Raw genomic sequence first — 56,541 nt, 5'->3', positions numbered from 1 at the left:
CTGCGGGCGCCGGGGCCGCGGTGCCGACGGGGGCGTACGCCCCGGCGGCTCCCCCGGGCTGCTTGTCCTGGGCGGCGACGGCGCCGTCCTCGCCGAGGGCGCCGGCCTGGCGGCGCAGGGCGGCGCCCTGGGCGGCGGCCGTCCGGCCGGGAGCCAGGACGTGGATGGCGGAGGCGCCGCCGGTGGAGGCGGCCTGCGCGGGGGCGTGGGCGCCGGGCTTGTTGTCCTCGCCGACGATGTAGAGGCCCTCGTCACGGGAGGCGGTGCTGTCCTCGGAGGCCTGGTCGGCCTTCTCGCCCTCGGCCTTCTCCCCCTCGGCTTCCCTCTTCTCGGCCTTCTCGGCCTTCTCCTCGGTGTCCTGCCCGGCCTTCTCGCCCTGCGCGCCCTCGGCGGCCTTCTTCTCGGCGTCTCCCTTCGCGCCCTCGGCGTCGCTCTCTTCGCCCTTGTCGCCCTTCTTCTCCGCTTCGCTGCCCGCCTTGGTGTCCTTGGGCGGCTGCGCCGCGCCGCCCCGCGTCCAGCCGGCGTCCGCCAGCAGGGCCTGGGCCTCCTTGGTGTTCTGGTCGCCGAGCGCCCCGCTGCCGTCCTTGTAGCCGGGCTGTCCCGCGAGGGCGAGGTGGCTGCCGAGCGGCTTCGCCGGAAGGCCCAGCGGCCCCAGCACCGTCCGCGCCAGCTCCTCGCGGTCCAGGGCGCGGGCCACCGCCCGGCGGACCCGGTCGTCGGCGAGGGGGCCGGACTCACCGTTCAGCGCGAGCTGGGTGTAGGCGGGTTCCAGGGACTTGCGGACCGCGAAGTCGCGCAGGGCCTTCTGTTCCGCGGTGTAGGCGACGACGGCCTTGCGGTTCTTCTCCCGGGCGGCCTGCGCGATCTCCGCGGCCTCTTCGTCGGAACCGTGCGCCAGGGCCCAGGAGCGCAGGGCCGCGGCGGGCGTGGTCGCGGCACCGGGGCCGTGGGCGGGCGGCTGGCCGTTGCTGCCCCGGTCGCGGCGGGCGAGCGCGATGCGGTCGGCGGTGGCGGCGTCGATGTCGGCGACGTCCACCGTGCCGTCGGCGAGGGCCTCGGTGCGGTCCCCGGCGGCGACGGCCCGGAAGACTAGGGTGTCCAGCTTGGCCTTGTCGCCCCACCAGCGCGGGTTGCGGGCCAGTGTGACGGTGCCCTCGGACTTGCTGACGCCGCGCAGGACGAAGGGCCCGGCGGTGTTCTTCAGGGTGGCGCGCGCGCCGTCGTTGAAGGCGTCCGGCGAGCCGGTGATCTCCTTCGGGTAGAGCGGGGAGAAGAGCGAGCGCCAGTCCGCGTACGGCTTGGAGAACGTGACCCGCACCTGGAGGTCGTCCGCGCCCCGCTCGATCTTCTCGATCCGCTCGTAACCGGAGTTGCGGGCGGTCCAGAACGCGGAGTCCTTGCCCCGGAGCGCCCGCCACTGGGCGACGAAGTCGGGGGCCCCGATCTCCCGCCCGTCGCTCCACACCGCCTGCTGGTCGAGCTTGTAGAGCACGACCTGCTTCGGCTCGCGCTCGATGATCTTCGCGGACTCCAGGTAGTCCGGGTTGAGCTTCGGCTGCCCGGACTTGTCCATCGGGAAGAGCGTGGGGAGCAGGGCTCCGGTGATCCGGGTGGTGGCGCTGTCCGCGTCGGCCTGGAAGGCGTTGAAGGTCGCGGGCAGTGCGTCGACCGCCCAGTTCACGGTCGAACCGTCGGCGACCGCCTGGCGCGCGGTGGGTGCGATGTCCTGGGGCACGCCCCGGGAGGTCTCCTCGCCGCCGGAGGTGCAGCCGGCCAGCACGGGGATCGTGAGCACCCCCGTCGTGAGGAGCGCGAGTGATCGACGCTTTCGAACCGTCCCGCGCGGGACGCCGACGTGGGACATGGCTGATACCTCCGGGGCCGGCCCGGACCACCCCGTACCGGAATGGACCGGATAGTGCGTATGTGGTGGCATTTGCAGTTGATCACACTGATTCCTTCCGCCCACTGAAACGCCCCCTCGCGCGAGGGGGCGCAGACACGGCGGGCGGCGGACGCAAGCTCACTCGGCCGGAGGAACGTTTCACTCCCGCGGGCCGCGCGGCACCCGGCGCACGCTCGGCGCGACTCCGAGCGGCCTTGCTCCCCCCGCGGCCCACGATCTAGGGTGAATGCGCTTTCACGAGCCTTTCGTGATCGCATCGGCAGGCGAGCGAGCCGCCGGCCCGGGATCAGCGCCGCGCCAGGCGCGGCGCTACGGAAGAAGAAGCGGACGGTCGGTCGAGTGAGCGCCCCCACGGTGTACGACGTCGCCGAGCGGTCGGGCGTCTCCATTGCCACGGTCTCCCGGGTCTACCGGAACCCCGATTCCGTACGCGCCCAGACCCGCGAGAAGGTCATGGAGGCGGCCCGCGAGCTGGGGTACGTGCCATCCGGCAGCGCCCGGGGCCTGGCCAGCCGGACGACGGGCGTGCTCGGGCTCTGCTTTCCCGACTTCGCGGACCAGGACGCCGAGATCTCCGCCGCCGCGAGCGACGCGGACGACGACCAGGCCGTCATGCTCTACTCCGACCAGATCATCCGGGGCATGGAGCGGGCGGCCCGGCGGCATGGCTACGCCCTGCTGATCGCCGCCGCGCTGGACGGCGGGCCGGAGAGCCTGGTGGCGAAGATCGCGGGCCGGGTCGACGGGTTCGCCGTACTGGCGCGGACGGTGCCGACCGAGGACCTGGAGGTGATATCGCGCCGGCTGCCCGTCGTGATGCTCTCCGGACCGCGCGAGATCGACCACCTGGACCACATCGTGGTGGCCAACGCCGAGGGCGAGCGCGAACTGACCCGCCACCTCATCGAGGACCACGGGCTGCGCAGGCTGGCGTTCATCGGCGGCGAGGAGAACTCACCGGACGCCGAGGCGCGGTTCCGGGGCTTCCAGGAGGGGTGCCGGGACGCGGGCCTTCCGGTGCCCTCCCGGCCGGAGCTCCGCGCCGGGATGATGACGCAGGCCGAGGGCGCGCGGGCGGCGGGCACCCTGCTGGACCGGTCGGAGGGTACGGGGGTGGAGCGGCCGGAGGCGATGCTGTTCGCCAACGACCAGATGGCGGTCGGCGCACTCCAGGCGCTGGAGCGGCGCGGGGTGCGGGTGCCCGAGGACATCGCCGTGACCGGGTTCGACGGGATTCCGCTGAGCCGGATCGTCCGCCCGCCCCTGACGACCGTCCGGCAGCCGATCCGGCAGCTGGGCGAGCAGGCGGTGGAGCTGCTGGTGCAGCGCCTGGCGGACCCGGGCCGCGCCCCGGTCTCACTGGAGCTGCCGGTCACCGTGACCCGCCGCGCGAGCTGCGGCTGCGGCTGAGCCGGCCGGCGGCGCGCGGGAGGGGCGGGCAGGACGCGCGGACGGGACGGGCGGGCGGGATCGAGCAGGTACTCACCGGCTCCCCACGGCATGCCTATGCGTCAGGGCCAGAACAGCTTGACCTCGTCCGACGCCTGGCGCGCCCCAGGCACCACCGGCTCGACCACTGCGTACCCAAGGCTGCGCAGAACCTGGGCGGCCGAGTCGGGGGCGTCCCTGACTGCCGTCTTCAGCTGCATCAGCCGCCAACTGCGCAGATGTTCGTCGATCACGGCCTTCCAGCCGTCGACCGTGTCGATCGCGAACTCCCGCTTCAGGAAAAGCAGCACGTCCTCCAGCGCCGGGCGCATCCTGTGCCCGCCGACCGGCAGGTGCAACTCCGCCAAGCGCGGAAGCCTGTTGAACCTCTGCTTCGGACGCCCCTTCTCCGCCAGCCGCAGAAGGTAGGCGACCTCATCGCGATGCGCGTGCACCTGCACGTGAGCACCCGGCGGCTCCTTGCTGCGCCGCACGTATTCAAAGCGAAACAACGGGTCGGGGCTCCCGGCGTAGAAGACGTGCACGTCGGCCTGATCGGTGGCCATGAACGTACTGGACCCGTCCCAACAGCAGTAGAACCGGACCATGAGGCTGAGACGCTGCTCCCCACCGATGCTGACCGGGATGCGCTGAAGGACTTCGTCCTCCCGTATCGGCGAGACCCTGATCTTGGAACCCATGTTGATCGCATGAAAACGCGGGGTGTCCTCTCCGAGGACACCCCGCGTCAGGGCAGTCAGTTGGTCAGCGAAATCCGCCGCCGACACGTCGAGGGCCTTGGCCTCTTCAGCAGTCACCTTCGAGAAGGTAGTCGAGACCTTCGATCGTGTGCCACACGTCCAACTCGTTCATGCTGAGGCTGTAGGTGGCAGCGCGTTCCGCGAGCTCGTCGTAGGTCATGTTCACGCTGGCCAACAGGTGCTCACGCTGGGTCTCAAGCTCGCTGCGCGTCCTATGGATCACAGTCGGCATAACTCGCTCCCTGGGTTCGATGGCCTCAGTCAAGCAGGGACCACTGACAGCTGCGCTGTCTCTCTGGGGCAAAGTCACCCACAAGAGCCGAACTTTCCGCAACCCGTGACTCCGGTCGTCCGCGATGTGACGCCGGGGCGCTGCTCGGAGCTGCGGGGCGCTCCGGCAGGCGACTGCGCCGCCATGCCTGGCACGGAGACACGGCCCGGCCCTCGTGGTCGCCGCCCGCGCTGACGGCCGTCACCGGACGACGCACCGGCCCATGAGTCAGCCGGGCCCGCCCGGCGCCCGGGCCCTCAGGCCACCGGATCAGGCCCCGCCGTCAGCCACTCCCCGAAGAACCGCGTCCGGTTCGCGTCCAGCTGTGCCGCCTCGGCCGCCATGCCCCGGTACGCGAAGTGCCCCGCCCTCAGCACCTGGAGTTCACGCTCGCCGGCCAGCGCGTTGTGCACGGCGAACTGGCCCGGCGGCGGCACGGACGGGTCGAACAGCGCGGCCGCGACCAGCGTGGGCAGCGTGAGCCGGGTCGCCGCCGTCGCCGCGTCGAAGTAGGCGAGGACATCCGTGGCCCCGGGGTGCTCGCGGTGGTGCGCCCGGACCGCCTCGCCGCTGCCCGCGCAGGGCAGGGTCAGGCGCAGCGGGTGGTTGCCGAAGGTGGGGACCGTGAGCTGGGCCGCGCCGAAGCGGTCGTCCCAGGGCAGCGCGAGGGCCCCGAGTCCGCCGCCGAAGCTCTCGCCCAGGTAGCCGAGGCGGGGTCCGCCCGGGAGGCCGGCCCCCGCCAACTCCGGGACGAGCGCCGTGAGGGCGGAGGCGGCGCACCACAGGTCGGCCGCGCAGTCACCGATGACGTACGACTCGCGGGAGCCGATGCCGTGCAGGACGTGCGCGTCGGCCAGGTCCGGGATGCCTTCCACCCGGCCCCGCGCCCCCATGCCACGTACGCACGGCAGGATCACGGCGGCCCCGGGCAGCGGCGCCGGAAGGTCGCGGCCGGGCTCCTGGCGGCCGCCGTAGCCGTGCCCGACGACGAATCCGTACCGGACGGGCCCCTCGGCGGGCAGGGCGAGCCAGCCGCCGAGCCGGACGCCGCCCACGGAGGTGTAGGTCACGCCGTGGATCCGGAGGCCGTCGCGCTCCTCCTCGACCGGGCCGAGGACCGGCCGCGCGTCGACGGCGCGGGCTCGCGCGTACCGGCCCCGCCAGAAGGCGTCGAAGTCGTCGGGGGCGGGCGGGGCGGGGACGCCCAGCAGGGCGTCCGGCGCGTCGTACCCGTAGGCCGGGTCGAACGGGAAGCCGTGGGAGAAGGCGACGGATGAGGCCATGCCGCGAGGGTAGACGCCGACCACGCCGACACGGCGCGTGCCCCCGGGCCTCACCCCCTGACGACGAATCGGTCACATCGCCTGTTCTTCCACAAACGGCGCGTTTACGGTTCAACCACAAGGCGCCAGGGTGTCGAGCACGTTGCACGAGTGTGACCCAGCACCCTCTTGCGGATTCCCGAAGGACTGGCGCAGAGTGATGTATGCGCTTACAGGCAGCGCATACATCGTGCAGCATCCGGATTGCTCAAGGAGGAGCCCTCCCATGTCCCGCATCGCCAGAACCGCCCCCGCCGGCATAGCGCTCGCGCTCGCCGTGACCCTTTCCGCCTGCGGCTCCTCCGGCGGCGACGTCGCGGCGGACGAGAAGCAGACGCTCACCGTGTGGGCCATGGGGGCCGAGGGCGAGAAGCTCGCCGACGTGGCCGAGGTCTACGAGAAGGCCAACCCGAACATCACGGTGAAGGTGACCCCGATCGGCTGGGACGTCGCCCACCAGAAGCTCGTCTCGGCAGCGGCGGCCGGCACCCTGCCCGACGTGGCGCAGATGGGCGGCAGTTACCTGGGCGAGTTCGCCGAGCTCGGCGTGCTGGAGCCGGTGGACACCAAGGCCTTCGACAAGAAGGACTTCTTCCCGGCGGGCTGGGAGCAGGGCGAGGTGGACGGCACCGCCTACGGCGTGCCGTGGTACGTCGACACCCGGGTCCTCTACTACCGCACGGACCTGGCCGAGAAGGCGGGCGTGACGAAGGCTCCGACCGACTGGAAGGGCCTGAAGGACCTGGCGACCGCGTACCAGGAGAAGGCCGGCACGAAGTGGGGGCTGTCCATCCAGCCCAGCGGCCTGGACACCGTGCAGAACTTCTACTCCTTCCTGTACTCGGCGGGCGGCGAGATCGTCGACGACAAGGGCGAGGCCGTCGTCGACAGCCCGGAGGCGGTCAAGGCGCTGAAGGAGTACGGCTCGTACTTCGACAAGGGCCTCTCCAACAAGTCCGTGCAGCCCGGCTACGACGTGGTGAAGGACTTCGGCAACGGCCGGGTCCCGATGTTCTTCGGCGGCCCCTGGCACGTGACGCTCCTCAACGAGGGCCAGCCGCAGCTCAAGGGCAAGTGGGCCATCGCCAACGTCCCGGCGGACGCCTCCTCCACCTCCATGGCCGGCGGTTCCTCCCTCGTCGTCTCCAAGGACAGCGAGCGCAAGGCCGCGGCCACCGAGTTCATCAAGTACCTGACCGACACCAAGGGCCAGGCCGACTGGTACGAGCGGACGAAGGACCTGCCCGCCAACACCTCCGCGTGGGAGTCCGGGACGCTCGCCGACGACGCCGACCTCCAGATCTTCAAGAAGCAGATGGACACCGCCAAGTCCTCGCCGTCCCTGGCCAACTGGACCGAGATCACCGACAAGGTGGACCAGGCCATCGCCAAGGTGACACAGGGCAAGGCTTCCGCCGAGGACGCGCTGAAGACCGCGCAGTCCGAGATCGAAGGCCTCGTGAAGCAGTAGCCATGAGCACCACGACCGAGAAGGCCCGAGGGCCCCGGAGGGCCGGGGCCGCACCGTCCCCGGCCACCGGGGGCAGCCGGGGCCGCAAACCGTCGATGGGCGTGCAGAACGCGGCGGGCTGGCTGTTCTCCACCCCGTTCCTCGTCCTGTTCACCGTCTTCATGGCGTTCCCGATCCTCGCCACGCTGGTGATGAGCTTCACGGACTTCGGGCTGCGCAACGTGACGCGCCCGTGGGAAGCGAACTTCATCGGGTTCGAGAACTACGTCAACCTCTTCGGCGACGAGAAGTTCCTCAAGTCCCTCTTCAACACGGGGTACTTCGTCGTCGTCGGCGTGCCGCTGACCATCGGCATCGGGTTGGTCGTCGCCGTCCTGCTGAACAACGGCATCGACCGGGCGCGGACCTTCTTCCGGGTCGGCTTCTACGCCCCGGTGGTCACCACCATCGTCGCGGTGGCCGTCGTCTGGCGGTTCGTCCTCGATCCGAGCGACGGGCTGGTCGCGGGCCTCTTCTCCGAAGTGGGCTGGACGGCACCGGACTTCCTCGGCTCCGAGACGCTGGCGATGCCGTCGCTGATCGTCATGGCGGTCTGGCGGAACGTCGGCACGGTGATGGTGCTGTTCATCGCGGGCCTCCAGGCGATCCCCACCGAGGTGCGGGAGGCCGCGAAGCTCGACGGCGCGAGCGTCTGGCAGGAGTTCCGGGGCATCACGGTCCCGCTCCTGCGTCCGACCCTCCTCTACGCCACCGTGATCACGACGATCGGCTACCTCAACGTGTTCGAGGAACCGTTCGTGATGACCCAGGGCGGCCCGTCCGACTCGACCCTCACGGTCTCGCTGAACATGTACCGCGAAGGGTTCAACTTCTTCCACATGGGCTACGCGAGCGCCATGGCGTACGTCCTCTTCGTGGTGATCATGGGCATCACGGTGCTCCAGCTCCGACTGCTGAAGGACAACACGAAATGAGCGCCACCAGCGGCAACGCGGCGGTCGAGCACCTGAAGAGCGACGCACCGCCGACTCCCCCGAAGAACGACGGCAGGAAGAACAACGGCGGGAAGAAGAACGACGGCGCGAAGCGGAGCGTCTCCCGCCCCCTGGTCTACGTCCTGCTCTCGCTCGGCCTGCTGGTCATGTCGGCGCCCTTCCTCTGGATGGGGCTCTCGGCCTTCAAGACGCAGAGCGAGCTGTCGGCCAGCCCGCCGGTGTGGATCCCCACCGAGTGGACCCTGGAGAACTTCCGGCAGCTTCTCGACAAGCTGGACCTGCCGCTGTACTTCATGAACTCGGTGATCGTGGCGGTCCTGGTGACCGTCTCGAACCTGGTCTTCTGCTCGATGCTCGGCTACGCCCTGGCCAAGCTGAACTTCGTCGGCCGCAACAAGGTCTTCGGCCTGGTGCTCGGCGCGCTCATGGTGCCCGGCAACCTGATGCTGCTGCCGCTGTTCGTGCTGATGAGCAAGCTCCAGCTGATCGACAGCTACGCGGGTCTGGTGCTGCCGTTCGCCGCCGGGGCGTTCGGGGTCTTCCTGATGCGCCAGTTCATGCAGTCGATCCCGGACGAGCTGCTGGAAGCGGCCCGGATGGACGGCGCGAGCGAGTGGTACATCTTCTGGCGGATCGTGATGCCGCTGGTGAAGCCCGCCCTCGCGACCCTGTCGATCTTCACGTTCCTGGGTTCCTGGAACAACTTCGTCTGGCCGCTGATCGCGACCAACGACCCCGACAAGTACACCCTCCCGGTGGCCCTGGCGACCTTCGCCACCGACCCCAACAAGGCCGGCGGCTCCAACGGGATGCTGATGGCCGGGGCCTTCCTGATCGTGCTGCCGGTGCTGGTCGTCTTCATCGCGCTGCAACGGCACTTCACGCAGGGCATCGCCACGGCGGGCATGAAGTAACGCGTCCGCCCGGGCACTTCACGTAACCGGCCGCACCCCACTCCGTGACGGAGCGCGGCCACACCCCTCACCACCACCAGAAAGACATGTCGCGATGACCCACACCCCTGTTTCGGACCAGAAGACCCCCGTCCCGTTCCCCGAGGGCTTCCTCTGGGGCGCGTCCACGGCCGCCCACCAGATCGAGGGCAACAACACGGACTGCGACTGGTGGGTCAAGGAGCACGCCGCCGGCACCCACATCGCGGAGCCGAGCCTGGACGCCTGCGACAGCTACCACCGCTGGCCCGAGGACATGGACCTGCTGGCCTCCCTCGGCTTCACCGACTACCGGTTCTCCATCGAGTGGGCCCGCATCGAGCCGGTCGAAGGCCACTTCTCCCGTGCCCAGCTCGCCCACTACCGGCGGATGGTGGAGGGAGCGATCAAGCGCGGCCTGCGCCCGATGGTGACCCTGCACCACTTCACCGTCCCGCAGTGGTTCGAGGCGCGCGGCGGCTGGACGGCCGAGGGCGCGGTGGAGCTGTTCGCGCGGTACGTGGCGGCCTGCGCCCCCGTCATCGCCGAGGGCGTCAGCCACGTCTGCACGATCAACGAGCCGAACATGATCGCCGTCATGGCGGGCCAGGCCAAGCGCGGCGACAACAGCTTCCCGCCCGCCGGCCTGCCCACCCCCGACGACGAGACGACCGCGGCCGTCATCGCCGCCCACCACGCGGCCGTCAAGGAGGTCCGGGCCCTGGACGCGGGCATCCAGGTCGGCTGGACCATCGCCAACCAGGTCTACCAGGCCCTCCCCGGTGCGGAGGACGTCACCGCCGCCTACCGCCACCCGCGCGAGGACGTCTTCATCGAGGCGGCGCGCGGCGACGACTGGATCGGCGTGCAGTCCTACACCCGTACGCGGATCGGCCCCGACGGACCGATCCCGGCGGCCGACGACGTCGAGCGGACGCTGACGACGTGGGAGTACTACCCGACGGCGGTCGGCGAGGCGCTGCGCCACACGGCCGAGGTGGTGGGCGACGTCCCGCTGATCGTCACGGAGAACGGCATAGCCACGGCCGATGACAGCCGCCGGGTCGACTACTACGCGGGCGCGCTGGACGAGGTCGCCGCCGCGCTGGCCGACGGCATCGACATCCGGGGCTACCTGGCGTGGAGCGCCCTGGACAACTACGAGTGGGGCACGTACAAGGCCACGTTCGGCCTGATCGCCATCGACTGGGAGACCTTCGAGCGCACCCCGCGCGACTCGGCGAAGTGGCTGGGCTCGCTCGGCCGCACCCGCGAACTCCCGCGCACGGCAGCCTGATCCACCCCCGGGGCTGCCCCTCCGTACGGGGAGCCACCTGACGGCTCCCTCGGGTGGGCCGGGGCCGGCGGATCCTGACGACCGCCGGCCCCGGCCCGCCCGGCACCACACCCGCGCACACCCGGCGCGACCTCGCATCCCGCGCACAACCCAGCCCGCCCAGCGCGACCTCACACGCGCCCGCACACCCCCGAAGCCCGGCGCGAGCTCACATCCCCCGAACGCCCGGCGCGAGCTCACACGCGCCCGCACGATCTCGGACGCCCGCACAACCTCGCGTCCCTGGCACTACCCGGCACTACCCCGCACTACCCGCACGGCCGAACACCACGACTTGCCCTTCCCCTCCCCCTTCTGCCACCAGGAGCCGGAACGATGGACCGTCGCACGTTTCTCACCGCCGCAGGGACCGGGGCCGCGGCCCTGTCGCTCGGAGCCGTAACCGCCCCGGCGGCTGTCGCCGCCCCCGCCGACCCACGCCTCCTGAAGACCTGGTTCCGCGACACGTACCGCTCGATCGAGGCGATGACGACCGACTTCGGCCTCGTCACCGACAAGATCGACCTCAGCGGCCCCGGCGCCCCCGCCCAGTCCGCCCAGACCTCGCCGACCAACATCGGCTGCGGCCTGTGGTCGACGGTCGCCGCCGCGGGCCTCGGCGTGATCCGCGAGAGCACGATGATCCGCGCGCTGACCCGTACCGTCGCCGCCGTCGAGAAGCTGGAACGCCACCACGGCTTCTGGCTCAACTGGTACGACGCGCACGACGGTTCGGTGCTCACCCAGTGGCCGGGCACCGGCGACCCGGTGCGCCCGTTCCTGTCCTCCGTCGACAACGCCTGGCTGGTGACGGGCCTGCGGACAGCCGCCGACGCCGCGCCCTCTCTGCGCCCCCGTATCCACCGCATCCTGGCCACGGCGGACTGGTCGTACTTCTACACCCCGTACGACCCGGCCGACCCGGTCGCGGGCCCCGGCCAGCTGCGCGGCGGCGTCTGGACCGACACGGACGAGCCGACCCCGCACCACTACGGTGCGCTCAACACCGAGCCTCGGATGGCCAGTTACCTCGGCATCGCGGACGGCTCCCTCCCCGGCGACCACTACTGGCACCTGCTGCGGACGATGCTGCCGGAGCACGAGCAGGAGCAGAAGCCGGGCGGCGGGTACGTCACGGTCGACGGCGTACGCGTCTGGAACGGGCACTACACCCACCGCGGCCGGAAGGTGATCCCCACCTGGGGCGGTTCGATGTTCGAGGCGCTGATGGTGCCGCTGTTCGTACCGGAGCAGCAGTGGTCGCCGCGCGCGTGGGGCGTGACCCACCACCGTTACGTACGCGGCCAGATCGACCACGGGCTGCGGGAGGCGGAGTACGGCTACTGGGGCTTCTCCCCCTCCAACATCCCGGAGGACGGCTACCAGGAGTACGGGGTCGACGCGCTCGGCATGGCGGTCGACGGCTACGCCTCCAACACCGACCGCACACACACCACGGACGGCCAACCCCTGCCGCCGCCCTCGGCGTTCACCAACGGCGTCGTCACCCCGCACGCCTCCTTCCTGGCCCTGCCGTTCGCGGGCCGGGAGGCGGTGGCCAACCTGCGGGCGTTGGAGCGGGACTTCGGCGCGTACGAGGACGGGCTCGGCTTCCGGGACTCGGTGAACGTGTCCACGGGCCGGGTCAGCGACTTCATGCTCGCCCTGGACCAGGGAATGATCGTCGCGGCCCTCGCCCAGGAACTGCGGCCCGGCCTGCTCCAGCAGCCGTTCCGCACGGGCGGCTTCCGGTCCCGGGTGCGGCCGCTGCTGGAGCGGGAGCGGTTCTCGATCTGAGATTGCGGCGCCGGCCTGTCCTTCGTGAGGAGGGCAGGCCGGACGACGGCAGCCGGCCGAACGAGAGGCGCGCTACCGCGTCACGGGGGCCGGCTGCCGGTGTGCGGGGTCACGAACGATGCGCTGTTCCAGCCGCACCCGGCAGTCCGGCCACTCCGCCGCGGTGATCGAGAAGATCGCGGAGTCCCGCAGCCGGCCGTCCTCGCCCGGAGCCCAGGAGCGGGACCAGTTCCGCAGCACTCCCTCGAACCGGGCGCCCGTCGCTTCGATGGCCGCCCGGGAGCGGCTGTTGCGGGCGTCCGTCTTCAGGTCGACCCGCGCCACGCCCCACTTCTCGAACGCGTGCCGGAACATCAGGTACTTGGCCTCGATGTTCGCCCCGGTGCCCCGAGCCGCAGCGGCGAGCGTACGGGGCCATCCTTCCGGCTGCCGCACGGCCGAGCTGGATGTCGATGTACTCCTCGACCTCCGCGGCGCAGGTGGACCCGGCCTCGGGAAGGGTCCTCGGCGCTACCGCGTACTGGGATCCGCGGCTTCAGCGTGAAACCCATCGTTCGCCCATCCCTGTGCCACCTCAAAGCGCGCCTGCCCGGGCCGGAAGGCCCCGAGCGGCAAAGTCGCAGAGTCGTCGCTTCGTGTCGCGCGACATTCGTGCTGACGGGCCGTCTGCCGGCGGAGTGGGCACGGGATTCACCAGCGAAACCGGGGGCACACGGGGGGAATGAAGATGTCGGAGCCGCACGTCGGATGGACAACGGAGCAGCGCGCCGTCGTCAAGCGGTATGTGCAGTTCGCCGCAGCATTCGCAGTCGCAGGTATCGCCCTTTCTGTTTTCCTGATCGCTTCCGGCAACAGCGGAGGGTGGGGCCTGCTGGCGATCATCGGATGTATTTCCGTCATCGGCTGCTTCTTCATTCAAAGAGGGAAGAATGGGCGCGCTTGACTGTCGACCAAGGTGGCGCGAGAGCGTGAGATGACCAGGAAGGGATGGCCCCGTGACCAACGAGCAGAAGACGATAAGTAAGGTCTTCGGACTCCTGATACTCGCCCTGACCGCGGTCATGGTGATATTAGTCGTGGTCATGCTGGCCCTTGGCGCAAGGTTCGTTCCGGTGATGGCCGCTCCCGCTGTTTTCCTGGTCATCGGAGCGCTGATGTACAGGTCCGGAAGGAAGTCCGCATAAAAGGTCATCTCATTTGGCTGATTGGGTAATCTGGGCGCGTGTTGCACGTGGTCGCAGGTCCCGCCGGTGTTCGGGCCGTCCGGGGCGACGGCGCACCGTCGGTTTGTGGAGTGGAGCCGGTTTCGGGTCTGGGCGAAGCTCTACCGGTTGGTGCTGGACGAGCTCGGTGCGCGTGGCGAGTTGGACTGGTCGCGGTGTGCGGTTGACTCGGTGAACATGCGGGCCCTGAAAAGGGGGATCTGACGCGTCCGAAGCCTGTGGATCGGGGAAAGTACGGGCCGAAGATCCATTTGATCACCGAACGGTCCGGGCTTCCGCTTACGATCGGCATCTCCGGCGCGAATCGCCACGAAAGTCGGGCTCTTGAGCCGCCCGTGCGGGGCATACCTCCCATCCGCTCGCGCCGCGGGCCCCGTCGGCGTCGGCCAGCCAAGCTTCACGCCGACAAGGCTTACGACAGCCGCCACCGGCGCATCACACCCCGCATCGCCCGCATAGGCGTGGAAGACGGGAAACGCCTGGGGCGCCACCGCTGGACCCTTGAGCGAACCATGGCCTGGCTCGCCGGCTGCCGCCTACCCCGCCGCCGCTACGAACGCCAAGCCATCCACTTCCTCGCCTTCGCCAGCATCGCCTGCACCCTCATCTGCTACCGCAGACTCACCAAATGAGATGACCTCCTAGCCCGCCTCGCACCTCACCGAAGCCTCTCCCACCAGCAACGACGGGCAGCACACCTCGACCCGTTCGCATCCGCATGCGCCCCCCGAGAACCATCCGCCTCACCCCCGCCCTCAGGGTGCTGTTCCTAGCGGGCCTTCGTCTGGCCCGCCCCCTGGTTCGCCTGCACAGGACCGTTCAACACGTTCACGCCCTTTTGGTCACCGAGACCTTCCCTTCCTGGGGTGGGACTGGCTCTCCTGAAAGGAAAGGAACCGGCGGGCCGCTGCCCCGCCACTGTCAGGACAGAGACCAGGGAGTGATCATGGATCTCGCAGTCCCTCAGCTCCGCCTCGATCTGCCGTCCAGGCTCCACCCCCACGAAGACCGCGCCCAGCAGCACACCCAGGCGTGGGTACAGGAAGCCGCCTCCCACGTCGGGGCCTGGGTCAACGACCCGTACTCCGCGCCCAAGGAGATCCGCGTCAACGACCTCTGCGACTATGTCGTGGTCCTGACCAGCAAACTCGACGTCTCCTTGCAGGAAGCCGCCGATCTCGTCGCCCAGCGGGTCGACGTCCACGTCTCTCGTCGCCCAGCGGGTCGACGTCCAGGTCGGACGGTTCCTCGCCGCCGAGAGCCGCGCCGAGGCCGCCCTCTACCCCCACCTGCAGCCCGGCGACCGCCAAGCCCTCACCGAAATAGTCGAGGGACTCAAGACCTGGATGACCGGCAACGCCCTCCGGGCAGAGGAAACCGCCCGCTACACCGACCGCGCGCCCCGGCGACCGGCCCCATGCAGCACCTCGCCACACTCATCTGACGACCTCGGCAGCAACCGCGGCACAGGCCCCGTACAGAATCGCCGCCGGCCATGCCCGGCGCCGCCGAGGATGCCCCATGACGGACAGCGGGTCACCGGGCAGTGCCGTTCCACGCCCGCACACGCCAGCCCCAAGCACCCAGGGCGCACCGGGTTGAACCGGCGGGATCGCGGGATCCGCCTCCCCGGATCCGGCACGGCTCCACCCGCAGCAACCGGCCCCGCGCACCCCGCGTCCCCGCTTCATCCACCGCACCGCCGACCGGAGAGTGGACAGCTATGACAACGGACGTTCCGATCAGCCAGGCACCGGGAGCGCTGCCTCTCCTCGGCCACCTCCTGCCACTGGTACGCGACCCCCTGAAATTCCTCACCTCACTGCCCGCCCACGGAGACCTGGTCCACATCCGAATCGGCCCCATGAAGGCCCTTCTGGTCTGCGACCCGGGCTTGACCCGCCACGTCCTGGTCAACGACCGCACCTTCGACAAAGGCGGCCCGGCATTCGACCAGGGCAGGGAAGTCCTGGGCAACGGCCTGCCCCTCTGCCCCCATACCGACCACCGCCGCCAGCGACGGCTGGTCCAGCCCGCCTTCCACCCTGCCCGCCTGCCCGCGTACGCCCGCCTGATGACCGAACAGACCGACACCATCACCCGCTCGTGGACCGACGGCCAGACCATCGACGCCTATACCGAGATGCAGAACATCGTCGCCCGGGGCCTGGTGGCGACCATGTTCGCCGACACCCTCAACCCCACCGCTATCACCGAGGTACTGGAGGACCTCGGCGCCATCACGGACGGCATCTTCAGGCGCATGGTCACACCACCGCGCCTGAACACGCTCCCCGCCCCCGGCAACCGCCGCTACTACCAGGCCCGATCCCGCCTGCGCCAGACCATGGCCCGCGCCACCGCAGACCGCCGCTCCGCCGCCACCGGCCACGACGACCTGCTGTCCGTACTCCTCGGCAGCCCCGATTCCCCCGAAGACGGCCAGGACCAGAACCTCTCCGACGCCGAGATCATCGACCAGCTGATGGCCTTCTTCTTCGCCGGCATCGAGACCGCGGCCGCCACCCTGGCATGGTCACTACACGCACTGGCCCAGCATCCCCACATCGAAGAACAGCTCCACGCCGAGGCCGACAGCGTTCTCGCCGGCGCCGCAGCCACACTCGACGACGTGCCCAGGCTGGAATACACACGCCGCGTCCTCATGGAATCCCTGCGACGCTATCCGCCGGCCTGGCTCGTCAGCCGCACCACCACCACCGACACCCACCTCGGCTCGCACCCCGTCCGCGCCGGCACGGCCGTCTTCTTCAGCCCCTATCTCATCCACCACCGAACCGACCAGTACGACAACCCCGAGCAATTCGACCCCGACCGGTGGAGCAGCTCCCGCCACCTCAACCCACCGGACGGCTCCTTCATCCCGTTCGGCGGAGGCGCCCGCAAGTGCATCGGCGACCAGTTCGGCATCACCGAAGCCGTCATCATCCTGGCCACGATCGCCGCACGATGGCGCCTGGAACCCCTGCCCGGCCGCCCCGTCCGCCCCGCCCTGGCCCTCACACTCAGCCCGCAACGGCTGCACATGCGCCTCAGGCCCCGCACATAGCACCGCCCGGTTCCCGAACCCTGCACACCCCGCGTCGGTTTCACTCAGCCCACAGAGGACGAAGGCCCACCCGCCTGGGCGGACGGCACGTCGTCCACCTCGACCCGGCTGCGCTGCACGGCACGCAGCACTGCTTCGGTGTGCTCACGTTTCTGGATCAGGCCCGGCACGAGCCAGGAGGAGTACGAACGGAAGCGGCGAGGGCGCTCGTACAGCGGCAGCCGCGCTTCCTGCGTCTGTTTGAGCCCGGCTTTCTCCATCTGCCTCCAGCCGATCCACGTTCCGTCGGCTTTCACCGGTTTGTTGATCACGGAGAAGGGGGGGGGCGGCCTTCACTCTGCGGGCTCCCCCGGGCGCTCCCCCGCGAGGACCGCGTCCACCGCCGCGAGCGTCGGATCGACGATGTTCCAGTCATGGGCGGAGCGGTGGCCGGCGAACAGCCCGCACGCGTCCTCGCCCCGTGGGTCGATCGCGCCGCACCAGGCCAGCTCCGACAGAGTCGCCCGCTCGCCACGCCAACGGGCCCAGACGGCCGTGCGGTTCGCGTCGTCGTCCCACAGCGCCATCGCGTGGTCGCCGTCGTGGTCGTCGGCCGGCTCGCAGAGGAGGTACCCGGCCTCCGGGCGGCTGCCGCCGGGAGCGGCGAGCCGGATCAGGAACTCCGGGGGCGGCAGCAGGGCCACGGCAGTGCACTGGTTCACGGGGTGGAACCTCCGGTCGCCGTCACGGCGCGTCGGTGTCGGGAACATCGGGGGCATCGGGCGCGCCGGGAGCGTCGTCCCCGGAGACGAGTCGCCGGACCTCGCTGTGGACGTGTTCGGCGATGAGGTCGCCGAGCGGGTCGGTCACGGAGAAGGAGTGCGGCCCGGGGTGGTGGTCGAAGTACGCGCACGTGGTGACCGTGCGGGTCGCCAGCTCGCGGAGCACGGCGGGGCAGAGCCGCAGCGTGTCGAGTCGGTGGACGCGGTGCGCGCCGGTCCCCGACCAGAGGAGCCACAGGTCCCGGTCGTCCGGCACGTCGGCCGTCCACAGGTGCGCGGCGTGCTCGGCCGTCTCGTCGTGGGCGGCCAGCTCACAGAGCAGGAAGTCGTCCTGGTCGAGGACATCGGGCGGGTACACGGGCCCGCCCTCCATCGTGGCGAGCGCCAGCAGAGCTTCGGCGTAGGGGACTTGGGTCACGGCGGTGCATTGCAGCACGGGGTCAGACCCCTTCCGTACGGGGCGGGCACGGGCCGTTCACCGAGGCTGCCGCCGACGCCCAGCCGCACAGATCCACCGGCCACCGGCCGAGGGTGACGCGCAGCCCCACGAAGGGGTCGACCACGGTGAGCAGGGCGGGAAGTCCGGATTCCAGCGCGCTCATGGCGTGGTCCTGGCTGCCGTGGTCGTCCGCCCACGCCCGGAGCGCCTCGGGGGCGTCGGAACCGTGGAAGGTGACCGGCCGGACGTCTCTGGCGCCGAGCCACCGGGCGGCCGGGGCCGGATCGCGCCCGCGCCCGTCCGCCAGCCGCAGGGCCTGCCGCCGGAGCCAGCGCAGAACGAGCCGGCGGTTCGGCAGGGCGACTCCGCCGAGCGGGAGAGCCCGGCCGCCGACCGTCACCGCGACGGCCGCGACGTAGTCCAGATTCCTCTCGCGGCCCGGGGCCGAAAGCGCCGCCCTCACAGCACTTCGCCCCGGCTGCGGGCGTTGAGCCGCGCGGTGCGGGCCCGTAGCTGCTCCATGAGCAACGCGGGTCGTACGTAACGCGGTTCGACCTCCCACTCGCGTCCACCGGCGACGGGCCGGAGGGACCAGTACGGACCGGCGACGCCCCGGAACTCCGCAACACCGTCGCCACGGCTTATGTCCACCATGAACGCACCCACGGCAGGCAGTAACGGATCCCTATCCACCTGACCCTCTTTCCATATCGTGATCGCACGGCCACTCCAGGTAACCGTGCGAGCGCGCTTGGCGGTAGTGTTGAGAAGCGAGCAAGGATTAAGAGCGTTAAGCGCTTGGCGTCGTCGCGCAGGGGGAGTTGACGGGGACTTGGGTACTGGCGAGCCGAACACAAGCCTTGACCGACTGTTCCGCGAGACAGGGTGGACGCTCAGACAATGCGCGCAAGCGGTCAACCTAATCGGAACCGAGCACGGAACTCCTCAGCGGTACCGCGCTCCTTCCGTACACCAGTGGTTGAACGGGGGTGTTCCGCGCGAGAATGCCCGGGCACTCATCCTGGAAGCCTTCGCTCGTAAGCTCGGGCGGCCCGTCACCTCGTCTGAGGCCGGCTTCCCCGTCCCGGATCCCGAGCGGCGAACGGAGGTAGCTCCGGTCAGTACGGTGGACGGGGTCCTTGACCTCGGAAGACTGGACATGGATCCTTCCCGGCGCAGCGTGCTGGGAGTTGCCCTGTTCTCGGTAGCTCTCACCGTGCCGGACTGGCCAGACGTGGTGGGCCGAATGGAGGCCGCCCAGCTAGGCGTTCGATCGCGCCTCGGTATGTCAGACGTACACACGGTGACCGCAATGACCGAGCAACTCTCGTCTATGGACGACCAGTTCGGCGGGCGCACCGCGAGGCCGCTCGCAGCCACGTTCCTCGTGAACACGGTTGCGCCCTTTCTCCGGACAAGCGGGCCCGAGGATGTGCGCAGGGCGATGATGTCGGCAGCGTCGGACCTCTGTTACCTCACGGGATACATGGCGGTCGACGAGGGACTTCACGGCCTCGCGCAGCACTACTACCTCAAGGCCCTGGAGCTCGCCGGAGCATCCGAGGATCATCTGACGTTCTGCACCACTCTCCGTGGAATGAGCGTGCAAGCGGTGGATCTGCGACAAGGGCCAGTGGCCATGCGTCTCGCCGATGCCGCTGCGGCATCGTCTCCTCAGGCCGGCCCCCGTATGCGCGCCTTTCTCGCGGGTCAGCAGGCGCATGCTGCGGCACAGATCGGTGATCGTCGCTCTGCTCTCATGTATTTGCAGGAAGCCGAGGGCGCGATGGACAAGGCAGAGGCACGCGGGAAGGTTTTTGGCTCCTACGCTCCGGCCTCCTTGAGCTATCACACCAGCCAGGTGCGGTTCGAAATGGGCGACGTTCGCGGTGCTGTCACGGCCATGGAGGAATCGGACCGTCTGCGGTACGGCATCTACCGTCGTACGCGCGTCAAGGAGCGGGCCATCCTCGCCGAGCGCCAACTGGCGACGGGGCATCTGGAAGCGGCCTGCAAGACGTGGGGGCTGGCGCTGGAGGACTATCCGCTGGTGAATTCGGGCCGCATCGACCAGCGCATGGTGAACATGTTCCGTCTCATCGCTCCCCACCTCAAGAACCACGAAGCCCAGGCTCTTTACCAGCGTGCCCGGGGCACCGTCCGCCCCGAACTAGTCCCGGCGTGAGGGCGTCGGCGAGGAGGCGACTACGGCCTGAACTCACTGTGGCGCCAAGTCCAGTGACGCATATGGTCGGTTCAGGCGTCTCTCTGTCGCAGACAGATACGGTGGACATGATCCACCAGCATCGAAAGGGCACCCCGTGACGACCGAATCCACGACCCCGCAGTGGTTCAAGTCCTCCTAAAGTGACAACGGCGGCACCTGCGTTGAGTGGGCCCCGCGCACCGCGTCCGCCACCGGCACCGTTCCCGTACGCGACTCGAAGAACTCGGGCGGTCCCGCCCTCGGCGTCCACGCCGCCGCGTTCGCCGCCTCCGTGGCGGGCGTCAAGGCCGGGGACTTCGACACCACCGCCTGACCGCCGCCGCTGCCATCACTCCGGCTACGCCCCACCGTGCCCGCACGGTGGGGCGTCCCGCTGCACGGGCAGGCAACCTGTCCCGCCCCGCACCGAACTCCTGCCGGAAAAGCGGTTGCGCTCGTTGGCTTCCGGTAGGAAGGGTGCGGTGATGATCGGAACGGAGATCGAACTCCCCGTCGTGGACGGCGTCCTCTCGGGTGTGGACTTCGGCGGCGACGGTGAGGGGGTGCTGCTCGTCCACGGCAGCGGACAGAACGCCGCCGCCTGGGCCGATGTGGCGACCCGTCTGGTGAGCGCGTGTCACCCGGTCGCCGTCGACCTGCGCGGCCACGGGCAGACCCGGCTCGACTCGACCGGACCCGAGCAGTACTGGCGAGACCTCGGTGGCGTCGTCACCGCGCTGGGCTGGGACCACCCCGTGCTGGTGGGCCATTCCACCGGCGGGTACGCCGTAACGGCCGCCGCTGCCAGTGGCCTCGTGCAACCGGCCGCCCTCTGCATCGTGGACGGCGTGGTGCTCGATGACCGTAACGCGTCGCTCGCCGAGCATGCCGCCGCGCGGACCACCGAGGCGGCGGACCGTCTGCGGGCGATGTTCCGCTACGGCTGGGAAGCGGACGACGACCAGATGCACGCCTATGTCGAGCAGTGCGCGCGGGAGGCCGGAGGGGACTGGCTCAACGCCGGAGCACGGCACGAACTCGTCGAGAAGGTCACGCGGCGCTCCTTCCTGCGCCGCGGCCACCGGTGGGTACGGCGACCGGCCTTCGAGGAGATCGCGGCCGTCACCGCCGTGGAGCGCGACGCGGAAGTCTTCCCGAGCATCGAGGTGTACGACCGCCTCACCTGTCCGACGACGATCGCGCTGGCCGAGGATGGCTTCTACGCCTCGCGGCGCGACGAAGTGCGTGCCGTCGTCGACGCCGTCCCCGGCCGCCGGCTGACCGACATCAGCTCGAACCACAACATCCCCATGACCCGGCCCGCCGACCTCGCCGCGATCATTCTCGACCTGCTGCCGGACCACGCTGCGGCATCGGTCGGGAACGCCGATTGATCCCCGCCCCATCCCCACCCCACCCCACCCCCCTCCAAGGAGTTGTCGTGGTCGTAAGCGAGATGTCCGTGGCAGACAAGGGCGCTGGTCCGTACGGCATCACGACCGGACCTGACGGCGCACTGTGGCTGACCTTCGCGCACAGCGGCCGCGTCGCACGCCTCACCCTCGACGGCGAGCTCGACGAATACCCGCTGGAACCGCCCGCGTGTCGCCCTACGATCATCGCCCCCGGACCCGACGGAGCACTGTGGTTCACTCGCTCCCTGGACCACCGGATCGGCCGGATCACCGTCGACGGTGACACGGACTCCTTCCCCGTGCCCACGCCCGACAGCGGCCCCTTCGGGATCACCGCCGGTCCGGACGGTGCGATGTGGTTCACGGAGATGAACACCGATCGGATCGGCCGCATCACCAGCACGGGAGAGATCACCGAGTTCACCCTTTCCGGTACGGGCGCCTATCCCTCGGCGATCACCGCAGGCCCTGATGGGGCCCTGTGGTTCACCCTCAACCAGGCGAACGCGATCGGCCGCATCACTGTCCACGGAGACATCGTCATCCACCCGCTCCCCACCCCGGGCGCCGCGCCCGTGGGTATCACCAGCGACGGCACCGCCTTGTGGTTCGTCGAGATCGCGGCGGGCCAGATCGGCAGGATCTCGGTGGACGGCGCGGTCGAGGAGTTCCCGCTCCCCGACCGCACAGCCAAACCCCACGCCATCGTCGCGGCCTCCACCGGAGACTGCTGGTTCACCGAATGGGGGGCCAACGGCATCGGCCACATCACCGGTAGCGGCAAGATCACCGAGTACACCCTGCCGTCACCGTCGTCCGAGCCGCACGGCATCGCCCTGGGTCCCGACGGCGCTCTGTGGGCGGCCCTCGAAACGGGAGGGGTCGCGCGGCTTGAACCGTAGCCGTAGCCCTAGGTGTATGCAGACGCCGATGCCGAGGGTCGGATCGACTGGAGCATGGTCAGCGTCGATTCCACGACCTGCCGCGCTCATCAGCACGCGGCTGGCGCCTCCACGCGCGCCCCGAAAATCGCTGGTCGGCGGATGAACCCGGCGCGTCACCGTCTCGATGAGGCCCTGGGACGCTCGCGAGGCGGGCTCTAAAACTCCCGAGCCGTCGCCACGCGCTTCGACAAACGGGCATACGTCTTCCACGGGACGGTCAGCGTGGCCGCGATCCGTCTATGGCTCCGACCGCAGTGAAACGCCTCGTGAGAGTCTGTCGGCACCTGGGGAGCGGTGCGCGAAATGGTGACTTCCACCAGTCGGCCCTCGTGGAACATCCATAGCCCGAAGCAGTCGTCGTCCTGGTCGCGAAGCAGAACTCGCACCGAATGCGGGTGCGGCCACGGCAGCGACTCCAGATGCTTGAGCAGGCCCTTGCGGGCATGCGCTTTCTCCAACTCCAGGGCCCACCCGAACTCGTAGCCCCAGTGCCCCGCTATCGGGACGAAGCGGCCTTGCCATGTGCGTTCCGGGTCGTCCTGGGTCAGCGGTTTCATCACTTCGTACGCCTGCGCGCCGTTCTCGGGTGCCTGATGGTCACGCATCCGGTGCGGAGGTGGTCTCGTATGCGAATGCGCGGCTGGTGAATCCGTGTCGACGTGTGCCGATGACGATAGCGAGCGTGGGGAGCAGGAGCGCGAGTGTGATCCAGCCCAGGGAGGGGGGTCCCAGCACGTTGAGGGTGATACCGCCGATGATCCCGCCTGCGGCGATCCCGATGTTCCAGCATGTGGTGAGGAGTGCTTGTGCGACGTCGCCTGCCGCACCCGCGGCGTCAGCGACCGCGGTTTGCAGCAGAGTTGAGGCACCGCCGTACGCGAGTCCCCACAGGGCTGCACTGGCGTACACGAGAGCGGGGGTACCGGAGAAAACACTCAGGATGAGAGCGGCTGTTGCCAGAAGCGTGCAGGCGAGAATCATGAGCGTGCGCAGGTGCCGGTCGATGAGTACGCCGGTGAGCCAGATGCTCACGAGGGAAACCAGACCGAAGGTGAGTAGCACCGAATCGACCTGACCTGCCATGCCGAGCGGGGCCAGGAATGGGGCGATGTAGGTGAAGAGGATGTTGTGCGCGAACACGAACGTCAACGTCACGACGAGGATCGGGGCGACCCCGGGTAGGCGGAACGTGTGGAGCAGCGGCAGTCGTGCGCCCTTGGATTGGCCGGGGAAGTTCGGAACGCTGGCGATCACCCATACAAACAGGGCGAGAGTCACCAGCGTGATGATCCCGAACGCGAATCGCCATTCGACGGCCTTGGCGAGGAACGCTGCTGCGGGGACCCCGACGGACAGGGCAACGGTCCCGCCCCCCATGGCGATGGCCATGGCCTTGCCGCGCTGGTGCGCGGGAACCATCCGCCGGGCGTATCCGGCAAGGAGCGCCCAGAGCATGCCGCCGACGATGCCGCCGAGGAACCGCGCGGCCAGGGTGAGCACGAAACTGTCCGAGAAGGCGGTGACAGTGTTGGCGATCGCGAACCCCGAGATGGCGAACAGCAGCAGGTGCTTGCGTCGCCAGCCGATCGTAGCTCTCGTCAGAGGGACCGCCGCGAGAATCGCCCCGATCGCGAAGACCGTGACGCTCTGCCCCGCAGCCGCCTCACTCACTCCCAGGTCGCGGCTCATCTGCGACAGCATCCCGGCGGGCATCGTCTCGGTCAGGAGCGTGATGAACCCCGTGGCAGCCAGCGCCAGCAGACCCGCGATGGGGAACCGCGTCCCAGCGGCCGGAGGAGGTGGTGACGTATCCGTTCGTGTCATATCGTCATCATCAATGTGTGACATTAATGTGAGGGTCAAGTGCGGTTGCATCGCAGCCCGGACGCGAGGGGTGAGGGATGCGGATCGGGGAGCTTTCTGAGCGCACGGACACGCCGGTTCGGATGCTCCGTTACTACGAGGAACAAGAGTTGATCGAGTCCGAACGGCTCCCCAACGGGTACCGGCACTACGAGGAGTACGTTGTCGATCGGGTGCGCCAGGTCCGGGGCTTGCTCGATGTCGGCCTGCCGACACGGATCATCAAGCAGATCCTTCCTTGCTTGGACAGTCCGCAGGCGATACATCTGCCGTACGTCACCCCAGACATGATTGCGACACTCGAACGCGAACGTGACCGGATGGCAGAGAAGATCGAATGCCTCACGAAGAACCACCGAGCCATCGACGACTATCTCCACGCCGTGAGCCACGAGATCCGAGCTTCCTGATGAGGCGCCCCGGTACGTCTGCTGACCGGCGGCGCCTGGCAGCGTCGGAGCGGGACGGTGCGAAGTGACGGCCTGGGATCGGGCCTGATCTGCCGTTACGCGAACTGGAGTGCTTTGCGGTGCTCACAGTCGAGTTGCATTGCCCGCTCCGGCCGGGCCGGTGAGGACGAGCCGGGCGGGGCGGGGCCGGGGACGCGGTAGTAGGCCAGCATGTCCGGCAGCGACCCATCGGACAGGCCCAAGGCCCTGTCGTCGAACTCCCGTCTGCCCCGGGACGAAGGACCTCCCGACGTCTCCCGACCCCCCGGGTCGGCCGGTTCCCCGGCCGGCCGGCTGACGGCGCTCCCCCACCACCGGCGACGGCTCGGCTCTGATGGACTCACCTCATGACGGCCGTACTCCCCGCCTCCTGCGCGCACTCGACCGGTTCCACGCCGCCCACCCGTGGGATCACAACGCCCACTACCACCCATGGATCATGCGCCGGCTTCCCGGACGTTTCGCCGGCGCCCTGGACGTCGGATCGGGCAGTGGCGACCTCGCCAGACTGCTGGCCTCCCGGGCCGAGGCGGTGCTCGGCATCGACGCCGACCCCGCCATCGTCGATCGCGCGCGGGCGCGGACCCCTCCCGGGGTTCCGGTGACCTTCTCCGCCGGGGACGCGCTGGAGGACATACCGGCCGGGCTCTTCGACGTCATCACCTGCGTCGCCACCATCCACCACATGCAACTGACCGACGCGCTCACGCACTTCCGCCGGCTCCTGGCCCCCGGCGGAACCCTGATCGTCGTCGGCCTCTACCGCCCGCGGTCCCGGAGCGACTACCTGATCGACGCGGTCGCCGTACCGTCGAACATCGCCATGGCCTGGTTCAAGAACAAGGGCCGCGGAGCGCCGCGCCCCGTCGCCATGACCGCGCCGACCCGACCGGCGGCCACGCCTTTTCCGGACATCGTTCGCGAGGCCCGCCGAGTGCTGCCCGGCGCGCGGCTGCGCCGACGGCTGTTCTGGCGCTACACCCTGATCTGGCATCAGGGCGCGCCTCCTACGGATTGAACCTCCCGGGGCTACACACCTCACCGCCTCCCCGCACGCGGGACGACGGGGACCCTCTCCGTAAGTCCCCTGTCGGCCACGGGGACGGCCGGGCAGCCGGGCGGCCGGGCCGCGCTGGGGGCCCCACGGGCCGGCCCGACCGGCTTTCGACATGGTCGACTCCCACCACCCCAACCACCCCGTCCAGACCTGGACTCAGCCCTCAGCCCTCAGCTCTGATCGAGCAGGTTCGACAGGGCCCGTTCCGGCCACCCTCCCGCCACCAACTCCGCCGCCGCGCACCCTGGCTTGCGCTCAGCCTGCCCCTGGAACAGGTGCACGAAGGACGTGGCGAAGCCCCGTCGGGGGTACGCCGCGACGAGCGCGTCCCTGAACGACGCGTCGAAGGCTTCCAGCCCCGACCCGGAGACGTCCGCGCTGGTCCCCACCTGCAACAGCCGGCTCTCCACGTCTGCTTCCGGCGCGACGTCGTCCCGCATGTGGAGCACGATCAGCTCGGCCGCCCGGTCGCGCCTCTCGGTCGGCCAGCCAAGACCGGCCGTGAAGACCCGTGCCAGGTGGCCGCCAGCCTCTTCGAACGACAGCGTGTGGCTGTCGAAAGGCGGAGTGAGCGCCAAGTCGTGCAGCAATGCCGAGACGAAGAACAGCTCCCGGTCGAAGTCGAGGCCGCGTGTCTCCGCCCAGGCCGCGCCGAAGAAGTACGACCGCACAGAGTGGTGGTAAAGGGCTTCGTCGGCGTATTCCTCACACACCAGTCGCGCCGCCTCTGCCGCCCGCCCCGCAGGTACACGCACTCCTGCAACCTCGATCAACATCTGTCTTCCCCCTGGCAACCGAACGTGATGTCGCGATGTGCAGCTTAGCCAGACCTGAGCTTCCACCGCGGTGGAGGTTCCCGGTCACAGCAACCAGGCAGCTGGTCAGTCGTGGTTGGAGAGTTCCACGGCCAGTTCCATACAGCGCAGGCGCGCTGGGGAGAAGTCGTAGGGCATCTTGCCGATGGCGTCCAACACGCTCATGGAGTCGGCCTCCCGCCTGCCGGAGCCGAGGCCTGCCTCGTCCTCGCCCTCTCCCTCGCCGTCATCGGCGGTAGCCGGGTGCGCCGTTTCCCAGGCGTCGAAGAGGGCATCGTCGTCCTTGTCCAGACCGGACTCCTCGATGACGGCGTGCAGGGCGCTTTCGAAGGCGTGTCGCTCGGCGGCCACTTGAGCCACCCGTGGGTCATCGACGGCGACGCTGTCGTCCAGTGCCTCCTCGGCTTCATCGACGCGGTCGGATTCCTCCCGCAGGGTGGGATGCGTGGCCAGGACCATGAAGCGGGTGGCCTGGACCGCCGCGCCGAGCGGGCCGAAGATCCGCTCGGTGACCAGCAGGGTGTCCAGGTCCGCCGGGCGCAGGGAGCCCTCGGGCAGGCTCTTGAGGCGGCCGGTGACGAGGTCGGAGAGCAGGCCCATCCGGCTGCCTTCGGTGCGCATCCGCTGCACGGCGGCCCGCTGCCGCCGCAGCTCCGCCTCCTGCTCGGCGAGGGTTTCCTCCAACCGCTCCAGGATGCCCGCGATGTCTTCTCCGCTGTCCGCGCCGGCAGAAGCCGTGCCGGTGGTGAAGGCGTCACGGATGTCGTCCAGGGCGATCCCCGCGTCGGCCGTCCTGCGGATCCACAGCAGGCGGATCATGTCCTCGTAGCCGTAGCGGCGGCGGCCGTCGCAGCCCCGCTCGGGCTCCGGGAGCAGGCCGATCTCGTGGTAGTGGCGAATCGCCCGCGGAGTGCTGCCGGCGAAGGCCGCCGCGTCGCCGATCTTGATCCGGCGGGGTGGCGCAAAGGACGAATGCATGAGCAGGGGCCTTCTTCTCGATGGACCGGGACAGGGACGTGGACCCACCGGATCACATGCCGCTACGGAAGGTGCAACCGCACGTCCGCGGCCTCCGGTCTGCCCCTGCCTCCCGGTTCCGCTCCCTGTCCCCCGCTCCTCTGTTCCCGGCCGGAACCGAGGCGGTATTCGGCCGGAGTTCACCGCGGTCCGGGACGCAGCCACCACCGGTGACCTAGCGTGTTGATCATCGCCGGAGTGGCTACGTGGGGTCACGAGGTGCGGGCGTGGGGCACAAAGGAGCTTGATGGTGACGGAGACCGATTGGCGACGGCGGTCCGTGGTCGTGACGGGGGCGACGCGGGGCATCGGGCGGGGCATCGCGGAGCTGTTCGCCCGTCGGGGTGCCGCTGTCGTCGTCACGGGGCGGGACGAGGAGGCCGCCCGTAAGGTGGCGGACGAGCTCGCGCGGACCACCGGCTCCCGGGTCGCCGGTCTGGGCGTGGACCTCCGGGACCCGAGCGCGATCGAGGCGATGGCCGACGAGGCCGAGGCGCGCCACGGGCATGTGGACGTGGTGTGCGCGAACGCCGGGGTCTTCCCCGAGAAGTCCCTGAGGGAGATGACGGCCGCGGATGTGGACGATGTCCTCGCCGTCAACCTGCGGGGCACGATCCTGACGACGAAGGCGTTCCTGCCGGCCATGGAACGCGCGGGACACGGACGCGTGGTGCTCACCTCCTCGATCACCGGGCCCACCACGGGTTACAGCGGGTGGTCCCACTACGGCGCGAGCAAGGCGGGCCAGTTGGGGTTCCTCCGGAGCGCCGCGCTGGAACTGGCCCCTGCGGGTGTCACCGTCAACGCCGTCCTGCCCGGAAACGTCCGCACCGAGGGGCTGAGCGATCTGGGCGAGGACTACCTGCGGCGCATGGCCGCCGCGATCCCGGCCGGCCGGCTCGGCGAGACCTCCGACATCGCACACGCCGTGCTCTTCCTCGCGTCCGACGAAGCCTCGTTCGTCACCGGTCAGACGCTCACCGTCGACGGCGGCCAGACCCTGCCCGAGTCGCTCGACTCATTCGTCCCTCTCGCCTGACACCGGCGGCCCGGCCGTGCGAAGCTCATCGGCGCTCCGCCTCCGGTGTGATCCCGCCGGCCCCCCGTGCGGGGTCCGGGCGGCAGTAGCGCTGAATCAGCGCCGCGTGCCGGGGGGAAGCGGGCGGTCAGGTCGTCGACCGGGAACACGGACTGCCCTGAGCGGCCCTCGTCCCGGGTGCTGATGACGACGAGGTCGACCCGTCGTCAGCCCCGTACGGCCGGATAGGCCCTTCCGCGGACCGCTGGTACGGGGTGACGAACGGGCCGGCCTCGGCCGGGGTGGTCCTGGCCGCGCGAAAGGCGACCCGTCCGCCCGTCGAGCGTGAAACGGTGAGCCGCGTAGTCGGCGCCCTCCGGTTCGGGCACCGGCCGCGAGCAGGCGAAGCCGGCCGGGTCGCACACCGAGGACTTCGCTGCCCGCAGGTCACCGTGAAGCCCCGTCCAGGGTCGATTTATCGCCATACTCCCATCCTGTGACCCCGCCACGAGGCCGGACCCTTGGCAGCATGTTGACATGACCTTGACACGCTCGGCCTCGCGCCCGAGGCTCGGAATCTCCCCATGGACAGCCTGACGACAATGAGGTGCAGCCCCCATGCGATCACGCCCCATCGGATTCCTCCTCTCGGCCCTCGCGGGCGCGGCCCTCGCGTTCGGCGGCACCGCGACCGCCTCCGCGACCCCGTCCACGACCCCGGCCCCCGGTTCCGCGTCGGCCGGTGACGTCGGTACGGCCGACGCCTGTTACACCTGGAGCGGCACGCTCCAGGAAGGCTCCAGCGGCGAAGCCGTACGTCAGCTCCAGATCCGGGTCGCCGGTTATCCGGGCACCGGGAACCAGATCGCCGTCGACGGAGCATTCGGCCCGGCCACGAAGGCGGCCGTGCAGCGCTTCCAGGCCGCGTACGGGCTGGCCGCCGACGGCGTCGCCGACGCCCAGACGTTCAGCAAGATCTACGCGTTGCAGGACGACGACTGCACTCCGGTCAACTTCACCTACGCCGAGCTGAATCGCTGCAACTCCGACTGGTCCGGCGGCAAGGTCAGCGCCGGCACGGCACGCGCCAACGCCCTGGTGACCATGTGGAAGCTCCAGGCCATGCGGCACGCGATGGGAGACCGGCCGATCACCGTCAACGGCGGCTTCCGCAGCGTGTCCTGCAACAGCGCGGTCGGCGGGGCCGCCAACAGCCGCCACATGTACGGGCACGCGGCGGACCTCGGCGCGGGTGCCCAGGGCTTCTGCGCCCTCGCGCAGGCGGCGCGCAACCACGGCTTCACCGAGATCCTCGGCCCGGGCTACCCCGGCCACAACGACCACACCCACGTCGCCGGGGGCAGCGGCCGCTTCTGGTCCGCGCCCAGCTGCGGGATCTGACGCCCGGCCGTCCCATGAAGCCCGGGGGCTGCCGGTCAGCGGACCGGAAGCCCCCGAGCTCGTGCCCGTACCACCTGCCGCCGGGAACGCCGTCACGGGCTCTCCACCGCGACCACGCTGCACGGTCACCGCCATCCTCTCCAGCGTCCTGCCGACCGACGAGGAGAGCCGTCGGATCACCCGGATCCACACCGCCTACTACGTCCTCGTCCTCGGTGGCAGCTCGCTGGAAGAGCACGCCATCCCCCAGCCCGCCCTGCTGGAAGGCTTCCTCGCCAAGCAACTCCGCCCGGCGCAGGAAGCTGGCGCTGTCGGCCCCGAGAAGGATCCCGCCATGGTGGCGGCCGGACCGATGGCCATGGTCACAACGGCCTCGGCCACAGCGTGCTGGGCGGCCGGCGCACCGGCAAGGCGGCTCTGGACGTCCTGCGCCATCACTTGGACGAGCTGTTCGGCCCCGCCACACCTTGATCCAAGGGCTGTCTCGCTGTTTTCGGCGGGACAGCCCTGGGATGCGACAGCCCTTGGATGCGTCGATCCGAACGGAAAAGGGGCAGGCCGGGGCCACCCGGCCGCGGTCGGCTCCGGCGGCCTCCCGGCCTGGACGGCGATCGTGCCCTGGGCCACCGCGCAGAGGGTTTCCACCCCTTCGGCGTCCACCATGAGCAGATCGCAGCGGCAGACGACCCGGGTACGGCCGGGGCGGACCACCTGAGCCCGCGCGCGCAGCACCTCGCCCCGGGCCGGGCGCGAATAGTCGATGGTGAAACCGGCGGTCAGGACGGACGGGCCGACGGCCGCGCCCGCCGCGAAGGTGAGGGCGTTGTCGGCCGCGTAGCTCAGGACGCCGCCGTGAACGAAGCCGTGTCGCTGGCGCAGCTCGTCCCGTACGTCCAGCTCCAGGACCGCCGCCCCCTCACCGAAGGCCGTCAGCCGCGCGCCCAGCAGGACGCTGAAGGGCTGGGCGTCCAGAACCTGCTGCCCGAACGCGAGTTGTGAGGCGCGTGCCTCCATGCTCCACCTCTCATCCCTGGTCACGGTGAGCGTCGTCCCCCGGGAGCCGATCCGTCTACATCGGCCCCTCGCAAGCCCATTACCACCGGACCACTACTGTCTGCCGGATGGAGAACAAGATCCCCCGGGGCAGCTGGCTCGACGACGACATCTTCCGCGAGCTGGTGCGCGAGGTCACTCCGCTCCGCTTCGGCTCATGGAGCCTGGCGGACTTCGAGCACGCCACATCGGAGCTGGGATGGGAACTCCGGGAGCCCAAGGAGGTCGTGGGCCAGGTCCGGCGCAGATTCGCTCCCCGGAAGGGGCCCCGGTGCGGCTATGGCACGGTGATCGCCGACGCCTCGGCACCCGAGCAGGTGCGCAGACTGAACGTCCGCGTGGTCGACATGCCCGCCGAGGACAGGGCCTCCGCCGCCGGTCTCGTCCGCGCCGCCTGGTGGGTCATGGAGGAGGAGCTGGGCCCGCCCGCGATGTGGGGAGGAGACTCCGGCCCGTGGATGCTGTGGCGGCTTCCCGGCGCCTGCCTCCTCGTGCACACGCACGACGAGGGAGAGGTGAGCCTGGAACTCCTGCCTCCGGACGCGGACGTCGACGCCGCCGGAGGCGGCTACTCCCGCGGCCGCTGGCGCGCCGCCGAGCAGGCAGACCTGCCGACCGTGCCGCCCGCTTCCGGCACCACCTGGGCAGACGTGGAGAAGCGCCTGGCGGAAACCCTGCGCTCCCTCGACCACGACACCCCGTTCTTCCCCGGCAGATTCATCCTGCACCTGGGATCCGCCGTCGATCCGCAGCGCTTCGTCCAGTGCTGGAGCCAGGATCTGGGTCTCGTCATCGAAGCCACCGGCTACCTCCACCAACCGGACGCGGCCGACCCCGCCCGACTGGCGCGGAGCGGCTGGGACTCCTCCCCCTCGGTCTGGCAACGCCGCTTCCCCGACGCCATGGACGAACCCGCGCACGCCGCGACGGGCGCCCGCATGCTCGTCGAGGAACTCCGGCAGCTGGGCGTCGGCCTGGCCGACCTCTCCTACGACGGCACCATGACCGGTCGCGGGCGCGGCTTCCACCTCGACCTGCCGGACCTGGGACTCCCCCACGTCCACCAGCCCGCCGACTGAAGACGGCCGGGGCTCCCCGAACACCTATGCGCCGGGGAGCCGCTGCCGGACTCATTGACACCGGCGTGCCCCGCTGGCACCGTCTCGTCTGACGACGGCTAGCGGACCGAGCCCCACCGGTCCGCCGTACGCACTCCCCACCGCCCCACGCACCCTCCCCCCATTCACGCGTCTCCCGACCCCCATCACCTCTGCGGCCGTCGTCGAATGGGAGCGCTCCCACAGAAGGGCCGCACGCATGAGAAGACTCCTGCGCACGCTCGCCGCGTCGGCGTTCGCCTGTCTGCTGCTTCCCCTCGGCACCGGGCAACAGGCCACCGCCGCCACCGCGAATGCCACCCCGATCGGCATGACCAGCGGGTTCTACACCGACCCCGGCTCGACGCCCGCCGTCTGGGTCGCGGCGAACCCCGGAGACGGGCGGGCCGCCGCCATCCGCGACAACATCTCCTCGCGCCCCATGGCCCGGTGGTTCGGCTCCTGGAGCGGGGACATCGGGGCGGCGGTCGGCTCCTACGTGGGAGCCGCCGACGCAGCCGACAAGCTGCCCGTCCTGATCGCGTACAACATCCCCGGCCGCGACGCCTGCGGCGGGCACTCCGGCGGTGGGGCGGGCACCCCGGGCGCGTACCGCACCTGGATCTCCGCGTTCGCCTCGGCCATCGGGGCGCGGCCCGCCCTGGTGGTCATCGAGCCCGACTCCCTGGGCGACTTCAGCTGCCTGAACCAGGAACAGATCGCCGAGCGCAACGGAATGCTCAAGGACGCGCTCGCCCGGTTCGCCGCCCACGCCCCCAACACCTGGACCTACCTGGACGCCGGAAACCCGGCCTGGATCGGCGCGGCCACCATGGCGCGGCACCTCGAAGGCGCGGGAGCCCGGCAGGCGCACGGCTTCTCGCTGAACATCTCGAACTACTACGGCACCGGCGAGAACTCCGCGTACGGCAACGCCGTCAACGGATCCCTGTCGGCGTCCTACGGCTATACGAAGCCGTACGTCATCGACACCAGCCGCAACGGCAACGGCTCCAACGGCACGTGGTGCAACCCGGGCGGACGCAGGACGGGGGCGGTCGGCCAGACGGGCGGCGGGGCCGAGATGCTGCTGTGGCTGAAGACCCCCGGAGAGTCCGACGGCGACTGCGGAGTCGGCGCGGGCTCCGTCGCCGGGCAGTTCCTGCCGGAGGTCGCGTACAAGATGATCTACGGGTACTGAGGACCGGCCCGCCCGCCCCGCCCCCGGCGATCGTTCTCTCAGGCGGAGGGAACGGCGTCGGCCGGGGCGGTGTGCCAGTTGGTGACGACCGGCTTGTCGACCGTGATGGTGCCGACCTTCAGGGAGACGGGGTCGGGGTCCTCGTTGCCGACGCCGACGATGATGGAGTCCAGCTCCTTGCCACCGTCCGTGTTGGTGGTCTTCGGGTTCACCCCGGCGTAGGCGGTGGTGGCGCCGCTCAGCGTGACCGCGTCGCCGACCGCCTGCTCGGCGGGGCCCGCCTCGGTGCCGTCGGAGCCGAACGCCACCGTGGGGAGCGCGGCCGGCAGGATGCAGGTGATCCCCTGCTTGGCCTTCGCCATGACCAGGATGTAGCCGCCGGCGGGTGAGGCCCCTCCGGGCGAGCGCCTGCTCCTACTTCCAGCCATGTGCAGATGATCGTTTCGATTGGCGAAGGCGCGACGGATACCGAAGATCCTGCGTATGGAGGGCACTTGCGCGGCAAGACCTGCGCTCCCCGCCCCCTCGGGCTCCGACGCGGAGCGGCGCGAGAGGTCGGCGACGCCCATATGACCGCGAATACGTGTCCATATGAGAGCCAACCCCCAATCTGCTCCTTATGCGGAGAGTCACCCCCGTGTACACATGATCACGGCGGCCCCGAACAGCCTGGGGGGACGCCTCAACCATGTGTTCTGGGGGTACATCCGCCATGCTCAGACCCACTCGCCGTCAGGCCCTCGGGGCCGTCATCGGCGTCGCCGCGGGCGGCGCTCTCGTCGGCGTCACCTCCGCATCCGCGGACACCGCTCCGGCCGGAAGCAGGAGCGGGGGCAGCACAACCGGCCGTACCGGAGCACCCGGCACCTTCGACGAGGTCTTCAAGGGCCGCCGCATCCAGGGCACGCCCGCCGAGGCCCCCGCCGGCGCGCACGCGCACGCCGGGCACGCCGGGCACGGCGCCGGCTACCGCGTGTTGATCGACGGCCGCGAGCTTCCCGTGATGCAGCACGGGAAGAGCGGCTGGAGCAGCACGATCAACCACTACGAGAGATTCGCGACCCCGCTGGAGGCCGCTCGCACCGCGGTCATCTCGCTCAAGGGCGCCGTCGTCGTTCCTTTCGACCCCACCGCCTGAGCCGGGAGCAGCAGCCATGACCGTACGGAAGAACCAGGCGAACCTCACGGCCCCCGAGAAGAAGGCCTTCGTCGACGCGGTACTGGAGGTCAAGCGTCTAGGGGTGTACGACGAGTTCGTGCTCGCCCATCGCACGCGGTTCGCGATAGACATGAACTCCGGCGTGTACGTAGGTCACTTCGGGCCGTCGTTCCTGCCCTGGCACCGCAAGTTCCTCATCGATTTCGAGAACGAGCTCCAGAAGATCGACGCGTCGGTCTCGATCCCCTACTGGGACTGGACCGCCGACAACACCGTCGGATCCTCGCTCTGGGCACCGGACTTCCTCGGCGGCACCGGACGCCCCCTGGACGACCAGGTGATGGACGGGCCCTTCGCCCATTCCGGCGGAAACTGGACGATCAACGTCTCGGTCGACAGCCGCGCCTTCCTCGCCCGCCGGCTCGCCTACCGCGTTCCCTCGCTCCCGCCCCGGTCGGAAGTCGACGCGGCCCTCGCCATGCCCACGTACGACTCCCCGCCCTTCCGTGACGGCTCGACGGGCTTCCGTTCCACGCTGGAAGGGTCCGCGGGGTACATGAGCATGCACAACCGGGTGCACACCTGGGTCTGGGGCCATATGGAGACGAGCGTCTCCCCGAACGATCCGGTGTTCTGGCTGCACCACTCGTTCGTCGACAAGCTCTGGGCCGACTGGCACGCGCTCCATCCGACGAGCGCCGAGTACCTCCCCGCCGGCGGGACGGTCGACGTGATCGACCTGAACGACACCATGCCGCCCTGGCCGAACACGACCCCGCAGAGCATGCTGGACCACACGCGGTTCTATACGTACGCCTGAGCTCTCGTCACGGGGCGTCCCTGGAACCGTCCGTGACCCGGTCGAGCCTGTACAGGTCGGCTACGCACCCGCCGGGCCAGTACGCACGCCCGCCCTGGCTGAACGGCTCCAGCATGTTGCTGATCACCAGGCGCTCGTACGGCAGGACCCGCTTCCCGGCCTCCGCGCCCTCGCGGAGCCGGCGGTCCTGGGCGTCCCACTTCTCGGCACGGGCCCGCATCGCGGTGTCCAGGTTGGTGAGCGCCACGGCCGGGCCGGCGCAGACGAGGACGCAGAGCGCGGCGCACAGCGCCTTGGCCGGGGCGGTGCGGCGGGTGTGCCGACGGAGGGTCAGGCCCAGCAGGGCGCCCGCGCCGACGAGCAGGATCACGTACAGCAGGAGGTAGTCGTTCCACAGCCGGTTGGCGCTCGGGTCGCTGACCCGGTCGCCGAACACCGGATAGGCGATGACCGTGCAGAGGTAGCCGGAGACGAGGAGCGCGAGCAGCCCGGCGGCGGCGATCAGGGGGCTGTGGGCGGGCGGGCGGGGCGGTGTCCCGTCCGCCCGTCGGCACAGCAGCCCCAGCAGCACGCCTGCCGCGACCGCGCCGACGTACTGCCAGGTCGTGGCCACGGTGACGGCGATCTCGGCGAACGCGCGCAGCGACGCGGTGAGGGAGTCGGGGGCGAGCAGGGAGGTGGTCTCCGCGCCGAACCGGTCCCTGCGGCGCGTGGAACCGGGTGAGGTGATCAGGACGGCGGCCCCGGCCGCCGTCCCGGCGATTCCCGCCGCGCACCAGCGCCGGACGAACCCCCGGTCGGGCGCGGGGACGACGCGGCCGGACAGCAGGAGCGCGGTCAGGAGCACCGTCACGACGACGATCGCCGTCTCCTCGGACAGCGTGGCGAGGAAGGCGCCCATGAGCGCGGCGACGGCGAGCGCGAGGGCCCGCCCCCTGCGGGAGCGGGCGAACAGGAACGGGATCAGGGCGGCGCAGGCCAGGACGGGTGGCAGCGTGTGCGAGACGGATGCGGCGGGCCAGAAAAACGTCTTGTACGTGTTCGGCGTGACGAACAGGAAGAGCGCGGCGGTCAGGGCCGCGAGCAGGAGCGGCAGCCCGCGCGGGGTCCGCAGCCGGGCCCGGTGCAGGGCCAGGACGGCCACCGCCCAGAGGACCGCGAGCACCATAACCCCGCTGATCAGGGGGAACCACTGGTGTCCGGCGACCTGGAACTTCGCGTACGCGCCGACCAGGAGGGCGTTGGCGACCCGCCCGTTGTCGTCGAAGTAGAACTTCCCCACGAGGCCGGTGACGCCGTCGTCCCGTACGGCGGGGAGGAAGCACCAGTCGTCCGCGCCGGGCCTCACCCACCGCCCGGACCAGGACGCGGCGGCGAGCAGGGCGAGGGGCGGGAACGCGAGAGCGCTCACCCAGAAAGCGGTCCAGGGGCGGTCCGAGGGGCGCCCGGCCGGGTCCGACGTCTCCTCGCCCCTCCGCGGTCTCTCCGGGGCGGCGGTCACAGGAACGTCGTCGGACATCGCGGACGTCACCCCTCCTGGGACGAGCGGGTGGGCAGCGGTTCGGGCGCCGGGCGGCCGGGCAGCGGTTCGGCCCGCGGCACCGCCGTGGCGGCCTTGGACCGGCCCGAGGTGATCGCCCATCGGGCCAGCAGGAACGAGACCGGGGTGACGAGGACGCCCGCTGCCAGCGCGGCGAGGTTCTTGTCCATCCCGAGGCCGCTGACCGCCCCGTAGAGCAGCGCGCCGGACGCCACCAGGTTGACCAGGCTGGAGAGGGGGTAGCGGACGAACGCGTGCCAGGTCGGCCTCGTCCGGCAGGTGACGTAGGAGTTGAGCAGGAAAGAGCAGACGATGCTGACCGCGAAGCCGATGACATGGGCGGTCAGGTAGGGGATCCAGCGGTTCAGCGAGGCGTAGATCCCGAGGTAGACGGCGGTGTTCACGCAGCCGATGAGGAGGAAGCTGCCGAACTGGCGGACGGTACGGGACCGGCCGGGGGCGGCGGTCCCGGCGGCCGGGGCGGGGGCTTCGGCCACGGCGGCGGCGGCGGGGGCACCGATCTCGGCGGCGGCCGGACCGGGGGCACCGATCTCGACGACCCGGCCTGGCGTGGCGGCGTGTTCGCCCGGGCCTCCGGTGAGTCGCGGGCGCGGCGGCGGGCCGGCCGGCAGCGCCTGCCGGGACGCGTCTGTCTCCCGCACGACGTAGGGCGGGCGGTGCTTCGCCTCGTGGTAGATGCGGCCCACGTACTCGCCGATGACCCCGAGCGTCACCAGCTGGATGCCGCTGAGTGCGACGACGACGGTGAGGAGAGTGGCGTAACCGGGGGTGTCCGCGCCGTGCAGGACGACGCCCACGACCGTCCACAGGGCGTAGACCAGGGCCGAGACGAAGACCCAGAAGCCGGTGTAGATCGCGAGGCGGAGCGGACGGTTGTTGAAGGAGAGCAGTCCGTCGATGCCGTAGTTCAGCAGCCGCCTGCTGCCCCATTTCGACCGGCCCGCCACCCGCTCGCTGTTGCGGTAGCGGAAGGTGACCGTGTCGAAGCCGATCCAGGAGAAGATCCCCTTGGAGAAGCGGTTGCTCTCGGGAAGGGACAGGACGCTCTCCACCGCCCGCCGGGACAGCAGCCGGAAGTCCCCCGAGCCGTCGATCAGCTCCACGTCCATGCAGCGGCGGACGAGCGCGTAGTAGGTGTGGCTGAGGGTGCTGCGGAGCATGCCCTCGCCCGCGCGGTCGCGGCGCGGGATGACCTGGTCGTAGCCGTGCCGATGCAGTTCCAGCATGCGAGGGATCAGCTCGGGCGGGTGCTGGAGGTCGGCGTCCATGATCACGACGGCTGCTCCCCGCGCCATGCGGAGGCCGGCGAGCATGGCGGACTCCTTGCCGAAGTTACGGCTGAAGGCGGTGTAGTGGACCCGTGGGTCGCGCGCGGCGAGGGCGCTCAGGAGGAGGCGGGTGCGGTCCCGGCTGCCGTCGTCCACGTAACAGATCTCGAAGGTGTCCCCGAGGGGTTCCAGGACGCCGATCAGGGCGGCGTGGAAGGCCTCGATCACCTCGGCCTCGTCGAAACACGGCACGACGACCGACAGCTGAAGGCCAGTCACACGCCACCTCCGGACTTCGGGCCCCTCGTGGGTGCCGGGCCTCCCCGGCGCTGCGCCGTCGGCCTCCGGCACCGGGCCCCGGAACGCGCCACGTCCGCCCATCTGACGACGGGCGGCGGCCTCCGTCTCTCCGTACACGCGCGGGGGCGCCTCTTTCCCGCGCCCTTTCATGCGAACAGCCGACGCGGGACGGCAGAACGCCGGGTCGCGGCGGCGAAAAAGCACACATAGCCTCGCAAAAGTGACATTTTCTCGACTGCTACGGCTCCGGAGCACCGCCCCCGGCAGCGCCCGGCTTCCGGGCCGGGCTCAGCTCCCCGGCCGGTCCACCGGGCCTCCCATCGGGCCTCTCGCCGGGCCTCCCACGGGACCTCTCGCAGGGGCTCCCTCCGGACCACCCGTCACCGGCCTGCTCACCGGCCTGATCGCCGGGCCTCTCACCGGCCTGATCGCCGTGCTGTCCGCCGTGTGCTGGCTGGTGCTCCCCGCCGCCGCGACCGCCCGCGCCGACGACCCCGTCGAGCTGTCCCGGGACGGGCAGGTCACCGACCGGGTCGGGGCGTTGGGCGACCGGACGGGGCAGGTGGAGGACGCACTCGACCGGTTGTACGCCGAGGAGCGCGTCCAGCTCTTCGTGGTGTACGTACGTGATTTCTCCGGCCGGTCCGGACAGACGTGGAGCGACGAGACCGCCAACCGCAACGGCTTGGGCCAGGACGACGTGCTGCTCTCCGTCGCCACCCACGACCGGCAGTACGCCTACTCCGTCGACGCCGGCTCCCCGCTCACCGACGAACAGCTGCGGGACGTGGCGGGCACCGCGATCGAACCCGCGCTGCGGGAGAACGACTGGGCGGGGGCCGCGATCGGCGCGGCCGACGGCTACGGCGCCGTACTGGCCGGGCGCCCGGTATCCGCCCCCGCCATCACCCCGGGGCCCGCCGACCCCGGAACGGGCGGTTCCGACTCCACCGGCGCCCGCCACTTCGTCCTGCCGGTGGCCCTCGTGGTGGGCGTGGGCGCGGTCGGGGCCTACGCGTACGCCCGGCGCAGACGGCGCACGACGACCCGTACCACCCCGGCGGCCACCGGCTGGGGCCGGGGCGCGGGGGCGGGCGGTGCGCCGGAGCCACCGACGCCGCTGCCGGAGCTGGACGGGCGGGCCAAGGAGGTGCTGGTGGACACCGACGACGCGGTGCGCACCAGCGAGGAGGAACTCGGCTTCGCCACGGCCCAGTTCGGCGAGGACGCGGCGAAGCCCTTCACCGAGGCGGTCGCGCGGGCGAAGGACGAGCTGACGCAGTCGTTCCGGTTGCGTCAGCAGCTCGACGACGCCTTCCCCGAGGACGACGCGACCCGCCGCCGGATGCTGGAGGAGATCCTGCGGCGGTGCGCGACCGCGAACGAGGGCCTGGACACGGTCGCCGAGGACTTCGACCGGCTGCGCGCCCTGGAACGTATCGCTCCGGAGGCCCTGGCCGCCGTGGACGCCACGCAGCGCGACCTCGCCGGGAGGGTCGCGGCGGCCGAGTCGGGCGCCGCCGGGCTGCGCGAGCGGTACGGGGAGGGCACCGCCGCACCCATGGCAGCCGACGTCGAGCAGGCGAAGGACCGGCTCGTCTTCGCGGCCTCGGCCGTGGGGCAGGCCCGTACGGCGGTCGAGGGCGGCGACAACTCCCGGGCCGCGGTGTACATCCGGGGAGCCGAGGGCGCGGTGGGCCAGGCGGGCACGCTGCTGGACTCGGTGGACCGGCGGGCGTCGGAGCTGGGCGAGGCCGCGCGGAGGCTGCCCGCCGCGCTGACCGAGACGGAGACCGACCTCGCGGACGCGGGCGGGCTGCTCGAAGGCACCGCCGAGGGCGCTTCGACCGCCGATCTGCGCGGCCGGATCGCCCGCGCCGAGGCCGTGCTCGGCGATGTCCGGGCCGCGACGGCGACGGGACCGTACGACCCGATCGACGCGCTGCGCCGGGTGGAGGAGGCGGACGCCGCCCTGGACGAGGCCCTGGCGGGGGCCCGGGACCAGGAGCGGGGGGAGGCGAAGGCCCGCTCCCTCCTCGATCAGGCGATGCTCACCGCCCGGTCCGCGATCGGCGCGGCGGCCGACTACATCACGACCCACCGGGGTGCGGTCGGCAGCCAGGCCCGTACCCGGCTCGCGGAGGCGCAGCGGCGGTGGGAGCGGGCCCGGGAGCTGTCGGCGGCGGACGCGCGGGGGGCGCTGGCCGAGGTGCGGCAGGCGGACGCGCTGGCCGCGCAGGCGATGAGCCTGGCCGAGCAGGACGTCCGGGGCTTCGGCGGCATGCAGGGCCCCGGTCCCCTGCAGGGCGGGGGCATGGGCGGGGCGGTACTCGGCGGCATCATCCTCGGCGGGCTGTTCGGGGGCGGCGGCCGGGGCGGGGGCCTGGGCGGCGGCTTCGGCGGAGGGTTCGGCGGCGGCCGGTCCGGCGGTTTCGGGGGCGGGCCGGGCAGCTTCGGAGGGGGCGGGACACGGGGCCGCCGGGGCGGTGGCGGACGCTTCTGAACGACCGACCGACCGGCAGGCAGGCAGGCAGGCAGGCAGGCAGGCAGGCAGGACCACAGCACATGACCCGTCACGATCTCCAAGGAGCCATCCCATGTCCAAGCAGACCATCCTCGGCCGCGTCACCCAGCTCGCGAAGGCCAACATCAACGCCCTCATCGATCAGGCCGAGGACCCGCAGAAGATGCTGGACCAGCTGATCCGGGACTACACGAACAACATCGCGGAGGCCGAGCAGGCGGTCGCGACCACCATCGGCAACCTCCGGCTGATGGAGCAGGACCACAAGGAGGACGTCGAGGCGGCGGCCGAGTGGGGCGGCAAGGCGCTGGCCGCCAGCCGGAAGGCCGACGAGCTGCGCGGGGCGGGGGCGGTCGCGGAGGCCGACAAGTTCGACAACCTGGCGAAGGTCGCGTTGGGCCGCCAGCTCCAGTCCGAGCAGGAGGCGAAGACGGCCGGGCCCACGATCGCCTCGCAGAGCGAGGTGGTGGACAAGCTGAAGTCGGGGCTCGACCAGATGAAGGCCAAGCTCTCCCAGCTGAAGGCCAAGCGCGACGAGTTGGTGGCCCGTTCGAAGTCCGCGCAGGCGCAGAACCGGATGATGGACGCCGTGAAGAACATCGACGTCCTGGACCCGACGAGTGAGCTGAGCCGCTTCGAGGACAAGGTGCGGCGCGAGGAGGCGAAGGCACTGGGCAAGCAGGAGCTGGCGGCCTCCTCGCTGGACGCCCAGTTCGAGGAGTTGGACAGCCTGGGCGACAGCGCGGAGGTCGAGGCCCGGCTCGCGGCCCTGAAGACGGGCGCGTGACGCGGGGCGCACCCTGTGGGACCAGGCGTCCTCCCGGGCCGGGTGGAGGTCAGTACATGCTCAGGAGCTGCTCCACGGAGAGTTCGGCGGCCGGGGCCCCGTCCGGAAGGGCCAGTTCGAACCAGACGGTCTTGCCGCGCGGGGTGCGGCGCGAGCCCCAGGCGGCACTGAGCAGGCCGACGAGCTGGAGGCCGCGGCCGCCTTCGTCGGTGTCGCGGGCCCGGCGGCGGCGCGGCTGGACGAGACCGGCGTCCCACACCTCGCAGACCAGGGTGCGGTCGCGCAGCAGCCGGAGCCGGATCTCGCCCTCGCCGTAGCGCAGGGCGTTGGTGACCAGCTCGCTGACGAGGAGTTCGGTGGTGTCGACCAGGTCGTCGAGGCCCCAGGCGACCAGCTGGGAGCGGGCCAGCTCACGGGCGCGCCCCACGGAGCGGGGTTCGCGCGGCAGGGTCCAGTCCCCGACCGCCTCCTCGGGGAGCCCCTGGATGCGGGCCATCAGCAGGGCGATGTCGTCCTCGCCGTGCCGGGTGTCGAGGGTGCTGAGGACGTGGTCGCAGGCGTCCTCCAGCTCCATCTGCGGACCGGTGAGGACGGCCCGCAGGGCGTCCAGGCCCTCGTCCAGCGGCTGGTCGCGGGACTCCACGAGGCCGTCGGTGTAGAGGGTGAGCAGGGCGTTCTCCGACAGCTCGACCACGACCTCCTCGAACGGCTCGCCGCCGACGCCCAGCGGCATGCCCGGCGGTACGTCGATGAGCCGGGCGGGCCGGCCGGGCTCGACGACGGCCGGGGGGAGGTGCCCGGCGTTGGCGAACGTACATCGCCGGGTGACCGGGTCGTAGACCGCGTACACGCAGGTCGCGAGATACACCTCGGAGAGGTCCGCCTCGCGGGACTTCTGCGCGGCGCGGGAGGGCCACTGCGCTCCCCCGCTGCCGCCGAGGCCCTCGCTGCGCTCGCCGGCGCCCGGGGAGCCGAGGCCGCGGGCGACCTCGTCGAGCGCCGAGAGCACTTCGGCGGGCTCCAGGTCGAGGAGGGCCAGGGTCCGCACGGCGGTGCGCAGTTCGCCCATGGCGACGGCGGCGCGCAGGCCGCGGCCCATGACGTCGCCGACGACTAGGGCGGTGCGGTGGCCGGGCAGCTCGATCACGTCGAACCAGTCGCCGCCGACCTCGGTGGCGGTGTTGCCCGGCAGATAGCGGCAGGCGATGTCGAGGCCGGCTGCCTCCGGGTCGCCGGGGGGCAGGAGGCTGCGCTGGAGGATCAGGGCGCGCTCGTGCTCGCGGCGGTAGAGGCGGGCGTTGTCGATGCAGACGGCGGCGCGGGCGGCCAGTTCGGTGGCGAGCGCCCGGTCGCGCTCCCCGAACGGCTCGCTGCCCTTCGTCCGGGAGAACTGGACGAGGCCGACGACGGTGTCGTGCGCGACCATCGGCACGGCGAGCGTCGACTGCACGAAGCCCATCTCGTCGCCGGGGACGTCCTCGACCCGGCCGGAGCGCAGCGCCATGGCGCACGGGGAGCCGAACGGGAAGCGGTGGACGGAGCCGAGCGCGGGCGGCAGATCGTCCGGGCCCGGGGGCCCGCTGCCGGCGACGGCGGTGGGCAGGGCGTCGGCGACCGCGCTGGCGTGGGCCACCCGGCGCAGCTCCGCCGAGCCTCCGGCGGACTCGCGGTGGGCGGGCGCCCAGCTGCCGGGAGCGGCCTCCTCGCCGGTGAGCAGCCCCTGGTAGAGGTCGACGGCGGCGAGGTCGCAGAAGCCGGGGACGGCCACGTCGAGGAGCTCGCGGGCGGTGGTCTCCAGGTCCAGGGAATTGCCGATGCGGGCGCTGGCCTCGTTGAGGAGGGCGAGGTTGCGGCGGGCGCTGGCCGCCTCGCGGGCGGCGATGTGCCGACGGGTGACGTCGGTGGCGAGTCCGGCGACGCCGACGGGACGGCCTGCCCCGCTGTGCACCCGGTAGAGGTTCATGGACCAGTGGCGGCGCTCGGCGCCGCCGGGAGCAGGGCCGACGAGCTGGAGGTCGGTGACCGACTCCCCGGTCTCCAGGACCCGTTTCAGCGTGGCGGACAGCCGGTCGGCCTCGGCCCGCGGCAGATAGTCCTCCACCGTGCGGCCCCGGTGGTCGTCGGCCGCGCCGCCGAAGACGGTGGCGAAGCGCTGGTTGGCCCGGACGACGGCGAAGTCCGTGCCGAACAGCACGAAGCCGAAGGGAGATTGGCCGAATATGGCCTGAGAGGCGGCGAGGTCCGTCTCGATGCGCCGCAGGGCCCGGACGTCCACGACGATACAGAGCGCGGCCCGCTCGCCCCGGCCCGTCAAACTCGGCATCACATAGACCTCGGCGACGCCGTGCGCCCCGCCCTCGCCCGGCATCCGGAAGGGGACGAGGCCCGTCCACTCCTTGCCGTCGAGGATCTCGCCGACTCTCCGTTGACCGTCCGAGCGCAGCTCGGCGGGCATGAAGGCCTCCACCGGGTCGCGGCCGATCGCCTCGGTCGAGGACATGCCGAACAGACCGGCGGCCCGGCTGCTCCACTGCTCGATCAGACCGTCGGGGCCGATCGAGAAAGAGGCGACCCTGATGTAGTCATAGATCGAGCCGGGCGGGCTGCTCTGCCACACGACGTCGCCCGTGGTCCCGACGCCATCGCCGACCTCACCCGTTGTCCCAGGTATTTCGCTCACGCGACCGTCCCCTCCAGCTCACACACCGGACCGGTCCTGCCCGCAGTATTCAGCACTACGGCCCCGACCGACACGGCGTTCACGATCACAGCAAGGTCTCAGTCCCTTTCAGCCAGGTTCTGCCCGACCTCTGGTGATCGCTGTGCGTCCCTCCACTCTCCTAACCAGGGAGAGCCAGCTCGAACCACACCGTCTTGCCACTCTTTCCGCGACGGGTACCCCAGCGACGCGCGGAACAGGCCACGAGCTGGAGTCCCCGGCCGCCTTCGTCGTCGGGTCCCGCCCTGCGTTCGGTAGGTGGATCCGGAAGCGGATCGGAGACTTCCACCAGCAGTACCGGGGCCGGGGGAGCGACGTCGGCGGGCGGGGCGTCCCCGTCCGCGTGCGACTGCACCAGGCGTACGCCGATGGGTCCGGAGGCGTACCGGAGGGAGTTGGTCACCAGCTCGCTGACGAGCAGGACCGCCAGGTCACCCACCGCCGCGTCGAGGCCCCAGGAACCCAGCGCGCCCCGGACGGCGTGCCGGGCGCTGCGCACGGAGCCGGGTTCGGCGGGGAAGGCCCACTCGGCGCAGTCGCCTTCGGTATCGATCACGCCGATCACTTCCCAGGGACGACCACGGGCCCACCCCTTGTGCAAATAGGTACTAAACAGCCCATACCCACCATTTGTTGCTCACTACCGCACAACCTGCCGTTTGGTGCAGACGGGTGCAGAGGCCGGACCGTGTTGACGCGCACCACGGCCGGGCATCAGCTCAGCACTCCCGCCGCCCTGAGGTCGTCGAAGAGCAACTGGTCCACGGGCGGCACGAGGGCCCGGTCGGCGAAGGAGAACCACGCCATCTCCTCGATCTCGCTGCTCGCGGCGAGCGTGCCGCTGTAGTCGCCGTAATAGCAGCTCATCCGCACGACGGCGGCGTCGGGCCGGTCGTCCACGGGGGCCTCGTACGTCCCGGCGTGGACGACGGTCTCCCGGATCAGGCCGACCGTCAGCTCCTCCTCGACCTCCCGCAGCAGGGTCTGCAGATCGGTCTCCGCACCCTCGCGCTTGCCGCCCGGGATGTAAAAGACGTCCTTGCCCCGGGGCCGAGCGCAGAGGATCCTGCCACCCTCGATCCGCACCCACGCCACCGTGTCGATCAGCACCGTCACCGCTCCGCCCCGCTCGCCGCACCCCCGGCGGCTTTCGCGCCCCCGGTCCGGGCGGGACCCTACCGCCCGGACCGCCGGCGCACGGAACGCGGGGCGCGAAGGGGCCCAGGGGAGCCCGTGGGGCCCCTGGAGACGCGGAACGGCCTCCCGGGCGCCCCTCGGGGACGTCCGCCGCGTCAGGGCCCGGTGCCCTGCCCCACGCGCTCCACCCGGTAGACCTGGTGGCGATGGCGGTCGTCGAGGCCGTCGGCGACCTTCTGCGCCTCGGCCTGCGTGGCGTACCTGCCCACGCGATAGCAATTGCCGCCGTCGTCCTGCCGTACCACCTGCCAAGGGAGCACGGCGCCGCTGTCGCTCATCGTGTCGCTCCCCCGCATATCGCCCCTCTTCCCACCGACGTGCACGTCTCTAAGGATCCCCAGGAAACCGCAGTACGCATATGCCCGAGCGTACGCCTGACCTTCACTCAGTGCAGGCGGGTTTACACAAAGAGATACACATCCGGCCATCACGAAAAGGGCGCACCCGCGGAATGCGCCCCCTCATGGCCCAACACCCCGGGCCGGCGCCGCGCGACCGGCCCGACGGGGCGTCACCTCACCTCATCTCACCGGCAGGTGGTAAGCGACCCGGTACCGGTCCGCCGGCACCACCACGTCGGCCGTCTCCACGGCCCGGCCCGAGGCGTAGTACGTACGCCCGATCACGATGACCACATGGCCGGGCACCCCGCCCAGCGCCAGGAGCTCCTCCGCCAGTCCCGGGCGCGCGCCGACCTCCTCGGCGACGTTGTCCACGACGACGTCGATCGCGGCCATCCGGTCGACCACCCCGCAGCCGCCCAACGGGCCCTCCTCCGGCAGCATCACGGGCGTCCGGCCGGTGACGGCGAGCGGCTCCCAGGAGGTGGAGAGCATGACCGGCTCCCCCGCCTCACGGAAGACGTAGTGCGTGCGCATGACACGGTCGCCCGGCTCGATGCCCAGCCGCTCGGCGATCTCGGGGCCCGCCCCCTCCTGCTCACTGCGGGACTCCCAGGTCCCGCGCGCCCCCTCCGCCGTCTGCTCCTGCCGGAACGGGCTGGCCCCCTTGCCCGGCCGGTTGCCGGAGCGGGCGATCATGCGGGGCACGGGACGCTCGCGCACATAGGTGCCGGAGCCGGAGCGCCCCTCGACCAGCCCCTCCGCCATCAGGACCTTGCGCGCCTCCAGGGCGACGGTGTCCGAGACCCCGTACTCCTCCCGGATGCGAGCCTGCGACGGCAGGCGGGTATGAGGCGGCAGCGCGCCGTTGACGATCTTCTCCCTGAGATCGCTCGCCACGCGCAGATAGGCGGGCTGCTCACCAAAAGTCACAGGCCACTCCCAACAGGTTGACAGTCTGCTACAGCCTGACAACCGTTGGTTGTGCACCGCAAGCATGGGCCAAAGTTTCACCCAATGTGATGATCTTGTGACGGACCCTGCATACACCGAACGCGGACACCAGATCAGTCCCGGACGTTCTTTGACTCCACTCTGCCCATCGCCGCACGGGCCGACACGGCCGCACCGACGTCACCGGCGTGAGCGCACCGGCCCCACCGCCGAAGTCCGGCACCCCCCGGGCTCTTGAACATTTCTGGTCCAGACCAATACATTCCTGTGCACAGCACGGCTCCCGCACTTCCCTCCGCTTCCTTCTGCCTTCCTTCCGCCTTCCTTACGCCTTCCTTCCGCACCGGATCACGCACAGGAACGAGCCTCATGCGCCGAAGAAACCTGTCCCGAATGACCACCGCCGGCGTCGCCCTGGCCCTGCTGGGGGGCATCGCACCCGCGGCCACGGCCAGCGCCGACCACGAGCGGAGCAACGGCGGCGACCGCGACAAGGGCCACCACCGCCCCGCGTACAAGAGCATCGGCTACTTCACCCAATGGGGCGTCTACGGACGGGACTTCCAAGTGAAGGACCTGGACACCAGCGGAGCCGCGGCCAAGCTGACCCACATCAACTACGCCTTCGGCAACGTCAACGCCGAGGGCAAGTGCTTCACCGGCAACATCCCCGGCCAGGCCGACGCGTGGGCGGACTACGCCCGTCCGCTCGACGCGGCGGGATCGGTCGACGGCGTCGCCGACACCGACGCCCAGCCGCTCGCGGGCAACTTCAACCAGCTGCGCGAGCTGAAGGCCAAGCACCCCGGCCTCAAGGTCATGATCTCGCTGGGCGGCTGGAGCTACTCCACCCACTTCTCCGACGCGGCCCGCACCGCGGCCTCCCGCAAGGCCCTCGTCGCCTCCTGCCTCGACCTGTACATCAAGGGCAACCTCCCGGTGGACGGGGCCCGCGGCGGCCAGGGCGCCGCGGCCGGCCTCTTCGACGGCATCGACGTCGACTGGGAGTGGCCCGGCTCGGCGGGCAACGAAGGCACCGTCTTCCGCCCGGAGGACAAGAAGAACTTCACCGCCCTGATCCACGAGTTCCGCACCCAGCTCGACGCCTACGCGAAGAGCCAGGCGAAGGCCAAGGAGAAGGCCGCCAAGGGCAAGGGCGGGCACGGGCACGGGAAACCGAAGCCGATCCACTACGACCTGTCGGCCTACGTAGCGGCCAACCCGAAGGCGATCGACGCGGGCTTCGACGTGAAGCGCCTCATGAAGGACTTCGACTTCGTCAACATCCAGGGCTACGACTACCACGTCTCCGGCGAGAAGAAGACGGCCCAGCAGTCGGCCCTGTACGCGAAGAACGACTTCAGCGTCGATCAGACCGTGCGCGACTGGGTACGCCGCGGCGCGCCCAAGCACAAGATCGTGATGGGCATGCCCACCTACGGCCAGGGCTGGACCGGAGTGAGCGGCGGCGGCACGGGCATGGGCCAGCCGGCCACGGGCCCGGCTCCGGCCACCTGGGCGGCGGGCTACGAGGACTACAAGGTCCTGAAGCAGCTGGCCGCGTCGGGGACGTACAAAATCCACCGTGATGTGAAGAACGGCCACGCGTGGCTGTTCGACGGCACGACGCTGTGGACGTACGACGACCCCCAGGTGCTGCGCGCCAAGGCCTCGTACATCCGGGACAAGGGTCTCGGCGGGGCGATGTTCTGGTCGCTGGACGGGGACACCGAGAACGGTGAGCTGATCACCGCGGTCGACCGCGGGCTCAACCGCCGCTGACACCGACACCGACACCGAAGGGCCGGGGCGACCGCGTGACGCGGTCGCCCCGGCCCGACTTCCGGGACTCGGCGGTTCAGTGGTTCAGGAATGCGGCTCAGCCCGCCGGAGCGTGTTCGCAACCAGCACGCCGGAGCGTGTTCAGAACTGGAGCGCCCAGCTGTTGATCCGGCCGGTGTCGGCGTTCGCGTTGTCGCTGACCCGGAGCTTCCAGGTGCCGTTGGCGACCTCGGAGGAGGCGTTGACGGTGTACGTGGTGACCACGTTGTCGCTGCTGCCGCCGGAGCCGTACGCCTTCAGGTTGTAGACCGAGCCGTCGGGCGCGACCAGGTCGATCTTCAGGTCGCCGCTGTAGGTGTGCGAGATGTTGACCGGGACGCTCAGCGCGGCCGGGGCGTTACCGGCGACTCCGGTGACGGTGACCGGCGCCTCGACGGTGGCGTTGTCGTTGATCGCGTAACCGGTGGTGTTCTCGAACTTCTTGCCCGGGGGCGTGGTGCCACCCGCGCCCACGTACAGCAGCCGGTTGGGCGAGCCGCTGCCCGGGTTGGTGACGACCCCGGGGGTCGAGGCCGCGACGAGGCCGGCGGAGACCTGTGCGGGGGACGAGCCCGGGTTGTCGGCGAGGTAGAGGGCGGCCGCGCCGGCGACGTGCGGGCTGGCCATCGACGTGCCGGAGATGGTGTTCGTGGCGCTGTCGCCGGTGTGCCACGACGAGGTGATCGAGGAACCGGGGGCGAAGATGTCCACGATCGAGCCGTAGTTGGAGAAGCTGGAGCGGGCGTCGGTGTTGGTCGTCGAGCCCACCGTGATCGCCTCGGCGACACGCGCCGGTGACTTGGTGGAGGCGTCGGTCGACTCGTTGCCCGCCGCGACGGCGTAGGTGACTCCGGAGGCCACGGACCGGCGCACGGCGGCGTCGAGCACCGAGTCCGCACCGCCCCCGAGGCTCATGTTGGCGACGGCCGGCTTGACGGCGTTGGCCGTCACCCAGTCGATGCCCGCGACGACCCCCGCGGTGGTGCCGGAGCCGCTGTTGTTCAGCACCCGCACGCCGACGATCTTGGCCTTCTTGGCCACGCCGTGCGCGGTACCCGCCACGGTACCCGCCACGTGCGTGCCGTGGCCGTTGCCGTCCTGCGACACGTTGTCGTTGTCCACGGCGTCGAAGCCGTTGAAGGCCCGGCCGCCGAAGTCGCTGTGGCTGATGCGCACCCCGGTGTCGATGATGTAGGCGGTGACGCCCTCGCCGGCCTTGTCGGGGTAGGTGTAGCGCTGGTCCAGCGGCAGGCTCCGCTGGTCGATCCGGTCGAGGCCCCAGGAGGGCGGGTTGTTCTGGGTGGCGGAAGCCGTGAAGGTGCGGTTCTGCGAGACGGACGCGACGGCCGGGTCGGCGGCGAACCTCTTGGCCTCGGCGGCCGACGCCTCGACCGCGTAGCCGTTGAGGGCCGAGCGGTAGGTGCGCTCGATGCCCGCACCGTACTTCTTCGCGAGGGCCCTGCCCTGGGCGGAGTCGGACTTCGCGGCCGAGTCCTTCAGCGTGACGATGTAGCTGTCACTGATGGTGCCGGGGGCGTCCGCGTTCAGGATCACGCCTTCGGGTGCGCGCTCGGCCGCGGTGGCCGGGAGGGTGGCCGTGGCCAGTGCGACGGCGGCTGCGGTGGCTACGACGGTCGCCGCGGCGAGTCTTCGACGGGCCTGGGGGGTGTGACGCGTCACTGACATCTGAGGGGTCCTCCTCATAGGCGGTGCTCTGGTGGGGGGTGGTGCCGGAGCCAGACCACGACTCCCGGCAGGGGCATGACAAATCAGCGGTCGAACGCCCCGTTTTCTGCGTCGTCCGGTGAGCCGCGTGCCCTGCTGCCAGCGAAAGATTGACCGATCCATGGCGAACTCACAAGGGTGCCTTGGCTCGCGCCATACGTCTGTCATTCACCTGTCCTACGCCTGACGTGCCGACGGACATGACGGCCCATCACTGTCCGGACGCCGGGACCCGGTCCGAGATCACCGCCCTGACCTGGTGCTGCCCGGTCTGCCGTGGCCCCTGGGCCCTCGACTTCACCCCCGTGCGGGGCGTGGCGCCAAACGCGCTTTCCGGGCAGGCCAATTCATTGTGGCGTTACGAGGAATCCCTGTCCGGCACAGCGGCACCACCACACTGCCCCGCGTGTCACCGCTCCCTTCCGGGGCGGAGGACGGGCATGGCAGGGCGGGAGGACGGGCATGGCGGGGCGAGAGGACCACGCCCTTTCGATCGGCGCGCGGGCGCGCGGGACCTGCTCCATCCGGCGGTCGGACGGACGCCCGGTGCCGGGGCCTTGCGTGCCGTGACGGCCGACCGCACCCGCGCGTCCTTACCTTCGTCCTGTGAGCCTCTCGCGCATCTCCGTCCTCGCGCCCCTCGTCGCGGCCGCCCTGATCGCACCGCTGCCGCCCCTCGCCGACGCCACCGATACCCCCGGCCCCGTACCGTTGCCGGGCCCGTCCCACCCGTCCGGCTCCCCCGCACCGCCCCCGTCCCCGTCCCCGTCCCCTGCCGTGCCCGCCTGCGGCCGTACGGACGGCCCGGGCGCCCCCGGGACCTCCTGGGCGCCGACGTCCATCCGCTTCGGGGAGGCCGCCGGCTACGACCCGTACATCGGCAACGGCTACCTCGGCCACCGCATCCCCCCGGCCGGAGCCGGTTACGCGGCCACCGGCGAGAAGACCGGCTGGCCGCTCTACACCCCCCGCTACGACGGCGCGTTCGTCTCCGGGCTCTACGCCCGGGACAAGGCCGTCTCCGAGGGCCGCGAGGTGATCGCCGCGCTCCCGAGCTGGACGAACATCGATGTGGGCGTGGGCGAGGAGACCCTCGGCCCGGACACCCCGGCCGGCCGGATCTCGCACTACCGGCAGACGGTCTTCCTCTCCTGCGGCCTCGTGCGCACCTCACTGCGGTGGACGACGGCCGACGGCCGGGCCACCGACCTCGTGTACGAGGTGCTGGCCGACCGGTCCGACGTCCACACCGGAGCCGTACGCCTGCGGATGACACCGCGCTGGAGCGGCACCGCGACCGTCACCGGCCGGCTCGACGACCGGGGAGCGCGCCGGATCACGCTGCGCGAGGACGGCACGTTCCGCACGCTCGGCACCGGGATCGAGGGGGCCGTCGCCCAGACGATGCGGCGCGGCTCGGGCGTCGTCGAGACCCTGCGGCCGGGGACCCGTACGTCCCCGGCGGCGTCCCCGGTCCGCGCGGGCCGGACGTACACGTTCGAGAAGTACGTAGGCGTCGACACCGCACTGACCTCCCGTGCTCCGGCCGAGGCCGCCCGCGAGGCGGCGCACCGGGCGGTACGGCGCGGCTGGGACCGGGGCTTCGCGGCGAACGAGGCCGCTTGGCGCGAGGCCTGGTCCGCCGATGTGCTGGTCCCGGGTGACCGCCGGCTCCAGGGCTGGCTGCGCTCGGCCCAGTACGGGCTGCTGGCGAGCACCCGGCGCGGCTCCTCCGACAGCATCGCCCCGGCCGGTCTGACCAGCGACAACTACGCGGGCATGGTGTTCTGGGACGCCGAGACATGGATGTTCCCGGGGCTCCTCGCCACCCGCCCGGAGCTGGCGCGCTCGGTCGTCGAATACCGCTACCGCACCCGGGACGCGGCCCGCGCGAACGCCGAGCAGTACGGCCACCGGGGCCTGTTCTACCCGTGGACCAGCGCGAGCCGGGGCCGTATGGACTCCGAGTGCCAGAGCTGGGACCCGCCGCACTGCCTGACCCAGAACCACCTCCAGGGAGACGTCTCGCTGGCCGTCTGGCAGTACTACCTGGCCACCGGCGACCGTGACTGGCTGGCGTCGAGGGGCTGGCCCCTGCTCCGGGGCATCGCCGAGTTCTGGGAGTCGCGCGCCACGGCGAACGCGGACGGCAGCTACTCGATCAACGACGTGGCGGGCCCCGACGAGTACAGCAACGGCGTCGACGACGGCGTCTTCACCAACGCGGTCGCCGCCACCGCGCTGCGCAACGCGACCCGCGCCGCCCGGCTCCTCGGCCAGAGCCCGCCCGGCGCCTGGAACAAGGTGGCGGACGGCCTGCGCATCCCGTACGACGCGGAGAAGAAGGTCTTCCTCCAGTACGCGGGCTACAACGGCTCCACGATCAAGCAGGCGGACACCGTCCTGCTGACCTACCCGCTGGAGTGGCCGATGGAGCCGGGCGCCGCCGCGGCCACCCTGGACTACTACGCGGCCCGCACCGACCCGGACGGACCGGCGATGACGGACTCGGTCCACGCGATCGACGCGGCGGCGATCGGGGAACCGGGCTGCTCGGCGTACACCTACCTCCAGCGCGCGGTACGCCCCTTCATGCGGGGTCCGTACGAGCTGTTCTCCGAGGCGCGCGGCGACAAGGCGGGTGCCGAGGACCCGCTGTCCGGCTTCCCGGCCGACGACTTCCTGACCGGGAAGGGCGGCTTCCTCCAGGTGTTCACGCACGGCCTGACGGGGCTCAGGCTCCGCGAGGACGGCGTGCGCCTGGATCCGACGCTGCCGCCCCAACTGCACGAGGGCGTCACGCTGAAGGGCCTGCGGTACCGGGACGCGACGTACGAGGTCGCGATCGGCGCCCGGACGACCACGGTCCGCCTGACCTCGGGCACCCCGTTCACGGTCCACACGGTGAAGGGCCCGCGCCGCCTCTCCTCGACGTTGGAGCTGCCCACCCGGCGCCCCGACCTGACCCCGACGGCCGACGCGGCGCGCTGCCGCCCGGTGACGGCGACGTCCGAGGCCCCCGGCCTGTACGCGGAGGCGGCGGTGGACGGGGCCCCGGCGACGTCCTGGTCTCCCGAGGGCGCGGAGGGATCCCTGACGGCGGACCTGGGCACGAGGCCCCTCCGGCTGACCTCCGTGACTCCGGCCTGGAGCGACACCGCCCCCGCCTCGCACACCGTGGAGACCTCCCTCGACGGCCGCTTCTGGCGTCCCTACCTGTCGGGCGACACAGCGCGCAAGGTCCGCGTGACGGTCCGCTCGGAGGACCCGGAGAAGCCGGCGGGACTGGCGGAACTGCGGGTGGAGGCGGACGGCCGGTAGGGCGCGCGGCAACGCAGCGCTGAGTCCCCGCGCGCCCGCGCTCGACATCAGGTGCAGCATGGAAGAGGGGGCGTGACCGAACCTCGGGAGGTGTACGAGTCATGGGCATGTACATGGATGTCCACCGGGGCATGAAGGGCATAACGCCCGCGCAGTTGAAGGAAGCCCACGCGGCCGACGTGGCGATCGAGAAGGAAGAGGGCGTCCACTTCGAACACGCCTGGGCGGATCCGCAGTCCGGCACGGTCTACTGCCTGTCCACGGCCCCGTCGGCAGAAGCCGTCCAACGCATCCACGAACGCGCGGGCCACACGGCGGACGAGATCCACGCGGTGCCGCTGGCGGTGTGAGGCAACGGACCGGCGATCAGCGCATCGAGGCCAGTCCCAGCAGGGGACGAGCATCGATGAGACACGTTGGCGTACGTCGGACCACCCTGCGCGCCACGGCGCCGGACGCACGGACGGGCCGTGGTCCAGCCCAGGCATCGGCCGGCAGCACCGGCTGATGCCTGGGCTGGATACACACCTGGGGTAACGCCGTTTCCGAGGGTACGACTGGAATGGCGTCATCATCGGCCCCGACCTGCTCTGGCGTGGCGACCGCTGGGTCACTGACCGCGCGGCGTCCAAGGATCCGGTCTTCAAGAGGTCGACTCCGGACGCGGATATGGACCGTTTGATCCGCAACACGTACAAGGTGCTGCTGACGCGGGGCATGGTCGGCACAGTGGTGTACTCGACCGACGCCGAGACCCGCGACAAGCTGCGCGAGTTGTCCGGGGCGAGCGTGAGCTTCGCGGCCGTGTAGCTCACTGAGTCGGCCGAAAACTCATGGCGGGGCGAGGCCGGGCGGACAGGTCCGACCATGACCGTCGCCGGGTGAAGGTCATTCGCCCGACGCCGCCCCCCGCCCCGGCAGCCGCGTCTCTCCCGCCGCCTCCGCCTCCGCCTTCGCGTCGCTCACGGCGACGGCGGCCTGCTTCGCGGCCTCGTCGGCGGCAGCGACGGCGTCCAGCGCGAGCGTGGAGTTCGCCTCGACCTCCGGGGCCCCGACGTGGTCCTTGTCCGAGGCGTCGGCCTCGGTCGCGTCCTCGCGCCGCGCACCCGGCGGGGGCCCGGTGGTCGACGGCTGGTCGCCGAACGCGCTGGTGACGGTGCGGATCGCCTCGGTCAGCTCGCCCGGGATCACCCAGAAGGTGTTGTTGTCGCTCTGCGCAAGATGCGGCAGCGTCTCCAGATACTTGTAGGCCAGGACCTTCGCGTCGGCGTTGTTGCGGTGGACGGACTGGAAGACGAGCTCCACCGCCTTCGACTCGCCGTCCGCCCGGAGGATCATGGCCTGTTGGGTACCCTGCGCCTCCAGGATGTCCTTCTGCTTCGTGCCCTCCGCGGTGAGGATCTTGGCCTGCCGCTCGCCCTCGGCGTGCAGGATGGCCGCGCGCTTGTCACGCTCGGCGCGCATCTGCTTCTCCATCGCCTCCTTGATGGTGTTCGGCGGATCGATGGCCTTGATCTCGACGCGGTTGACCCGGATGCCCCACTTCCCGGTCGCGTCGTCGAGGACAGCACGGAGCCGGGCGTTGATCTCCTCACGCGAGGTGAGCGTCCCTTCCAGGTCCATGCTGCCGATGACGTTCCGCAGGGTGGTCACGGTGAGCTGATCGATGGCGTGCAGATAGTCGGCGACCTCGTAGGCCGCCGCCCGCGGGTCGGTGATCTGGTAATAGAGCACGGTGTCGATGTTGACCACGAGGTTGTCCTCGGTGATCACCGGCTTGGGGTCGGACGAATACACCTGCTCGCGGACGTCGAGCTTGGTGTTGACCCGGTCCGCCACCGGCAGGACGAAGTTCAGGCCGGGCTGGAGCGTCCGGCGGTACCGGCCGAACCGCTCGATGTTGTAGCGGCGCGCCTGCGGAACGATGCGCACCGTGGCGGCCACGAGAAAGACGACGACGATCGCCGCCACGAGAATCGGGATGACAACCGGATCCATTCCTCCTCCTATGTCCCCCTACGGTCCTCTCGCGTACTCCCGTGTACTCCCGCCGCCCTGCGTGTTCAGCAGTTCAACTCACGGAAGGAGCTCGCGGGGATACACGACGGCTGTGGCGCCTTCGATTTCCATGACGTCCACCAGAGCGCCCACCGGAATCACCAGACTTTCGTCGAGAGCGCGGGCGGACCACTCCTCGCCGGAGATCTTGATCAGGCCGTGGGTCGCGGTGACCTCCTGCATGACCTCGGCCCGCCTGCCGATCAGCGCGTCGCTGCCCTCGTAGGTCAGGGGTCCTTGCGCCATGTGCCGCAGCGCGACAGGGCGGACGAGGGCGAGGCCCGCTGCCGCCGCCAGTCCGAGCGCCACGAGCTGGCCGAGCAGGCCGATGCCCACTCCGGCCACGACGGCGGCGACCAACGCCGCGCCGGCCAGCAACCCGAAAACGAGGGTCAGAGTGAAGAACTCCGCAGCGCCGAGCGCCGCGGCGGCGAGCAGCCAAGCGAACCACGGCATCGAATCAGCCTCCCCAAGGGGACTTATTCAGCTACTTACCCCTTATGACCCCGCAGGGAACCGTTCGGCCCGCCCGAACTACGGACGGAACGCGTCGGGGACGGGTTCCGATCTGTGCACTGCACAGGTGTGACCTTATTGATCTTCTCCGGTTGTCGAAGAATCAAAGCCGGGGGGACAGCCCCCGTGCGAAGTATTCGAGGGGGGACCGAGAGATGCGTCAGCAGAGATACGTACGAGTGGTCAGTGCGGCACTGGCGGCCGCGAGCGTGGCCGTGATGA

Annotated in this window: 50 protein-coding genes and 8 pseudogenes (2 of these 58 cut by a window edge); 31 read left to right on the top strand and 27 right to left on the bottom strand. The window is 70.8% G+C overall.

Features of this window, described 5'->3' with window-relative positions; translation table 11 throughout:
* Positions 1-1,864: the 5' portion of an ABC transporter family substrate-binding protein gene (locus AC3CH1_RS17535; RefSeq protein WP_488463802.1), read on the bottom strand. 581 nt of this gene lie to the left of the window's left edge; the window shows 1,864 of its 2,445 coding nt (coding positions 1-1,864); the start codon lies at positions 1,862-1,864; its stop codon lies off the left edge, out of view.
* Between the two features lie 381 nt (positions 1,865-2,245).
* Between AC3CH1_RS17535 and AC3CH1_RS17530 the strand changes: the two genes are divergently transcribed.
* On the top strand, positions 2,246-3,316 hold the full coding sequence (locus AC3CH1_RS17530; RefSeq protein ID WP_488463801.1) for a LacI family DNA-binding transcriptional regulator: 1,071 nt from the start codon (positions 2,246-2,248) through the stop codon (positions 3,314-3,316).
* 101 nt (positions 3,317-3,417) lie between these two features.
* Here AC3CH1_RS17530 and AC3CH1_RS17525 read toward each other — a convergent pair whose 3' ends face one another.
* From AC3CH1_RS17525 to AC3CH1_RS17515, 3 genes are all read right to left on the bottom strand, one after another.
* The gene (locus AC3CH1_RS17525) at positions 3,418-4,152 is read right to left on the bottom strand and encodes a hypothetical protein (protein ID WP_488463800.1); all 735 of its coding nucleotides are present in this window, start codon (positions 4,150-4,152) and stop codon (positions 3,418-3,420) included.
* A complete protein-coding gene (locus AC3CH1_RS17520) occupies positions 4,142-4,327 on the bottom strand; it encodes a hypothetical protein (protein WP_397921713.1) in 186 nt (61 codons plus the stop codon). The genes AC3CH1_RS17525 and AC3CH1_RS17520 overlap by 11 nt, the downstream gene beginning before the upstream one ends.
* Positions 4,328-4,623: 296 nt before the next feature.
* On the bottom strand, positions 4,624-5,649 hold the full coding sequence (locus AC3CH1_RS17515) for an acetylxylan esterase (RefSeq protein WP_488463799.1): 1,026 nt from the start codon (positions 5,647-5,649) through the stop codon (positions 4,624-4,626).
* 265 nt (positions 5,650-5,914) lie between these two features.
* Between AC3CH1_RS17515 and AC3CH1_RS17510 the strand changes: the two genes are divergently transcribed.
* From AC3CH1_RS17510 to AC3CH1_RS17490, 5 genes are all read left to right on the top strand, one after another.
* On the top strand, positions 5,915-7,159 hold the full coding sequence (locus tag AC3CH1_RS17510) for a sugar ABC transporter substrate-binding protein (protein ID WP_488463798.1): 1,245 nt from the start codon (positions 5,915-5,917) through the stop codon (positions 7,157-7,159).
* Between the two features lie 2 nt (positions 7,160-7,161).
* Positions 7,162-8,133: a carbohydrate ABC transporter permease gene (locus tag AC3CH1_RS17505; RefSeq protein WP_488463797.1), complete on the top strand. Its 972-nt coding sequence runs from the start codon at positions 7,162-7,164 to the stop codon at positions 8,131-8,133.
* Complete coding sequence (locus tag AC3CH1_RS17500) at positions 8,130-9,068, top strand: carbohydrate ABC transporter permease (RefSeq protein ID WP_488463796.1); 939 nt, start codon at positions 8,130-8,132, stop codon at positions 9,066-9,068. Before AC3CH1_RS17505 ends, AC3CH1_RS17500 begins: the two co-directional genes overlap by 4 nt.
* A 94-nt stretch (positions 9,069-9,162) precedes the next feature.
* The gene (locus AC3CH1_RS17495) at positions 9,163-10,383 is read left to right on the top strand and encodes a glycoside hydrolase family 1 protein (protein ID WP_488463795.1); all 1,221 of its coding nucleotides are present in this window, start codon (positions 9,163-9,165) and stop codon (positions 10,381-10,383) included.
* Positions 10,384-10,758: 375 nt separating this feature from the next.
* The gene (locus AC3CH1_RS17490; RefSeq protein WP_488463794.1) at positions 10,759-12,219 is read left to right on the top strand and encodes a glucoamylase family protein; all 1,461 of its coding nucleotides are present in this window, start codon (positions 10,759-10,761) and stop codon (positions 12,217-12,219) included.
* A 72-nt stretch (positions 12,220-12,291) separates the two neighbouring features.
* On the opposite strand, the pseudogene AC3CH1_RS17485 reads toward AC3CH1_RS17490, so the two are convergent.
* Positions 12,292-12,691: pseudogene (locus AC3CH1_RS17485) on the bottom strand (GNAT family N-acetyltransferase); the annotation flags it as partial.
* Between the two features lie 255 nt (positions 12,692-12,946).
* On the opposite strand from AC3CH1_RS17485, the gene AC3CH1_RS17480 reads away from it, so the two are divergent.
* The 5 genes and pseudogenes from AC3CH1_RS17480 (at position 12,947) to AC3CH1_RS17460 (ending at position 16,512) form a co-directional block, all read left to right on the top strand.
* Positions 12,947-13,162, top strand: a complete 216-nt coding sequence (locus tag AC3CH1_RS17480; RefSeq protein ID WP_488463793.1) for a hypothetical protein — start codon at positions 12,947-12,949, stop codon at positions 13,160-13,162.
* A gap of 52 nt (positions 13,163-13,214) precedes the next feature.
* Entirely contained in the window at positions 13,215-13,403 is a 189-nt protein-coding gene (locus AC3CH1_RS17475) for a hypothetical protein (protein WP_488463792.1), read from the top strand.
* Positions 13,404-13,445: 42 nt separating this feature from the next.
* A pseudogene (locus AC3CH1_RS17470) lies at positions 13,446-14,074 on the top strand (IS5 family transposase); the annotation flags it as partial.
* Between the two features lie 86 nt (positions 14,075-14,160).
* Positions 14,161-14,886, top strand: a complete 726-nt coding sequence (locus AC3CH1_RS17465; protein ID WP_488463791.1) for a terpene synthase family protein — start codon at positions 14,161-14,163, stop codon at positions 14,884-14,886.
* A 279-nt stretch (positions 14,887-15,165) separates the two neighbouring features.
* Entirely contained in the window at positions 15,166-16,512 is a 1,347-nt protein-coding gene (locus AC3CH1_RS17460) for a cytochrome P450 (protein ID WP_488463790.1), read from the top strand.
* Positions 16,513-16,583: 71 nt separating this feature from the next.
* Here the strand turns inward: AC3CH1_RS17460 and AC3CH1_RS17455 are convergent.
* From AC3CH1_RS17455 to AC3CH1_RS17435, 5 genes and pseudogenes are all read right to left on the bottom strand, one after another.
* A pseudogene (locus AC3CH1_RS17455) lies at positions 16,584-16,772 on the bottom strand (transcriptional regulator); the annotation flags it as partial.
* A 72-nt stretch (positions 16,773-16,844) separates the two neighbouring features.
* Complete coding sequence (locus tag AC3CH1_RS17450) at positions 16,845-17,213, bottom strand: hypothetical protein (protein WP_488463789.1); 369 nt, start codon at positions 17,211-17,213, stop codon at positions 16,845-16,847.
* Between the two features lie 22 nt (positions 17,214-17,235).
* Complete coding sequence (locus AC3CH1_RS17445) at positions 17,236-17,709, bottom strand: hypothetical protein (protein ID WP_488463788.1); 474 nt, start codon at positions 17,707-17,709, stop codon at positions 17,236-17,238.
* Positions 17,710-17,713: 4 nt separating this feature from the next.
* Entirely contained in the window at positions 17,714-18,175 is a 462-nt protein-coding gene (locus AC3CH1_RS17440; RefSeq protein WP_488463787.1) for a hypothetical protein, read from the bottom strand.
* On the bottom strand, positions 18,172-18,366 hold the full coding sequence (locus tag AC3CH1_RS17435; protein WP_488463786.1) for a hypothetical protein: 195 nt from the start codon (positions 18,364-18,366) through the stop codon (positions 18,172-18,174). The genes AC3CH1_RS17440 and AC3CH1_RS17435 overlap by 4 nt, the downstream gene beginning before the upstream one ends.
* Positions 18,367-18,544: 178 nt before the next feature.
* Between AC3CH1_RS17435 and AC3CH1_RS17430 the strand changes: the two genes are divergently transcribed.
* The 5 genes and pseudogenes from AC3CH1_RS17430 to AC3CH1_RS17410 form a co-directional block, all read left to right on the top strand.
* The gene (locus AC3CH1_RS17430) at positions 18,545-19,897 is read left to right on the top strand and encodes an NsdA family TPR-like regulatory protein (protein WP_488463785.1); all 1,353 of its coding nucleotides are present in this window, start codon (positions 18,545-18,547) and stop codon (positions 19,895-19,897) included.
* 136 nt (positions 19,898-20,033) lie between these two features.
* Positions 20,034-20,252, top strand: a pseudogene (locus tag AC3CH1_RS17425) (DUF397 domain-containing protein).
* Positions 20,253-20,403: 151 nt separating this feature from the next.
* On the top strand, positions 20,404-21,312 hold the full coding sequence (locus AC3CH1_RS17420; RefSeq protein WP_488463784.1) for an alpha/beta fold hydrolase: 909 nt from the start codon (positions 20,404-20,406) through the stop codon (positions 21,310-21,312).
* Between the two features lie 47 nt (positions 21,313-21,359).
* A complete protein-coding gene (locus AC3CH1_RS17415) occupies positions 21,360-22,235 on the top strand; it encodes a Vgb family protein (protein WP_488463783.1) in 876 nt (291 codons plus the stop codon).
* Between the two features lie 12 nt (positions 22,236-22,247).
* Positions 22,248-22,433, top strand: a pseudogene (locus AC3CH1_RS17410) (IS5/IS1182 family transposase); the annotation flags it as partial.
* On the opposite strand, the gene AC3CH1_RS17405 reads toward AC3CH1_RS17410, so the two are convergent.
* Together AC3CH1_RS17405 and AC3CH1_RS17400 are read right to left on the bottom strand one after the other, a co-directional pair.
* Complete coding sequence (locus AC3CH1_RS17405) at positions 22,433-22,882, bottom strand: hypothetical protein (RefSeq protein WP_488463782.1); 450 nt, start codon at positions 22,880-22,882, stop codon at positions 22,433-22,435. The pseudogene AC3CH1_RS17410 and the gene AC3CH1_RS17405 overlap by 1 nt on opposite strands.
* Positions 22,875-24,125 carry an MFS transporter gene (locus tag AC3CH1_RS17400; RefSeq protein WP_488463781.1) on the bottom strand — a complete coding sequence of 417 codons (1,251 nt, stop codon included), beginning with the start codon at positions 24,123-24,125 and terminating at the stop codon, positions 22,875-22,877. Before AC3CH1_RS17400 ends, AC3CH1_RS17405 begins: the two co-directional genes overlap by 8 nt.
* A 53-nt stretch (positions 24,126-24,178) precedes the next feature.
* On the opposite strand from AC3CH1_RS17400, the gene AC3CH1_RS17395 reads away from it, so the two are divergent.
* Positions 24,179-24,550: a MerR family transcriptional regulator gene (locus tag AC3CH1_RS17395; protein ID WP_488463780.1), complete on the top strand. Its 372-nt coding sequence runs from the start codon at positions 24,179-24,181 to the stop codon at positions 24,548-24,550.
* A gap of 373 nt (positions 24,551-24,923) precedes the next feature.
* Positions 24,924-25,607 carry a class I SAM-dependent methyltransferase gene (locus AC3CH1_RS17390; RefSeq protein ID WP_488463779.1) on the top strand — a complete coding sequence of 228 codons (684 nt, stop codon included), beginning with the start codon at positions 24,924-24,926 and terminating at the stop codon, positions 25,605-25,607.
* Positions 25,608-25,816: 209 nt separating this feature from the next.
* On the opposite strand, the gene AC3CH1_RS17385 is transcribed toward AC3CH1_RS17390, so the two are convergent.
* The gene (locus AC3CH1_RS17385; RefSeq protein ID WP_488463778.1) at positions 25,817-26,422 is read right to left on the bottom strand and encodes an HD domain-containing protein; all 606 of its coding nucleotides are present in this window, start codon (positions 26,420-26,422) and stop codon (positions 25,817-25,819) included.
* 105 nt (positions 26,423-26,527) lie between these two features.
* Positions 26,528-27,439 carry a MerR family transcriptional regulator gene (locus AC3CH1_RS17380; RefSeq protein WP_488463777.1) on the bottom strand — a complete coding sequence of 304 codons (912 nt, stop codon included), beginning with the start codon at positions 27,437-27,439 and terminating at the stop codon, positions 26,528-26,530.
* Positions 27,440-27,725: 286 nt separating this feature from the next.
* Here AC3CH1_RS17380 and fabG point away from each other — a divergent pair, with 286 nt between their 5' ends.
* Positions 27,726-28,517, top strand: coding sequence for a 3-oxoacyl-ACP reductase FabG (gene fabG, locus AC3CH1_RS17375; protein ID WP_488463776.1), 792 nt, complete (start codon positions 27,726-27,728; stop codon positions 28,515-28,517).
* Between the two features lie 127 nt (positions 28,518-28,644).
* Here the strand turns inward: fabG and AC3CH1_RS17370 are convergent, their stop codons facing one another.
* Positions 28,645-28,947: a MepB family protein gene (locus AC3CH1_RS17370; RefSeq protein WP_488463775.1), complete on the bottom strand. Its 303-nt coding sequence runs from the start codon at positions 28,945-28,947 to the stop codon at positions 28,645-28,647.
* Between the two features lie 167 nt (positions 28,948-29,114).
* Between AC3CH1_RS17370 and AC3CH1_RS17365 the strand changes: the two genes are divergently transcribed.
* A complete protein-coding gene (locus AC3CH1_RS17365; RefSeq protein ID WP_488463774.1) occupies positions 29,115-29,897 on the top strand; it encodes a D-Ala-D-Ala carboxypeptidase family metallohydrolase in 783 nt (260 codons plus the stop codon).
* A 603-nt stretch (positions 29,898-30,500) separates the two neighbouring features.
* On the opposite strand, the pseudogene AC3CH1_RS17360 reads toward AC3CH1_RS17365, so the two are convergent.
* Positions 30,501-30,911: pseudogene (locus tag AC3CH1_RS17360) on the bottom strand (PaaI family thioesterase); the annotation flags it as partial.
* 107 nt (positions 30,912-31,018) lie between these two features.
* On the opposite strand from AC3CH1_RS17360, the gene AC3CH1_RS17355 reads away from it, so the two are divergent.
* Positions 31,019-32,029, top strand: a complete 1,011-nt coding sequence (locus AC3CH1_RS17355; protein ID WP_488463773.1) for a TY-Chap domain-containing protein — start codon at positions 31,019-31,021, stop codon at positions 32,027-32,029.
* 238 nt (positions 32,030-32,267) lie between these two features.
* The gene (locus AC3CH1_RS17350) at positions 32,268-33,248 is read left to right on the top strand and encodes a glycoside hydrolase family 6 protein (RefSeq protein WP_488463772.1); all 981 of its coding nucleotides are present in this window, start codon (positions 32,268-32,270) and stop codon (positions 33,246-33,248) included.
* Positions 33,249-33,286: 38 nt separating this feature from the next.
* Here AC3CH1_RS17350 and AC3CH1_RS17345 read toward each other — a convergent pair.
* Positions 33,287-33,637 (bottom strand): annotated as a pseudogene (locus AC3CH1_RS17345) (DUF4232 domain-containing protein); the annotation flags it as partial.
* Positions 33,638-33,960: 323 nt separating this feature from the next.
* Between AC3CH1_RS17345 and melC1 the strand changes: the two are divergent.
* Positions 33,961-34,386, top strand: a complete 426-nt coding sequence (gene melC1 / locus AC3CH1_RS17340; protein ID WP_488463771.1) for an apotyrosinase chaperone MelC1 — start codon at positions 33,961-33,963, stop codon at positions 34,384-34,386.
* A gap of 16 nt (positions 34,387-34,402) precedes the next feature.
* Positions 34,403-35,227, top strand: coding sequence for a tyrosinase family protein (locus tag AC3CH1_RS17335; RefSeq protein WP_488463770.1), 825 nt, complete (start codon positions 34,403-34,405; stop codon positions 35,225-35,227).
* A gap of 7 nt (positions 35,228-35,234) precedes the next feature.
* Here AC3CH1_RS17335 and AC3CH1_RS17330 read toward each other — a convergent pair whose 3' ends face one another.
* Positions 35,235-36,746 (bottom strand): DUF6056 family protein, encoded by a 1,512-nt coding sequence (locus tag AC3CH1_RS17330; RefSeq protein ID WP_488463769.1) that lies wholly within the window; start codon positions 36,744-36,746, stop codon positions 35,235-35,237.
* Between the two features lie 8 nt (positions 36,747-36,754).
* Positions 36,755-38,335, bottom strand: coding sequence for a glycosyltransferase (locus tag AC3CH1_RS17325; protein WP_488463768.1), 1,581 nt, complete (start codon positions 38,333-38,335; stop codon positions 36,755-36,757).
* Between the two features lie 421 nt (positions 38,336-38,756).
* On the opposite strand from AC3CH1_RS17325, the gene AC3CH1_RS17320 reads away from it, so the two are divergent.
* Positions 38,757-40,859 carry a TPM domain-containing protein gene (locus tag AC3CH1_RS17320; protein WP_488464426.1) on the top strand — a complete coding sequence of 701 codons (2,103 nt, stop codon included), beginning with the start codon at positions 38,757-38,759 and terminating at the stop codon, positions 40,857-40,859.
* Between the two features lie 94 nt (positions 40,860-40,953).
* Entirely contained in the window at positions 40,954-41,667 is a 714-nt protein-coding gene (locus AC3CH1_RS17315) for a PspA/IM30 family protein (RefSeq protein ID WP_488463767.1), read from the top strand.
* 49 nt (positions 41,668-41,716) lie between these two features.
* On the opposite strand, the gene AC3CH1_RS17310 is transcribed toward AC3CH1_RS17315, so the two are convergent.
* From AC3CH1_RS17310 to AC3CH1_RS17290, 5 genes are all read right to left on the bottom strand, one after another.
* Positions 41,717-44,284 (bottom strand): SpoIIE family protein phosphatase, encoded by a 2,568-nt coding sequence (locus AC3CH1_RS17310; RefSeq protein WP_488464425.1) that lies wholly within the window; start codon positions 44,282-44,284, stop codon positions 41,717-41,719.
* A gap of 223 nt (positions 44,285-44,507) precedes the next feature.
* A complete protein-coding gene (locus AC3CH1_RS17305) occupies positions 44,508-44,951 on the bottom strand; it encodes an ATP-binding protein (protein WP_488463766.1) in 444 nt (147 codons plus the stop codon).
* 149 nt (positions 44,952-45,100) lie between these two features.
* Positions 45,101-45,502, bottom strand: a complete 402-nt coding sequence (locus AC3CH1_RS17300) for an NUDIX hydrolase (RefSeq protein WP_488463765.1) — start codon at positions 45,500-45,502, stop codon at positions 45,101-45,103.
* A gap of 176 nt (positions 45,503-45,678) precedes the next feature.
* Positions 45,679-45,879, bottom strand: a complete 201-nt coding sequence (locus AC3CH1_RS17295) for an SPOR domain-containing protein (RefSeq protein WP_488463764.1) — start codon at positions 45,877-45,879, stop codon at positions 45,679-45,681.
* Positions 45,880-46,104: 225 nt separating this feature from the next.
* On the bottom strand, positions 46,105-46,857 hold the full coding sequence (locus AC3CH1_RS17290; protein ID WP_018956203.1) for a GntR family transcriptional regulator: 753 nt from the start codon (positions 46,855-46,857) through the stop codon (positions 46,105-46,107).
* Between the two features lie 390 nt (positions 46,858-47,247).
* On the opposite strand from AC3CH1_RS17290, the gene AC3CH1_RS17285 reads away from it, so the two are divergent.
* On the top strand, positions 47,248-48,660 hold the full coding sequence (locus AC3CH1_RS17285) for a glycoside hydrolase family 18 protein (protein ID WP_488463763.1): 1,413 nt from the start codon (positions 47,248-47,250) through the stop codon (positions 48,658-48,660).
* Positions 48,661-48,801: 141 nt separating this feature from the next.
* Here the strand turns inward: AC3CH1_RS17285 and AC3CH1_RS17280 are convergent, their stop codons facing one another.
* Positions 48,802-50,385 (bottom strand): S8 family peptidase, encoded by a 1,584-nt coding sequence (locus AC3CH1_RS17280; RefSeq protein ID WP_488463762.1) that lies wholly within the window; start codon positions 50,383-50,385, stop codon positions 48,802-48,804.
* A gap of 645 nt (positions 50,386-51,030) precedes the next feature.
* Between AC3CH1_RS17280 and AC3CH1_RS17275 the strand changes: the two genes are divergently transcribed.
* The 3 genes and pseudogenes from AC3CH1_RS17275 to AC3CH1_RS17265 form a co-directional block, all read left to right on the top strand.
* On the top strand, positions 51,031-53,745 hold the full coding sequence (locus AC3CH1_RS17275; RefSeq protein WP_488463761.1) for a glycosyl hydrolase family 65 domain-containing protein: 2,715 nt from the start codon (positions 51,031-51,033) through the stop codon (positions 53,743-53,745).
* A gap of 101 nt (positions 53,746-53,846) precedes the next feature.
* The gene (locus AC3CH1_RS17270; RefSeq protein ID WP_488463760.1) at positions 53,847-54,095 is read left to right on the top strand and encodes an SCO4226 family nickel-binding protein; all 249 of its coding nucleotides are present in this window, start codon (positions 53,847-53,849) and stop codon (positions 54,093-54,095) included.
* Between the two features lie 202 nt (positions 54,096-54,297).
* A pseudogene (locus tag AC3CH1_RS17265) lies at positions 54,298-54,555 on the top strand (DNA/RNA helicase domain-containing protein); the annotation flags it as partial.
* Positions 54,556-54,633: 78 nt separating this feature from the next.
* Here the strand turns inward: AC3CH1_RS17265 and AC3CH1_RS17260 are convergent.
* Positions 54,634-55,743 (bottom strand): SPFH domain-containing protein, encoded by a 1,110-nt coding sequence (locus tag AC3CH1_RS17260; RefSeq protein ID WP_488463759.1) that lies wholly within the window; start codon positions 55,741-55,743, stop codon positions 54,634-54,636.
* 78 nt (positions 55,744-55,821) lie between these two features.
* Complete coding sequence (locus tag AC3CH1_RS17255) at positions 55,822-56,259, bottom strand: NfeD family protein (RefSeq protein ID WP_488463758.1); 438 nt, start codon at positions 56,257-56,259, stop codon at positions 55,822-55,824.
* Between the two features lie 215 nt (positions 56,260-56,474).
* Here AC3CH1_RS17255 and AC3CH1_RS17250 point away from each other — a divergent pair, with 215 nt between their 5' ends.
* Positions 56,475-56,541 carry the beginning of a hypothetical protein gene (locus tag AC3CH1_RS17250; RefSeq protein ID WP_488463757.1) on the top strand. Its footprint extends 116 nt past the window's final position, so only the first 67 of its 183 coding nucleotides appear in the window; its start codon is at positions 56,475-56,477; the stop codon falls past the right edge of the window.

The sequence above is a fragment of the Streptomyces sp. MGP-P1 genome (assembly GCF_057766565.1).
Note: the sequence above shows the minus strand (reverse complement) of the source record. Positions and strands in the feature narration are given on the sequence as shown.

What these genes read in the sequence shown, in the direction of transcription:
- AC3CH1_RS17520 (WP_397921713.1), bottom strand. Translation starts at nt 4,327, where the DNA reads ATGCCGACTGTGATCCATAGGACGCGCAGCGAGCTTGAGACCCAGCGT.
- AC3CH1_RS17515 (WP_488463799.1), bottom strand. Translation starts at nt 5,649, where the DNA reads ATGGCCTCATCCGTCGCCTTCTCCCACGGCTTCCCGTTCGACCCGGCC.
- AC3CH1_RS17510 (WP_488463798.1), top strand. Translation starts at nt 5,915, where the DNA reads ATGTCCCGCATCGCCAGAACCGCCCCCGCCGGCATAGCGCTCGCGCTC.
- AC3CH1_RS17505 (WP_488463797.1), top strand. Translation starts at nt 7,162, where the DNA reads ATGAGCACCACGACCGAGAAGGCCCGAGGGCCCCGGAGGGCCGGGGCC.
- AC3CH1_RS17500 (WP_488463796.1), top strand. Translation starts at nt 8,130, where the DNA reads ATGAGCGCCACCAGCGGCAACGCGGCGGTCGAGCACCTGAAGAGCGAC.
- AC3CH1_RS17495 (WP_488463795.1), top strand. Translation starts at nt 9,163, where the DNA reads ATGACCCACACCCCTGTTTCGGACCAGAAGACCCCCGTCCCGTTCCCC.
- AC3CH1_RS17490 (WP_488463794.1), top strand. Translation starts at nt 10,759, where the DNA reads ATGGACCGTCGCACGTTTCTCACCGCCGCAGGGACCGGGGCCGCGGCC.
- AC3CH1_RS17480 (WP_488463793.1), top strand. Translation starts at nt 12,947, where the DNA reads ATGTCGGAGCCGCACGTCGGATGGACAACGGAGCAGCGCGCCGTCGTC.
- AC3CH1_RS17465 (WP_488463791.1), top strand. Translation starts at nt 14,161, where the DNA reads ATGCGCCCCCCGAGAACCATCCGCCTCACCCCCGCCCTCAGGGTGCTG.
- AC3CH1_RS17460 (WP_488463790.1), top strand. Translation starts at nt 15,166, where the DNA reads ATGACAACGGACGTTCCGATCAGCCAGGCACCGGGAGCGCTGCCTCTC.
- AC3CH1_RS17435 (WP_488463786.1), bottom strand. Translation starts at nt 18,366, where the DNA reads ATGGTGGACATAAGCCGTGGCGACGGTGTTGCGGAGTTCCGGGGCGTC.
- AC3CH1_RS17420 (WP_488463784.1), top strand. Translation starts at nt 20,404, where the DNA reads ATGATCGGAACGGAGATCGAACTCCCCGTCGTGGACGGCGTCCTCTCG.
- AC3CH1_RS17405 (WP_488463782.1), bottom strand. Translation starts at nt 22,882, where the DNA reads ATGCGTGACCATCAGGCACCCGAGAACGGCGCGCAGGCGTACGAAGTG.
- AC3CH1_RS17400 (WP_488463781.1), bottom strand. Translation starts at nt 24,125, where the DNA reads ATGTCACACATTGATGATGACGATATGACACGAACGGATACGTCACCA.
- AC3CH1_RS17395 (WP_488463780.1), top strand. Translation starts at nt 24,179, where the DNA reads ATGCGGATCGGGGAGCTTTCTGAGCGCACGGACACGCCGGTTCGGATG.
- AC3CH1_RS17390 (WP_488463779.1), top strand. Translation starts at nt 24,924, where the DNA reads ATGGACTCACCTCATGACGGCCGTACTCCCCGCCTCCTGCGCGCACTC.
- AC3CH1_RS17385 (WP_488463778.1), bottom strand. Translation starts at nt 26,422, where the DNA reads ATGTTGATCGAGGTTGCAGGAGTGCGTGTACCTGCGGGGCGGGCGGCA.
- AC3CH1_RS17380 (WP_488463777.1), bottom strand. Translation starts at nt 27,439, where the DNA reads ATGCATTCGTCCTTTGCGCCACCCCGCCGGATCAAGATCGGCGACGCG.
- fabG (WP_488463776.1), top strand. Translation starts at nt 27,726, where the DNA reads ATGGTGACGGAGACCGATTGGCGACGGCGGTCCGTGGTCGTGACGGGG.
- AC3CH1_RS17365 (WP_488463774.1), top strand. Translation starts at nt 29,115, where the DNA reads ATGCGATCACGCCCCATCGGATTCCTCCTCTCGGCCCTCGCGGGCGCG.
- AC3CH1_RS17355 (WP_488463773.1), top strand. Translation starts at nt 31,019, where the DNA reads ATGGAGAACAAGATCCCCCGGGGCAGCTGGCTCGACGACGACATCTTC.
- AC3CH1_RS17350 (WP_488463772.1), top strand. Translation starts at nt 32,268, where the DNA reads ATGAGAAGACTCCTGCGCACGCTCGCCGCGTCGGCGTTCGCCTGTCTG.
- melC1 (WP_488463771.1), top strand. Translation starts at nt 33,961, where the DNA reads ATGCTCAGACCCACTCGCCGTCAGGCCCTCGGGGCCGTCATCGGCGTC.
- AC3CH1_RS17335 (WP_488463770.1), top strand. Translation starts at nt 34,403, where the DNA reads ATGACCGTACGGAAGAACCAGGCGAACCTCACGGCCCCCGAGAAGAAG.
- AC3CH1_RS17330 (WP_488463769.1), bottom strand. Translation starts at nt 36,746, where the DNA reads ATGTCCGACGACGTTCCTGTGACCGCCGCCCCGGAGAGACCGCGGAGG.
- AC3CH1_RS17315 (WP_488463767.1), top strand. Translation starts at nt 40,954, where the DNA reads ATGTCCAAGCAGACCATCCTCGGCCGCGTCACCCAGCTCGCGAAGGCC.
- AC3CH1_RS17295 (WP_488463764.1), bottom strand. Translation starts at nt 45,879, where the DNA reads ATGCGGGGGAGCGACACGATGAGCGACAGCGGCGCCGTGCTCCCTTGG.
- AC3CH1_RS17285 (WP_488463763.1), top strand. Translation starts at nt 47,248, where the DNA reads ATGCGCCGAAGAAACCTGTCCCGAATGACCACCGCCGGCGTCGCCCTG.
- AC3CH1_RS17280 (WP_488463762.1), bottom strand. Translation starts at nt 50,385, where the DNA reads ATGTCAGTGACGCGTCACACCCCCCAGGCCCGTCGAAGACTCGCCGCG.
- AC3CH1_RS17270 (WP_488463760.1), top strand. Translation starts at nt 53,847, where the DNA reads ATGGGCATGTACATGGATGTCCACCGGGGCATGAAGGGCATAACGCCC.
- AC3CH1_RS17260 (WP_488463759.1), bottom strand. Translation starts at nt 55,743, where the DNA reads ATGGATCCGGTTGTCATCCCGATTCTCGTGGCGGCGATCGTCGTCGTC.
- AC3CH1_RS17255 (WP_488463758.1), bottom strand. Translation starts at nt 56,259, where the DNA reads ATGCCGTGGTTCGCTTGGCTGCTCGCCGCCGCGGCGCTCGGCGCTGCG.